Consider the following 57,671-nt stretch of genomic DNA (forward strand, 5'->3'; position numbering starts at 1 on the left):
TAAGCCAGGTTTTGGTGTCAGGGTCATCTTTGAAGTTCTTGGCTAATTCTTCGACTGCTGTACTTCGCACATACTCATTATCATCCTGGGTAGCACGTTCTTTGAGCCAGGTTTTGGTGTCAGGGTCATCTTTGAAGTTCTTGGCTAATTCTTCGACTGCTGCACTTCGCACATACTCATTATCATCCTGGGTAGCACGTTCTTTGAGCCAGGTTTTGGTGTCAGGGTCATCTTTAAAGTTCTTGGCTAATTCTTCGACTGCTGCACTTCGCACATCGCTGTCACTATCCTGGTTAGCGCCTTCTTTGAGCAAGGTTTTGGTGTCGGGGTCATCTTTGAAGTTCTTGGCTAATTCTCGAACTGCTGCACTTCGCACAACCCGGTCATCATCCTTAGTAGCTTGTTGTTTGAGCCAGCTTTTGGTGTCGAGAGATTCTTGCCAGGTCGTTACAATTGCTGTGACTGCTTGAGTGCGAATTTCCTTAACTAGCTTAGTTTCTTCTCCATATCGCTGGGGGTCATAATAGTACCAGAGGTCATATTTAGTTAAGTCTTTGAGCTTATTAAGTAATTTATTAGCCGTTGACACAATGACCGAGCGATTTCTCACCTCTACAAGACACTTAGCTGCTAAAAAGAGATTGGCAAACTTTTCCCCTTCGCCATCTTGCGCCATTAAATAGTCAAGAATCTCTCCAACAAATCTTGGCTCAATCATTCCCGCAATTAGCAGCAAGACTTCATGCCAACTTTCATCTTGCCAGTGTTTGCCAAAAACTTCATTCTTCAGTTCCTCAATAGTCAGCGTTTGCGTTTCCTTAAACTGCCAAACAAACTCCCAAGCACAGAAATATTCTAAAAATGTCCGATGCACAAAAGCATAATAATCTGCACCGAGGAAACATAACATAAAGTTGCGAGTCCGTAGTTGATTAATCATCACCTTCGCAGCTTCTCTGGGTTTATCAAACTCTATGGTTTTGAGATAATCAGTCAGAACTTTGACTAAATCATTTTCATTAATCAAATTACCTGCCAAACCTTTCTCACCAGTTTGCATAAGATAAGCAACCTGACGCAGCATCGCTTGCTTATCTTTATAATCAATCGTTTTGGGATCTAACCTCTTATCTTCTGTCAAAGCGCGTTCCACATCCCATTGATGCAGCAACACCCGCGATGCTTGATCGTAAAGTGTCGCTCTATCTCTTGGTAGCTCTTGATTCCGATTAAGAATTGCCATCATCGTCAACAGCAGAGGATTTCCCGCCAATTCTGCAATAGATTTGGAAGCTTCAATTCCTCTTTGTAGCCGTTCCCGTTTTCTCACCTTATCTACTGCATCGGTAAAAGTTAACTCATGCCAACGGTAGATAAAATCCTGAATTTGTTTTGAGTCTAAATCTTGTAATATAAAGTGGCGAAACTCAGCATTAAGCAATCGTTGCGGTTTATAGCCAATAATCCGAGAAGTGACAATTACCTGCACATCAGGATAGTCATTAGTAAAGCGATGAATATCAGTAATTACATCCTCTCGCTTACCAGGGTCAAATACCTCATCCAAACCATCAAACATCACTAAAGCATTACCAGCTTTTAATTTTTTATCTAGTTCAAGCTGATTGAGATGAGCAATTGCGCCACTACATTTATGGAAGAATTCTAGAAAATTATTGCACTCTTTATCTTCCCGTCGCCGCATATAAGTGCGTAATTCAATTAGCAACGGAATTGGTAATGATATAACATTATCCAGTGGTGACTCTGCCCAATTCAAAGCCAGAAATTGCAACAATGTAGACTTACCTGAACCAGGATCGCCCAAAATCACAATGTATTTATAATCTGGCTTTTTATTGACAACATCTATAACTGAACGGATCGGCTGTTCAAAATAAACTCGTTTGTGGCGTTCTAATTCTTCTAATTCCACTTCAGCTTATACTTGGTCACTTTCTCGCAGCCGTCTCAGATGTTCTTTAGGCAGTTCGTGAACTTGTGCTAAAACTTGATGAGTTTCCCGGACATTTTGAACAGTAAAAATCTGCCATAATTTAAGTTCGTTATAGGCATAGCCGCTAGTATCTAAGCTATCTAATTTGAGATTGCCATAGCGTTCGCGGATTCCTTCTTGATATTTCACTAAATTAAAATCTACAATAACACCAGCAATTTCTTTGGTATTAATTTCAATATCAGATAAATTTTGCAATTCTAGGATATGCTGTAATTCTTTTGATTCTAAAAGGATTTCTTGCACTTGTGTAAAATACTGTTCTGTAAGTGATTGCCAGTTAAACTTAGATGGCAAAGTTTTTAATTGCAGCCTGTTCCAACTATCTTCTAGAGTTTTAGCGTCTAGAGATTCACAATTAATATCAAAAGCTTTACCAAGAATTTCTGTAACCGACTTATCGCTGAGAAACTTCTTGATGTCTGTGGTGTACTCTTTAATCTCAATTTCAGCAAGTTTGCAACGAGCCTTTAACTGCTGCTGCATGAGTTGCAAAAATTCCTTTAACGCTTTACCAGCAGCAATTTCTATGTCTTCCTTCTTAAGTTTCTGGAAAATCTTGCCAGGGATGCCTTTTAATAAATCTTTAGCCCAATCTTTAGCAGCATCTTTGGCTAAGTCTTCCAGAATGGGTTTAAAAATAAACCCGGCGGCCTGAGTTACACCCCAAATAGCTAACCAGTCCAGCATAATACTCGCTTCTGTTGAAAGTTTGATTACGAGTATATCCACTAGCTAGGGTAATGTTTACAGATTTTGGGGTTATTGCAGAAATATCACAGGGATCTCAAGAACCTCTCTCTAAATCTCTCTCCTAAAAGGAGAGAGACTTTGAATTTTCCCCCTTCCCGCGTCGGGAAGGGGGTTAGGTTTCGTGTTGGTTTTTTCAAACACAAACTTGGCTTTGTGACTTAGAAGTAATGCTGTTAAAACTCTTTGTATAATGCTTTTAGGCGAAGATAGGGTGGTGATAATTCCGTTAAGTGTGAAGAATTTTTTGGTTTAAAAGAGCGATCGCCCTGCCTTTCTTGGTAACTTTCGGTTCACCCATTTTTTGATGAGTTAAGAAAAATAAGAGTACATAAAGATATTTTAAGTATTTTAAAAAACTAGTACCTCTGAGTTAACTTTGTGCAAACTCCCGCTAAAATCGGCTAGCCGAGAGTTCGGTGTAAGATAAATCACTACAAAGCTAGAGGGAAGTTTAAGATGGTTGCATTTGCTTTAAAACCAACACAGATACTTGGAGGCATATTAGCCACATCGCTACTGAGTCTAATGTCCTTAGAGGTTCTTACCGCCGCCGCGTTGGGCAACCCGCCCCCTGCGTCTGTTGAAACTAAGGTTAAAGTGCCTAGTACAATGACCTCTGCGCCTTTTAATACCAATCGTTACTTGAAAGTGCCGCCCAATTTCTCCGCCTCTGTTTATGCTCGCATTAACAAAGCTCGCTTTATGGCAGTTGCTCCCAATGGGGATCTTCTAGTATCACAGCCAAGTACGGGTAAAGTATTAATTGTCCGGGCAAATGGCAGCAAAGACCCAATTATTTCTGACTTCGTGACAGGTCTACGCAGACCACACGACATTGTGTTTCATAAGATTGACAACACCACATACGTTTATATCTCTGAGACTCATCAAATTAACCGCTTCATCTACAAATCTGGAGATATAGTCGCCAAAAATCGCCAAATCGTTATAACTGGCTTACCAGACAGCAGCACATCAGAACTCAAAGGCTCTTATGGTCACGAGCTAAAAAATATCGCACTTGATGCCAATAACAAACTCTACGTGTCGATCGCCTCTACGTGCAATGCTTGCAAGGAAGATACTGTTAGTAACCCAAAACGCGGTGCGATTTACCAATACAATGCGAATGGAACCAATCAACGGCTTTTTGCCCAAGGTTTACGTAATGCCGAAGGATTAGCATTCTTACCTGGCACAAATGACCTTTGGGTAGTGGTTAATAATCGAGATGAGATCCGCTATCCCTTCAACGATAGTAGTGGCAATTACGGTAAGATTATCCCCTCTTACGTAGACAACCACCCGCCAGAGGAGTTCACGAAAGTCCGAGATGGCGGTAACTACGGTTGGCCATTCTGCAACCCCAATCCTGACACGTCAGCTGGCCTCAACAATATGCCGTTTGACCGCGACTATGAGTTCAATCGTGATGGAAGTGTTAATTGCAATGCAATGGACAGGATTAACAAGGGTATTCAAGCCCATTCTGCTCCCTTGGGACTAACATTTTTACAAAATACTAAGTTCCCCAGCCTGTACTCAAGTGGGGCAGTGGCAGGGCTGCATGGTTCATGGAATCGGCAGAAGAAAACGGGCTACAAAATAGCTTACTTTCCCTGGAACAGTACGACAAAGACTCTAGGAGAAGAGATGGATTTAGTCAACGGTTGGCTAGTTCCAACAACACAAAAAGTCTGGGGGCGACCGGTAGATATGGCAGTCGATCTGCAAGGTAATTTGTTAATTTCGGATGACTACAGTGGTACTATCTACAAGCTTTCCTACACGCCGCCAGGAGAGGTTAAGGTCTACAGAGATCCTAACTTGACTGGAGTTTCCCAGTCTTTTCCTACAAGTCCAGGAGTATACAAAGCCATCGAAGGTGACTTAAATGTTGTAGGGAATGACGCTATTAGCTCATTAAGTGTACCACCCGGTAAAGTGGTACGTGTCTGCCAAAATGAAACTGGTGGTCGATGCCGTGAGTTTAGTGCTGGTGATTATAAATCTGTTGGAGCTGACTTCGATAACATAATATCGTTTATACAAGTCAAGTAGCACCACTGACCGAATTTTGGATTTTGGATTGAATTGGCCAAAATCCAAAATTTAAAAAGTCCCAGAGCAAGCGAATTTAAACGTGAAAACAATTTTATTATCCAAAATCAAAAATTGAATTAACTGTGCTGCTTTTGGCGTTATTATCCTCGAATCAACTAAAAACTGCGATGTTTAGACAAGTTGCGCGATCGCAATTTTTCCCACTGCACGCCCAGTTTCGCTATAAGCATGAGCCGCCGCTAGTTGTTGTAAGGGATATGTGCGATCAATCACCACACGAATTTTATCCGCTTCAATTAATTCTTTGAGAAAAAGCAAGTCTTTAACGTTAGGTTTCTCAAAGAGAAATTTCGCTTTTTGACCGGGAAGGAACGCTGTTAAGACGCTCTCTAACAAGACTTCAGGGCTGGGTAATGTGCTGATATAAATTCCGTTGGGTTTGAGGACTCTTTTGGTTTGTGAGAGCGATCGCTTACCCACTGCATCAAAGATAATGTCATACTGCACTGTATCTTGGGTGAAATCTTGCTGCGTATAATCAATCACGCGGTCTGCTCCCAAAGATTTCACCAAATCCAAATTTTTGGTACTGCTGACTCCCGTCACTACTGCCCCTAAAGCCTTAGCAATTTGCACTGCAAAAATCCCAACACCGCCCGCAGCACCATTAATTAAAACATTTTGTCCTCTTTGAATATTTCCTTGATCTCGCAGCGCTTGTAGACATGTGAGCGCTGCTAAAGGCACAGCAGCAGCTTCTTCATAAGATAAATTCGTTGGTTTAAGCACCGCCAAGTTTTCTGGGATGGCTGCAAACTCTGCGTAACCTCCTCCAGGGAAGCTAGTACTGCCATAAATAGCATCTCCTGGTTTAAAGCGAGTAACTTGGGAGCCAACCTCTACAACTTCTCCCGCCACATCAAACCCCAGAATCTTTGGAAATTTGCTGCCGGTAATCAAACTCAACATTCCTTGGCGAATTTTCCAATCAATGGGATTAACGCTACTAGCAAGAACTTTCACAAGTAACTGCGTTGGCTCAATTTTCGGCTGCTCCACATCTTCATATTGCAACACTTCAGCGCCGCCATATCGACGGATAACCACTGCTTTCATCGCATTCCTCCTGCTACCCTGTTTGACTGAATGAACTCAGACAGCTTATGACTACAGTGTAGCGATGTCTAGGGCTACGCCTACGCATGGGAGTTAGCATTACCTTGCCCAGGCGATTAGAAATCTGGGCTATTACAGGCAAAACCCACGGAGGTGGGTTTCAAACTCTTGATTTAAAGTTTTACAACGTGTCTTGTTTTGCGCGTATCCCGGCTGAACCCTCAATAAAGGTTAAAAACCTTTATCGCTGGGTCTTGAAGCAACTGAAATAATGTATACATGATTAAATGTAAACAAGTGATTAATTGAAACCAGGGCGAACGCACGGTATTTCTGAAACCCTTACTGGGTAAGGATATTGACGAAAAAATAGGCTAAATTTAAAAACGCCGAAACCCTTGCTATTAAAGGATTCTTATACTTTAGATGCGTTTGCCCTGTAATTGAAACCCTACACGAAATTCAGAAAAGGATTTTGAGAGTTTAACCAGAGAATAATGAAGCCAATAAATGTTTAAATCGTGCCTATAGTGGCATAGCAGGAAAGGAGCCTTTTCTTGAAGGCGAACAACAGACTCACTAGCCCAAAGCCGAGAACACCAATTGATGAGTCAGGTTCTGGGACTGGTTCTGGGACTTCTTGTGGCATCGTATCGCAGACGTTGGAGACATTGTTGGTATCCAGCGTGACGGCACCATTTTGCGCCAAGGCTCTACCGCACTTAATGTTTGCGCCAGTAGTCAGGGTGATGCTCGTGAGTGCTAGAATATTTCCCACGAACTGAGTGCCGGTGCCGAGAGTCGCAGAGCTGCCTACCTGGAAAAACACATTGGGAATGTCACCTGTGGTCGTGAGAACAGACGAGTTGCTTGCGGTCGTGAGGGTGCTTCCTATCTTGAAAACGAAGAGCGCATTGGGGTCACCTAAGTTGTTGAGCGTGAGTGTTCCCGTCAACTGAGCCGATGACATAAAAGAATAGACGCCAGGCGTGAGTATGAGTCCACCCAGATCCTGACTAGTCAAATCCATATTGCTACTCAAGCTTGCTAGAAATTTGTATGCAGTTGCGTTATCTACCTGAGCCTGAGCCGCGACTGCATCAGCGGTGAATATCGTTCCGGTCACGATCCCTGGAGGAAAGCCAGTGGCTGAAGAACCTGGGCTGACACCCAGATTTTCCGTGATGACAGACGATCCGGTGTTGGTCACCGTCGAGCCACCCAAGACCCCGAAGCTATTCGCCGTTCCCAGCATAGAAACAGAAGCGGCTTTTGCTTCCGCTTGAAAACTGGAGAATGCCACGATTCCCAAGACTATTGCGTACTTGTAGTTCATTCTAAATTTTCCTTTCTAAGTCTTATCACTAGTAACTAAATTGTCTTAATAAAATAAGTATGCTCGAACCTCAAAGAAAAAAGTTGTGCTTTATTTAACCTTTATGCAATCTTTAGCATTGTATAAATACGTAATGAAGGTTCAGCAGAAATACCTGCAAAATGGGACACATTCTAAAGTTTGGTAACGTATGTCAATCGAAACTCTTGATATATTGTTGTTTCAACACCAAACTTTACTTGACTCCTTCTCCAGCTTGCCCATAAATAATCATTTATGGGCAAGCTGGAGAAGGAGACTCGCTATTTGTGGATGGATAGGTTGGAATGGCGAATGCCTACGGCACACTACGCGATCGCCGCATTCACGGCTATCTAGTTCATATTGACCTGATTGATGGCAAAATCTGCATTAAACGGGATGGCACTGAAGAAGGCATTGCCGCCGATTTAGAACGGGCTGGAATTGCTAAAGAACATATCGTCTTTGGCTTTCGTCCACCTGAGTTAAGACCCTACACAGGCTATGCAATTGCTTAAGGTGCGTAAGCGCAGCCCGTCGTAGACATCGCTCTTTAAAAGACAACAGCGAACATTCTCTTTATTCTTCAGTGGTAAATACAACACCTTCATAGAGCAATTCAATTGGGCATTCAAATTGAATGCTCGATAGAGTGACGATATCTCCACCCATGTAGGGATAGTAAAGCCACATCCTACCCTCACCCCGACAGTAACGCTCAACGGAGATTTGTTCCGAGTCAATCAAGATATATTCTTGCAAACTGGGGATTGTGAGATAATAAGTAAATTTTTCACCCCGATCTTTCGCGCTTGTACCTGGCGAAAGAACTTCGACAATCAACTTGGGATGTTGAATAAAGTTGCGGGCATTGAGGTCTTGAGGGTCGCAACTGACAATAACATCAGGATAATAGTAGCGACTCTGGGGAGTAAGTTGCATTTTCACACCTGACACATTCACTCGACAACCTCTAGAACGCAAATGAGGGTGTAAGGCAGTGTACAAGTTAAGTGCAATGTCATTATGGGGAATTGTACCGCCTGTGATAGCAAATACTTCGCCATTGGCATATTCATAGTGAATGTCTTGCTGAGGTTCCCATTCGAGATATTCCTCAACGGTCATTTTTGGCGGCTGTTGGGGGATGGCGATCATAACTTCAGATTTTTTCACGCTTGGTTTGATTGTAGCCAAATAGTAAGCGCGGCTTCTGGAAAACCTCACTTCTATTTCTCTCTCCTTTTAGGCTACGGTGTACACACAAGTCTGAAATAGCTGATTAACCAAGGTTTTACCCCACCCTAGCCCTCCCCTTATAAAGGGGAGGGAACAAGATTTTACGGTTTCCCCCCTTGTAAAGGGGGGATTAAGGGGGGTAATTCGACTTGTGTATACACCCACCGTAGCCTAAAAGGAGAAAGACTTTGAACTTTCCCCATTCCCGACACGGGAATGGGGTTTTTCGTTAAGGTTTGTAGTAAGCAATTCAGAAAAATCATTGCGATCGCTCAATCATGTTAGATTATAGTTTGTTGTTTCTCTTAAACACAAAATCTCAGAGTTTCCTACCCATCTCCTCATTGTGGGAATGAAAAAAAACGAGTTAAAAGTTAAGTTTTTTGAAAATTATATGCAGCAACACATCTATTTCCATTAGCTTCTACAGCTTACCAGACAAGGCTTAAAGGCATAATTGAACATCCTTATCAAAGAAAAATTAAAAGAATATGAAGTGCATTTTTACCCTGAAAAAAATGATATGTTAGATACAGAATTAAATTTTGCACATTTATGGAGTAGAACAATATAGATTACTCCAGTTTTTCACCCTCAAACCCTTGGCATTTATTGCTTTTGACGGAATTTGAGGGCAATGTGAGTACACATTTAAATAACCCAAACCCAGTTACAAGTAGATTAAATTCCTTACTGGGATTGGGTTTTGACTGAGTACAAAGAAATCCTGAACCCCTATCTATAAACACTAGAACCCCAACCAAAAAATACTAGAACCCCTACCCGAAAAAAACTTTTTTAATTCTTGTAATGCTTGAAGAATTAGGGTTTTTAGTATTTGAGTACAAACGTAATAAATCCAATAAATTCTATCCTCGAGAGACGCAACATCTGGCGAGGAGACGGCTGCTATAAATCTTATATCGCCAATCACCTAACGCTCTGAAACAAAACAAAGCGAAAAGTGAGTGGAGGGATGACATAGCACTATGCCTGAAGTGAAGAGAAGTCGCGGCTGTAAGCACAAATTCTACCCAAGAACCGAACGTTGACACACCAGCCGAACATCAGATATCTATCGCCTGCCTTACTTGAAAACAAGTTGCCCGAACCCAAGGGTTTGCAGGAAGTGTGGAAGACGCGACTTCAATTCTGGGCATAGAGAGCAGCAACATCTCCCACAGTGGCAGCCAAGTCCACCGACCTTTTGCGAAACTCAATGACATCACCGTCTACACGACTCCTCAACTCCAACGCTACGGAATCGACAACCCAAGCAAAGTCCGGTGGTTGCGGCTGCGACAGCCCCAGCAGCGCCACCGTGGAAAGGGATCAAAAGCTCGAAGAACGCATTGCTAAACATCCCTGCTACAGCGAAGACGCCCATCACCACTATGCCCGGTTGCACGTTGCAGTTGCACCAGCTTGCAACATCCAATGCAACTATTGCAACCGCAAATATGATTGCGCTAACGAAAGCCGTCCTGGAGTAGTTAGCGAATTGCTAACACCAGAAGAAGCAGCACACAAAGCTTTGGTCATTGGTGGTAAGATTCCGCAAATGACAGTTGTGGGAATTGCTGGTCCTGGCGACCCTCTGGCAAACCCAGAAAAGACTTTCCGCACATTTGAGTTGATTGCAGAACAAGCACCAGACATCAAGCTGTGCTTATCAACCAATGGTTTAATGCTGCCTGACTACATCGATCGCATTAAACAATTAAATATAGATCACGTTACGATCACCATTAACATGGTAGATCCAGAGATCGGTGCTCAGATTTATCCTTGGGTTCACTACAGACGCAAGCGTTATAGAGGTCTTGAAGGCGCAAGAATTCTCCACGAAAGACAGATGGAAGGATTGCAAGCCCTAAAAGATGCTGACATCTTGTGCAAAGTTAACTCCGTAATGATTCCCGGAATTAATGACCATCACTTAGTCGAAGTGAATCGAGTCATTCGTGAGAAAGGTGCATTCTTGCACAACATCATGCCATTGATTTCTGCACCAGAACATGGCACACACTTTGGTTTAATCGGTCAACGTGGCCCCACACCCAAAGAACTCAAAGAAGTTCAAGACAATTGCTCCGGTAACATGAAAATGATGCGCCACTGTCGCCAGTGTCGCGCCGATGCAGTAGGATTGTTGGGAGAAGACCGCAGCCAGGAATTTTCCAAAGAGAAATTCTTGGAAATGACTCCAGAATATGACATGGAGCAACGCGCTACCGTTCACGAAGGAATTGAGAAGTTTAAAGAAGAACTTAAAGTAGCCAAAGATAAGGCGCTTGCCGGCAAGAAATTTGCCAACAGTCCTAAAGTCCTAGTTGCAGTAGCAACCAAAGGCGGCGGATTGGTTAACCAACATTTCGGTCATGCGAAAGAATTCCAAATTTACGAAGTGGGTGGGGACGAAGTTCGCTTTGTCAGTCATCGCAAAATTGACCAATACTGCCAAGGTGGATACGGCGAAGAAGCTTCTTTTGAGCATATTATGAAAGCGATCGCAGATTGCAAAGCAGTTTTAGTCTCCAAGATTGGTAACTGTCCTCAAGAAAAATTGCAAGAAGCTGGAATCAAGACTATTGAAGCTTACGACGTAATTGAAAAGGTTGCTTTAGAGTTCTACGAGCAATACGTTAAGGAATTAGGGAATTAGGGATTAGGGACTGGGGACTGGGGACTGGGGACTGGGGACTGGGAATTAAGGAAGAATTTTCCCAATCAATACCCAGTATCCAGTATCCAGTATCCAGTATCCAGTATCCAGTATCCATTACCCAGTACCCAGTACCCAGTACCCAATCCCCAGTAACCATTCCCCAAAAGGAGAATAAATCATGGCTTACAAAATTCTTACTAGCCAGTGTATTTCCTGCAATCTCTGTCTAACGGTATGTCCCACAAATGCAGTTAAAGTGGTTGACGGACAGCACTGGATTGACCCTGAACTTTGTACAAACTGTATTGGTAGCATTCATACCGTGCCTCAGTGTAAAGCTGGTTGTCCCACATGCGACGGTTGCGTTAAGCAGCCTAGCGATTATTGGGAAGGCTGGTTTACCAATTACAATCACGTAGTTGCTAAATTAACAAATAAACAAGATTACTGGGAACGTTGGTTTAAAAGCTATTCTCAGAAATACTCAGAGCAGTTGCAAAAGCGTCAATCCCAAATAATTCGTAATTCGTAATTGAAGACAACAATGCAAAATAACTGCATCTATCTTGATAATAATGCTACCACTAAGGTAGATTCAGAAGTTATAGAGGTAATGCTACCTTACCTCACAGATTATTACGGCAATCCCTCCAGTATGCATACCTTTGGTGGGCAAGTCGGTAAAGCAGTGAGAACAGCAAGAGAACAACTTGCAGCCATCCTGGGAGCCGATGAGTCAGAAATTGTCTACACAAGTTGTGGAACTGAGGGAGATAACGCGGCGATTCGAGCCGCACTGTTGGCACAACCAGAAAAGCGCCACATTGTCACCACCCAAGTTGAACATCCAGCAGTACTCAATGTCTGCAAACAATTAGAAACCCAAGGTTATAGTGTTACCTATCTATCAGTAAATCATCAAGGGCAGCTGGATCTAGATGAACTAGAAGCTTCCTTGACGGGTAACACCGCCTTGGTGACAATTATGTATGCTAATAACGAAACCGGGACGATTTTCCCAATTGAGCAAATTGGGTTGCGCGTCAAAGAATCTGGCGCTATCTTCCATGTAGATGCGGTGCAAGCAGTGGGAAAAATCCCGTTGAATATGAAAACTAGCACCGTGGATATGTTAACCCTGTCTGGTCACAAGCTACACGGGCCAAAAGGAATTGGTGCTTTATATATTCGGCGCGGAGTTCGGTTCCGTCCCTTCATTCTTGGGGGACACCAAGAACGCGGACGTAGAGCGGGAACAGAGAATGTCCCAGCAATTATCGCCTTGGGCAAAGCTGCGGAACTAGAACTGTTACACTTAGAAGAAGCGATCACAAGAGAAAGAAAGCTGCGCGATCGCCTCGAACAAACTTTACTCGCTACAATTCCCGATTGTGTCGTTAACGGTGACGTTACGCAGAGATTGCCCAACACTACAAATATCGGCTTCAAGTATATTGAAGGTGAAGCTATCTTGCTATCCTTGAATAAATACGGTATCTGTGCATCATCTGGTTCTGCTTGCACCTCTGGTTCACTGGAACCTTCCCACGTCCTGCGGGCAATGGGCTTACCCTATACAACTTTGCACGGTTCTATTCGCTTCAGTCTTTGTCGCTACACCACAGAAGCCGAAATCGATCGAGTGATAGAGGTAATGCCCAGTATTGTAGAACGTTTACGCGCCCTCTCACCCTTCAAAAATGATGACGCGGGTTGGCTGCAAGAACAGGAGCAAGCATTGGCGCATCGTTAATTAGGGAATAGGTTACAGATTACAGGGAATAATCTGTTCTCTATCACCTGTCACCTGTCGCCTAACCTCACTCAGCACTCACCACTCAGCACTCGGAACTTAATATGTGGGACTACACCGATAAAGTATTAGAACTGTTTTACGATCCCAAAAATCAGGGAGCAATCGAAGAAACGAGCGAACCTGGAGTTAAGGTTGCAACGGGAGAAATCGGTAGCATTGCTTGCGGTGATGCTCTAAGATTGCACCTGAAAGTGGAAGTAGAATCTGATAAAATTCTAGATGCTCGCTTTCAAACCTTTGGTTGTACTAGTGCGATCGCATCTTCTAGTGCATTAACCGAAATGATCAAAGGTTTAACCTTAGATGAAGCTCTGAAAGTGTCCAACAAAGACATTGCAGATTACCTTGGTGGTTTGCCAGAAGCAAAGATGCATTGCTCTGTTATGGGACAAGAAGCGCTAGAAGCTGCTATCTATAATTATCGTGGCATACCTCTAGCTACCCACGATGATGATGATGAAGGTGCGTTAGTTTGCAGTTGTTTTGGCATCAGCGAATCTAAGATTCGTCGCGTGATTCTAGAAAATCATCTCACGGATGCTGAACAAGTAACAAATTATGTAAAAGCTGGTGGCGGATGCGGTTCCTGTCTGGCGAACATTGATGATATTATTAGATCAGTTCAACAGGAATACGCCTCACCTGCTCTCAACAATTACGGCGTACAAGTTGCCACAGAAATTGTTACATCTAAGGAACGAGCGCTAACAAACGTCCAAAAGATTGCTCTAATTCAAAAGGTTCTTGATGAAGAAGTCAGACCCGTACTGATTGCAGACGGGGGAGATGTAGAACTCTATGATGTAGAAGGCGATCGCGTTAAAGTTGTACTGCAAGGTGCTTGCGGTTCCTGTTCTAGTAGTACAGCAACTCTGAAAATTGCGATCGAAGCCAGATTACAAGATCGTGTCAGCAAGAGCCTTGTAGTCGAAGCAGTTTAGGAATTGCTGTAGGACTTAACGTATTCTACAAATACGCCCTAATATGCATTCAGCCAGGAATAGAAAGTAGGATTTGAACCATATAATTGTCTCCACATCAATGCTTCAATCCTACCGAGAACCGATAGCTAGATTAGCTATCACGGCTAATAGCATATAGGCAAAAAATTAAGCGCCTACTTGCAAATTTCATCATCCAACTCGCTTCAAAGGAACAGGATATGAGCACATTGTACGATAACATTGGTGGACAACCAGCTATTGAACAAGTAGTAGATGAACTCCACAAACGCATTGCCGCAGACAGCCTCCTCAATCCCATTTTTGCTGGTACAGACATGGCAAAGCAACGTAATCATCTAGTTGCTTTCTTAGCTCAAATATTTGAAGGGCCAAAGCAATACGGCGGTCGTCCAATGGACAAAACCCACGCTGGAATGAACCTACAGCAACCACACTTCGATGCGATCGCCAAGCATCTCGGTGAAGCAATGGCTGTGCGTGGAGTGTCAGCAGAAAACACCAAAGCTGCACTAGATCGCGTCACAAATATGAAGGGCGCTATTTTGAACAAGTAATAGGACTTATGCATTGATTGTTGACAAATAACAACATCAAGCCCTATTGAATCTTGCAAGCTGAAACACATTAAGACGTATTTGTAAATTGCGTAATTTTCTTTGTTCTTTGTCAAAACAAATGACAAAGGACAAAGGACAAACAACAAAAAGAAAAAAATTTTAACGAGGAAGAACGATGTACTTACTGTCAATAATTTTGGCTGTGGAGCGATCGCCCCCAGCAGGCATTTATGCCAACGGTACCAACGATGCTCTACACGCGCTCACTACTGTCGCTCAACTGGCGTGAACGCAACTGACAAACGCACAGACCCACCAACCAACTAATTGCAGGGAAACACGAACAATGACTGACGAAAACATTAGACAGATAGCTTTCTACGGTAAGGGCGGTATCGGTAAATCTACCACTTCCCAAAACACCTTAGCAGCTATGGCAGAAATGGGTCAACGCATCCTCATCGTCGGTTGCGACCCTAAAGCTGACTCCACCCGTTTGATGCTGCACAGCAAAGCTCAAACAACCGTTCTTCACCTCGCCGCAGAACGTGGTGCAGTAGAAGATATCGAACTCGAAGAAGTAATGTTAACCGGTTTCCGTGACGTTCGTTGCGTAGAATCTGGTGGTCCAGAACCCGGTGTAGGTTGCGCCGGTCGTGGTATTATTACCGCCATCAACTTCTTAGAAGAAAACGGTGCTTACCAAAACCTAGACTTCGTATCTTACGACGTATTAGGTGACGTTGTGTGCGGTGGTTTCGCAATGCCTATCCGTGAAGGCAAGGCACAAGAAATCTACATCGTGACATCAGGTGAAATGATGGCGATGTATGCTGCTAACAACATCGCTCGTGGTGTTCTTAAGTATGCTCACACAGGTGGCGTGCGTTTGGGTGGTTTGATTTGTAACAGCCGTAACACTGACCGGGAAATCGAACTAATCGAAACCTTGGCAAAACGGTTGAACACCCAAATGATTCACTTCGTACCCCGTGACAACATCGTTCAACACGCAGAATTGCGCCGGATGACTGTTAACGAGTACGCACCAGAAAGCAACCAAGCTAACGAATACCGGATTTTGGCTCAGAAAATTATCGACAACAAGAATCTAGCTATTCCTACACCCATCGAAATGGAAGAACTAGAAGAATTGTTGATTGAATTCGGTATCCTCGAAAGCGACGAAAATACTGCAATGCTAGTTGGTAAGAGTGCTGCTGAAGCTCCTGTAGTATAATTCGCTGCTAAGAAATAACGCTTTAGCACAAGGAAAAAGGAAGAGTCCTATATCTTACCTTTTCCTCTCTCCCTTGCATCTCCCCCCTAATCTTAGAGGGGACTCCTAGTCCCCCTATGCCCCGATCCTTACGAGTCACAGAGGCTAAATATGACACCTCCAGAAAATCAAAACATCATCGAAGAAAGAAAAGAACTAATTAAAGAAGTTCTAGAAGCTTATCCCGATAAAGCTAAGAAAAAACGGGAAAAGCACTTAAGTGTATACGAAGAAGGTAAGTCCGATTGCGGTGTTAAGTCTAACGTTAAATCCCTTCCTGGGGTAATGACCGCTCGTGGTTGTGCTTACGCCGGTTCTAAAGGTGTGGTTTGGGGTCCTATTAAGGACATGATCCACATCAGCCACGGGCCTGTTGGTTGCGGTTACTGGTCTTGGTCTGGTCGTCGTAACTACTACATCGGCACCACAGGTATTGACTCCTTTGGTACCATGAACTTCACCTCCGACTTCCAAGAAAGAGATATCGTTTTTGGTGGAGACAAGAAACTTACCAAGCTCATCCAAGAACTTGATGTACTTTTCCCACTCAACCGTGGTGTTTCCATTCAATCTGAATGTCCCATCGGTCTAATTGGGGATGACATCGAAGCTGTTGCTCGGAAGACATCGAAAGAAATTGGCAAGCCAGTTGTACCTGTGCGTTGCGAAGGCTTCCGGGGTGTTTCCCAATCTTTGGGGCACCACATTGCTAACGACATGATTCGTGACTGGGTTTTCACCAAATCCGACCAAGCCAAGAAAGACGGTACACTCAAGTTTGAAGGTACCCCTTATGACGTAGCCGTTATCGGTGACTACAACATCGGTGGAGATGCTTGGGCTAGCCGCATCCTGTTAGAAGAAATCGGCTTGCGCGTAGTCGCTCAGTGGTCAGGTGATGGCACCATCAACGAAATGTTGATGACCCCCAATGTGAAGATGAACCTTATCCACTGTTATCGGTCGATGAACTACATCAGCCGTCACATGGAAGAAGCTTACGGTATACCCTGGTTGGAATACAACTTCTTCGGCCCCACCAAGATTGCTGAATCTTTACGGGAAATCGCTTCCAAGTTTGACGAGACAATCCAAGCAAACGCTGAGAAGGTAATCGCCAAGTATCAGCCAACAATGGATGCGGTAATCGGTAAGTATCGCCCCCGCTTGGAAGGTAAGACTGTCGCCATCATGGTTGGTGGTCTACGTCCTCGCCACGTTGTCCCAGCTTTCCTAGACTTGGGCATGAAGATGATTGGTACAGGTTATGAGTTCGCTCATAATGACGATTACAAACGTACCGCTGGCTACATCGAAAACGGCACCATCGTTTATGACGACGTTACCGCTTACGAATTCGAGGAATTTATCAAAGCGCTGAAGCCTGACCTAGTAGCTTCTGGTGTGAAAGAGAAGTACGTCTTCCAAAAGATGGGTCTTCCTTTCCGTCAAATGCACTCTTGGGATTACTCCGAACCTAGTGATGCCTACGGCGGGCTACGCGCCAACGCTCTTAAACATCATAATAATGCAAGGTTTTTTAGCGGCGGGAGAAAAAAGAGCCTATTTCTAGCCTAAATGCCAGTTGCAGGGTTATCTAAGAACAATCTGTTTTGATGCTTTAGACAGTATAACTCTTATGGAGTCTGGTTTTTAGATTTTGCTTGCATTTTGCTCAAAGAAAAACTGTAAAATGAAAGACTATTTTTAATGACGATATTTTAGATTAAATGGTGCGTAACGCCTAAATTGAGCAGCAGATAACAAACCTCATCCGCTGATTATTATAACGCTACTTGAATTGGCAACTTTAAATTATAAACTGTTAAATTGCCGATCTAGAAAATCTATAAATAGTGTTGCTTGCTGATAAAGTTTATAAACTTCTTCCGCTGTCTTTTCGATAGCGCAATCTGCAAAGTTTTGATGTACTAACTTATTGCGCTCATTGCCTAGCTCTAGAAATGACTTAATTGCAGAATCTAAATTAGTATCTTCTTTTACATCTTTTAATCTATTTTCTTTAAATCTTTTACCGAATAAAGAAAAAAACTTGTTAGCATTTCTTCCTTCCCAATCGAAATATGTGTGATATTGTCTTTCAATCGCCTTCTGTTTAACTATTGAAACAATGCATTCATCATTCTGAGTTTTATACTCAATAAATGTTTGAACCATTCTACAAATCTCATGTTCAAAGTAACTTGCTGCTGAGAGTAGTAAAATTTTGGTAAAAACAGTATTAAATTGAACCATAAAAGATGGCTCATTTTTATCCTCTAGGAATTTGAGAAGGTCTAGATTATCTTGATAAATTCGGTCAACAATACTTTGTCTTATCATAAATCACAATAAGTGAAGATTGATACTTAAATATGGGAATTTGCTAAAACCAATGACTTTTGCATCGTAACTCAAGATGTAGACTTTGCCGAAAGAAGCCGTTTGTACGGTTCTCCACCTAAAGTTGTATGGCTACGTTGCGGAAATGCACCCACAAAGCAAGTTGAATCTTTACTCCGTTCTGGGGTGGAGATAATTCAGGAGCTACTCAATAATCCAAGTCTGCATTGCCTAGAATTGTACTAAAGCTTTGCTTTTGGGGAATTGTCTGTGAAATGCACAAGAAGTAACCCGTCATGCAATGTCTACGAGGGGCTACGCCTATGCCCCAACTCAAAAGTAGATTCATCCACTTACGAGAACAAAGAGTTACACAAATTAACTACTGAATTGCTGAACAATTGTCTGTATAATTGCCAAAATTGCTCCTACGTTATCCAAGTAATATCTTTGCTTATCAATCAAAGTTACTTTTTGCGAAAGTTGAAGAAACTGCCATACTTCTCCTGTTGTCACGCATCCATACACAGGTATTTCTGCTTGTCCAGATGAACGATTGAATAAATCCGCCGCCACCATTTGCGCTATGCACTGCCCTAACCCAGCTTCAACATCATTTTTCTTCGCTTCCACAACAGTGATAATTGGGCTACGCAACGGTGGTAAAGGTGGAGCCATTGCTAAAATAAAATCGCATTCCCCAATCAAGCCCTGTGAAGGATCAACGTCAAGTCTTTGTCCAGAGAAAATAGCCAAGGTATCTTGGCTGAGATCGCGACAGGTTAGTAAAATCGGTACAATAATAAATTCGCTCCGAGCCTTTTCACTAATCAGAGCTAATTGGGTTCGCTTTCCTAAAGTTTCATTTAACCACGAAGGAATAGAAAGAGGTACAAGCTTGGGAAAAAGATCGGCTTCTTGGGTGGTAATTCCCAAAACAGCCGAAACTTTTTCTAGAGTAAAGTCGCTGTACGCCATAGTTTTGACTCAGGAATATTGCTTAATACACTTGAGGCACAAAAAATTGCTCATTGCGGGGGGCGCGAACATAATCCTCAGCCATAGGTCTAGACGGAAGCTCTAAGGGAGGAGGCGTCATATCTTCGTAAGGAACTTTGCTCAACAAATGATGAATGCAGTTGAGCCGCGCCCGCTTTTTATCATCTGCTTCAATGGTAAACCAGGGGGCTTCTGGAATATTTGTGTAAGCAAACATGGTATCTTTTGCTTTGGAGAATTCTACCCAGCGATCGCGTGATTCTAAATCCATTGGGCTGAGTTTCCAGCGTCTTGCTGGATCGTGACTGCGAGAAAGAAAGCGTTTCTCTTGTTCTTCATCGCTGACGGAGAACCAGTACTTGATTAAAACAATGCCCGATCGCACCAGCATTCGTTCAAATTCCGGGCAAGATTGCATGAATTCTTGATATTCTGCTTCGGTGCAAAAACCCATCACCCGTTCAACTCCGGCTCGGTTGTACCAACTGCGATCGAAGAGGACAATTTCGCCTGCTGTCGGAAGATGTTGCACGTACCGCTGAAAATACCACTGAGTTTTCTCACGATCGGAAGGAGTTCCCAGAGCAACTACACGACAGCCACGAGGATTGAGTGGATCGGCAATGCGTTTAATTACTCCTCCTTTGCCGGCAGCATCGCGCCCTTCAAATATGACGACAACCCGATAGCCAGTGTGCTTAATCCAGTATTGCATTTTGACTAGCTCAATCTGGAGTTGCTTTAGTTCAGTTTCAAAAGTCTTTTTAGGAATTTTCTTAGTAAAAGCTTCTGTGCTACCATCAAAAATCCGTTTTGATTTTTTAGATTTTTTCTTGTCTTTTGGCTTTACTAGGCTTTCTAGTAAGCCTGTAGCGGGTTGAGCTAGATCGTTATTTTGCTGGGTTTCAACTTCATCAATTGACATTGCAGTGACTCCATGCCATTGAATCGGCATAATTATCTATAAAGTATATATTTTAATCCAGGCTGAGTGTAAATATACACCTTGCAGATATTACCACACCAAAGATGTAAAAACCCAAATTTATCCACTGATAATGATCTCGCTCTGTATCGAAGATAAGTTGAGCCTCCACCTTATCATTTGAAACATCGTCACTGGCATAACGAGTGAGCAAGGTCTGAATATACTCTCGATACTTAGTTATTTTATCCATTGCACAATCACCTGCCCTTTCAGCTGCAACCAGTCTTTCTGCACCCAAATCAACCTGAATGACGTTACCAAATTTAAATTTGAGTGGATCATCTGTAATTACCCATTGCTCTTTTTGTTGAAAAAGCAAATGCCTCTGGCAACATAATTTGCGATCGCACTAAGCCAGATAAGGGTGCAGTTGAGCGGTTGCAAGTAACGTTGTTGCTGATTAATGAGATGATTTTTAACGGGCTACGGCCCGCTTATCTACGAAACGCTCCGCGTAGCTTGCTTCCCCGGAAAGGTACGCTAACACGCAAAGCACAAATAAGTAAAGAATTTACCTTTAGCTTTGTTCAGAAATCTCAATTCATCCCCCAAATATGCAACGTTCAAGGAAGCTTGAGCAATCATTCTTGGGCTTCAGTCTGGGAAAGCCAGACCAGTCATGGGGTCACGAATATACAACCCTAGCGTGAGACTACGGATCGCTTCATCCCAAACGGGTATTAATTGTTCTGCTTGATCTACCCAATAATCAAATGTAATCAAGCACTGAATATTCGACCCCAAAGCAATGCAAGTCCGCGAAAAAGCTTCCCGTGGTTCTTCCTGAGTGTCAATGAACTTCATCTCTGTCCAGACAATTTTGGCGGTTTGGCGCTTGACGGTAATAATTTCTCCCTTAGCAATGATGTTGCGGCTGTCGTTTTCCAGAACTTTCTTCAAGGTAGATTTTAGCGGAAACTTGCTCCAATCATTGGGTGGCAGAGGATTGAAAGATACTTCCAGACAGCAATCATCGTTGGGGGGTTTTTTATCGAGGAACTTGAAGGATTTTTCTTGTGGCTCAAAAACCCAATCCTGCGGAACATTGAAGCGAACAGCCCCACGATTCGCAACAAATATTTTATAGCCTGATGGAGATTCCCAATGATGGTCAGGCTTTAGTTCAAGGGTTTCTTTAATCCACTGGAGATTGCTTTTTTTACGCTTTGCCATAGTGTTTTTGCTAATCTGCTGAAGAGGGCGTAGGCGTTAGCCCGCCGTAGACATCGCCTAATTTGGGTCTAAACAATCATCAACTTTGTTAATGTTATCAAATTGCTAGTATTTAGTAGCGCTCTTTTATTACTCTTACCAAATAAAAATTATAAATATTGATTTTTATTCATCGGCTTTATGAATCTATGGGTAAGTTAGGTAGCTACAGTCAACCCAGCAAGCTAAGGTTCTCCTTCAGCTTAGGGCTGGCGTTGAAGGTTTGAGCAACCCCCAAGAAGCGGAGGATTTCACTCAGGATATTTTTTGAACCAGCAAGCGATCGCTAAGAACCTATTTGCAATTTTAACGGTAAAACTCAACCTTATGATTAAATTTTCAGCTTTCAGCATTAAAATCTTAGCCGCAGTATTCATGGTTATGGATCATGTGTGCTATTTGCTAATGCCAGACTTTTTAATATTGCACTTTATTGGGCGATTGAGCTTTCCCCTGTTTGCATGGCTTCTGGCTAAAGGCGAAAAACATACCCAAAATGTGTACCGCTATGGAGGCAGGCTATTAATTACAGCAATTCTATCTCAGCCAATCTATACTGTTGTTTTCCAAAAGTTCTCATTTAATATTCTCTTCACGCTTTTTCTTGGACTTGTGATGTTGCGCTTAGTAAGGCTTTGTACACAATTATGGCAGCAACTAATAATTATTGGATTGTGTGCAGCAATTTCTGAGGTCTTGGGCTTTGAGTATGGCGGATATGGGATTGGAGTAATTTTATTGATGTCTTTAATAGACAAACTCAATCCCAGAGTATGGTTGCTCTACTGGTGCATTTTGCACTTGATTTTAGTAATTTTATCTATAAATTATATATTTCAAATTTGGGCAGTTTTTGCAGGATTCATTGTTTTTCAATTCAATGGTAGACAAGGTTCACGGGCTAGATGGTTTTATGTGTTCTATCCGGTTCATTTAATAATTTTAGGTGTAATCAATTATTTCATACAGTCCAGGTAGGATTTACGATTTGATAAGCGATATTTACGAGGGGTTAAGGCTACACTGAATTTGTTAATATTCTCATTTTTTTTATTCCTTTGGACAAGCATCAGACACACCATAAACATAGGTAGCTTTGTATTCTTTTGCCTCATTTTTACGAGCATATCCAAGTTTAATTTGTTCGTTAGTTCTGACAAATACTCCTTCTACCCATTTTTTTGACTGGGTGTTTGCCCTGCGAACAGATAAGTGATTTATGGGAATAGCGTTATCTAATTCAATTGAAACAATTCTGCTTCCATTCCATCGGGGAACTTCGGGTGGAACAATTACTAATAAACGAACCGAAGTTTGCATTAGACAGACTTCACTTTATTTAGCTCAACCTACGGCTAAATATAAATCTGCTGCAATCCATACAGTAATTAAAAAAACTAATTTAAGCAATTAGCAAATTCTATTTTTCTTGCCGAAAAGTTCAAAAACTAGATATATTTATCTATATAGATAGATGCTATTCAGTTAGATATCTTCCTTTAGAAGGATATCTTTTTTAAAAAACTACTTTTATTAGACCATCAATTGAAAATAAATAGTAGATATACATTTCATTCAATGATATTCATCAGATAAATCTTATAAATCTTAGTCTTTTGTTAATGTTTACCAGCTATGATACCAGAGTAGTGAATAATAATTCGGATTTAAATATCTAGGGATAATTGTGTCATCTAGGAAAAATGCCCTAGATTTATCCCTCAAGCTGCAAAATGTAGCCGAAAGCAACTACTGAATAGGTAAATCTTTAAGGTAACAAGCATGAGTTATACTATCGAATCTGCACGGAATATTTTTTCTAGCACTCAAGTGGCAGATGCTGTTCCAGCCACTACAGCAATGTTTGCTAAACTCAACATTGACGATCAATTGGCATTTCTCTGGTATGCCTACGCTGAACTAGGTCGTACAATTACTCCAGCTGCTCCCGGAAAAGCAAATCTCCAATTAATGGAAGGTATATTCAACGATATTAAGCAGATGTCTCATGAACAACAAACGCAGTTAATGAGAGATTTAGCGAGTAATGCAGATACTCCTATCAGCCGTTCTTATGCATACTTTGGTGTCAACGCCAAATTGGGATTCTGGTGGCAGTTAGGAGAGTGGATGAAACAGGGTATCGTCGCTCCTATGCCAGCAGGCTATCAAATGTCAACCCAAGTTAAAGCAGTGCTAGAAGCTGTTCAGAGAATCGATCAGAGTCAGCAAATTACTGTACTACGCAATACTGTAGTAAATATGGGGTTTGATCCGTCTCTGGCTGATAACAAACAGGCAGAAGTCATAAACTTTAAGTTCCCGCGTGCATCCCTAAGTCCCAAATTTACTATTGAGGGAGTTACAGAACCAACAGTGCTGAAATACATTGAAGCTATGAATGCAGATAACTTTGAAGCTGCTGTAGCTTTATTTGCTAACAATGGTGCGCTGCAACCACCTTTCCAAAAACCAATTGTTGGGCAAGAAGCAATCACTGCCTACCTACGAGATGAGGGTCAAGGGTTAGTGATGAAGCCAACCAAAGGGGTTTCGGAAACTATAGAAGATGGTTATACACAGCATAAAGTTACTGGTACAGTCGAAACTCCTTGGTTTGGAGGTAATGTTGGGATGAACATTGCTTGGCGATTTTTACTCGATCCTCAAGGTCAAATTTACTTTGTGGCTATTGACTTACTTGCTTCTCCCAAAGAACTGCTTAATCTAACTCGCAAGTAAAATTACTTTGTCTTATATACAAAGTAATTGCGTTTTTTGAAGATGATGTTTTAAAAGGGTTTTTTGCTCTCACGGTTAGCAAAGCATTGCATCTTAGTACATAGCTAAAAGCTTAATTTTGCGTTGTACTTAACCCAGTGCAAAACTGCAAAATTATAACTTACGGGCCTTTTAAAACATCTTCTAACTGCCATGATAATCATCAAATAAAATCTCAATCAATGCTCGGTTCACGTAAAACCGAGCTTTAATTAAATGTAGGCAAACTAGTGCAACGCATCTTACAGAGGGATGCGTTGCACTACAAGCAATCATGCTGCCTCAATGTCAGCTTCCAACGTGCCAAAGAGAGATTTCACAAAAGTTAGTGCCTCATTGTCATCCATTAGTAGTTTTCGATATGGCAAAAGCAGTGTAGAGTATGGCATGGCGGGAGGAGTTCCTAAAACCCAGCGTAGTAAGGGACTGCGAGGCCAGTCGCCAACTCCTAACGCGGAGCAACCGTCATTTGTTGCCAGTCTGGAAGGCAAGAATGGAAAGAAAACGGTAGCGACAAATTAGGATGTGCGCTAGTAATTAAAATTTTGTCAAACCCAAATAATTGCGTAGGCGCAGCCCGTCGTAGACATCGTTGCCATTCTCGATTATTGCAAATCGCAAAATCTAAAGTTTCAGAAATGGCAAGAATTAATATTTGATGCTACTTCACAGCTAGGCTTCCCGACTGGCAAAATCAAGTGGAATGCATTGATGGATTATGACGAATTGATTTATAACAGCAAGCTTCCCATTGAAGTGCTTGTAGACGATCGCACAGACAGCCCAAATCCGTTTTTATGTGGTTGTCAATTCCTGCTTAAAAATTCAAAAGGTTAAAAGCAACAGTATCGCACTCTTGTTCAATGAGTGCGATCGCAGTATGTGCGTTATTACTCAAAATTTTGTCAAGTAGAAAGAAAAGCGATCGCTACAAAATTAAGATTGACTTTGTTGAGCGATGATTACGCAATAGTTATAGCAAAGCTTAACGCAGCAATATATCTGGTGCATTACAGCTAATCTCGACTTTCTCAAACTCTCAAATACTTGCATATTACAAATTCCGTAAGAATTTAGCACCCAGGTGGTCGCACCTCGACTGCGCTTGGTGGTCGCCGAGCGTAGCCGAGGTGAGTCAGAAGCCAGAAGATATAAAGAGTTTATTAAAACTAGGATATTTATTTATTAAGTCTTTATTTGATTCTTTAATTATTCTGACTTCTGAATTCTTACCAAATTACCTCTGAAATTGTGGTGCATTGCACTTGAGAAAAAGACACCAAAATCTACATCATTTAGTTTTACAAGTGATTTTGAAACAGTTCTAAAACATGTTGCCAAGCATCAGGAGCAGCTTCTGGGTTGTAACTTGGGTGCTGCTCTAAAAATGGGTACTTATCTTTGAAAAATCCGGCAAAGAATCCATGTCCTGCATCGTATCGGAATATACGATGATTTATTTGATGTTTCTTTAATTCTGCCTCAATTTGCTCGTTTTCTTCCTGGGAAACTAATGTATCTCTTGTACCAAAAAATGCATAGATAGTACCTTGAATTTCTGAGGTACGATTAATAGTTGGAGTCTCTTCACCATAACTAGAGGTGGTAATTCCACCACCATAGAATGAAACTGTTGCTTTGATATCGGGTAAAGTTGCAGCCATATAAGCAACATGACCGCCAAAACAGAAACCAATGACACCAATTGCATTATTTTTGACATTGGGTAAAGTTTTTAGGTAGGTAATGGTAGCTTGAATATCGCTGAATATCTCTTGATACTTCACTTGTTGATAATATTCCAAGCCAAGCCGATATGCTTCTGGACTAAACCCAACATCTTCAGCGCTAAAATCAGCCTCAAAACCGGGAGCAATACGTTGATACATCGCGGGGGCTATTGCTACATAACCTTGTTTAGCGATTAGTTCGGTGATATCTCGAATATTACTGTTGATTCCAAAAATTTCTGGAAAGACTATAATCGCGCCAAAAGTCCCGTTTTGTGCTGGTTGAGCTAAGTAAGCATCGATTTCTAAGTCATCGTTGGGTACTTTGACATAGGAGGTGTTAATTTCGATGTTTGTTGTTTCTAGCATCTTTGTTTCGGCTGATTTTATACCAACTCATTTATTTTGACTGGTTTTCGATACAGACGGGCACAAACATCAGAAGTATTGCTCTCCTCATCTCAACCATGACTTTACAGCTATGAGCAGATCAAAGAAATTTCTAACTTTTGAATAGATACCATCTCAAACTTCTGGAAGATTACAAGGGTTTTTGATTTGTGCGACCTTACATAAAGTAAGCATAAAGACTCAAAATTAATAACCAGAAGAAAAAACAATGCCAGATCAAAGTTTTAGAACAAATATTCCAGAAGTTGACCCAACAGAGATTGAAGATACTCGAACTGCGATCGCTGACGAACATAACTCATTTCTTGAAAAAGTCATGGTTCGAAGCGGATTTGCAGATTTGTATGACGCAAGAGACTTTACCGAAGTTGTGTATCGCGTTATGCGTGACTTAATGACCACGGACACAATTGATCGCGTCGAGTCAGAACTGCATACAGAAGCTATACCTACAGATGAAAAAGCACTCCAGTTTGAAGTGGCTGAACTTTGGAAAGACACTAATCCTGTTGTAAGATTTTTAAGTCGAATCCGTCAACCTTTGAAAGGCCCGGCTCCCATTGGAATTGATTCCAAGCTATTTCTAACGCGAGTTGCGAATGAAGGAGGGGTTCCAGGATCAGTCGAGGCAGAACAGGCAGTTAAAGCAGTGTTTTCTGCTACCAAAGACGAACTTTCCGAAGAGCGGATTCAGGAAATTGCTGGCGCGCTCCCTGATTATGTACGTCAGCTTTGGGAGCAAGCTTAAATTAGAAGTATAAAAAAGTTAAGCCTGTTTGTGAGTAACGATCACAAACAGGCTTTTTCAATAGATTTAGCCTATAGCAAACTCTGTATACTGCCTTACATGAGGTGCATGATATGCTATCACAATATCTTGCTTAGGCACTCCCTCGCTCACGAGTTTATCTGCGATGTCTACGACGGGCTACGCCTGCACATCCTCCGTTCGCACAATGGAAACCGAGAAAATGTGCCTCAAGTCCTTGCTTATCGAGCTGCTTACCTCAATGGATTACTATCTGTTTGAGCCGCCTTCAAAAACTGAGATGCTCCCCACTACGGGAGGGATGCGATCGCTCTACAACGTGATTATTAAATGACAGTTAATCGTTTAATCCAAAATACTGAGATAGCTTTTCTATTGTCAAACGACTTTCTATACTTTTCATTTCACATACTATATTCGGGTTTGCAAAAAGGTCTTTTTCCCAGTATGCCTGACTTTTAGGTACTGTTTTTATCCATTCAATACGGACAAGGTACTCGGATTTGTCCAAGTCATCAGCATATTCGTCCATTTTTGGGGCAACTAGTGGTACATCTAGGATTGGTACTTGTTGCCCATTGAACAATACCGTGAAGTCTTTTACACGTACAGCAGTATCTGTTACTAGACCAACGCCAACATAACCAATTTTTTTGGGTATGTAGACGAATATACGTGACCCAGACAAAAGGCGCTCTAGATGTCTGCTATGCTTTTTCTCACTCCCAGCAGAGATAAAACCATATTTTCGGCAGTCATCCCAATTGCGATGTCTGCCTTCACCAATATTTACATAAAAATCACGACCATTCCAAACCTCATCAGATTCTTTGGCGTTTGATTTACTAGCTTTTTTTTTCAGATTTTTAGGCTCAGGGAGAATTTTTGATTTAATAATTGGAGCATCTGAATTTAAATAACTATTTTGTTCTTCAAGCCGAGGTGTTATTGTAGTATTTTTCTTAATATAGTCTTTTAATTCCGGTATATTAATCTCACCACTACTTGACCATGAGTGTTCAAACCATTCTCTAATTTCATTAATATGATTATTTTCGTCTAGCAAAATTGACATTTCTAATCTTTGAGTGATACCCATTGCAGTCAAGTTTGCAGAACCTACTAAGCACAAATTATCGCCAAGAATAACTTTGGCATGTAAATTTCTATAATGATGAATATTATATTTATTGTCAATGATAAAATTAAAGATGTCTTCTCTTACTTTACCTTGAAAAGCACCAAGCCAAGCTTCTACATCAGAAATAATACGCTAGTTTACTTGCTTGCGTAATAATACTTTAATATAGCTAACATCAATATAGGGACAAGCTATCAGTAATTCTTTACTATTACTCACTTGATGAATAGCTTCATCAAAAGGTGAAAATCCACCATTTATACTTTCTTTAGTATGATATATCAGCTTAATACTCATAAAATATTAGATTAAAATATACTATATATCATAATTGTATAAATACTTTTTTGATTTATCAGATGCCCAGAAAGACCCCCTAGAGTTCCAGGTGACTTAACAATCAGTGTTCCAATGTCAGTAGCCGACATAAATACCTGAATGGGTTTATGTGGATAATTTTTCACCCATTAATCATAGCAAATTCTCTAACTTTGCTATGATTTATCAGTAAATTTAACTTTGCTTATAAACCATTTCCATTTTCAACTTCTCAATCTCCAATCTCAACTTGTCATTCTCCATCCTCAACTTAGCATTCTCCTCCCTAATCAACTCAACTTCATTTCTCTTACTCAAAGCCTGATTAATTGCCAACTTCCGCATATCTAGTGAAAACCAACGCTGATAAGTTTGGGTGTGAACTTGTACGCTATGCCCCAAATTATCCGCCGCCGCTTTAATTGGTATTCCCAAAATATGCGCTCGAATTGCCCATGCGTGGCGCAAATCATAGGGTTTAAAGTCTAATCCTATCTTGCGAAACCACCAACTAACTCGCTGTGTTAACGCCGTTATTTCAGCATGATTTGTGTTATCTTTTTTAGCGATCGCACTCCTCAACATCTCTAAATACTTCGGATTTCTCAAATCAAAATCCTCAATCCATTGTCTATGTAATGGCAATGCTTCTCTCTCACCAGTTTTACAATCTTTATGAACTTTCCATGTCAAATCTGTATTTTCTTTACTCAACCACCAATCAATATCAGGATTAATAAAAAGTTCCCGTGGACGTAAACCAAAAACTGTTAACATTCCATAAGTCCAGCGCCAAAGTTGCCAACTATCTTGAAGATTTTGATTAACTTGATTACCTCTATTATTTTGGTAGTCTTCAAACTTGATAATTCCCTTAGATATTTCTACATCGGTAGGTATATTTCGAGAATTATTCTCAGGCATTTTAGAGTATTTAGATAAATCAATTTCGATATTGAATGTCACACAAAATGCTGCGATCGCTCTAGCTGCATTATACTTAGCCCATTCTTTATCAATTTCTTCAATTGAACTTATCAGATTTTCAGCAGTAGCTAAATCTTTAGGATTGGTAAATCTCTTTGTGCGGGAAAAGTAATAAAAAAAAGTATGTTCGCTTTTAGTTGTGCGTTTATGAGTTTTAAAATACTCATTCTCAAATTGTTCGAGTAATTCTCCTATAGTTTTAAAATCTTTTTTAATTGCCTCATTTCCTAGATATTTATCATTCCATTCAAAAGTTTTCCGAGCGATTAACTTGCCTAACTCATAAGCTTCTTCCTCAGCTGTCTTGAGTCCATCCAAGTTAGAGGGAATATTCAAACTGATATTGTATTGCTTTCTCCCAGTAGCATTACTATCTTTGTCTCCCGGTTTAATTGGTAAGGTCGCTCGTAATTGCAGACTTCCATTCGATTCTCTAATTGTCACCTTTGCCTTTGCAGACTTCAAACGCAGATTAACTTTCTCTAATTCCAGTAGTACTTTCGTTCTCATGTGTTCTTTTTGCTGCTGTGCTTGCAGAGATGAGCAAAAAAACAGGCGATTTTTTAATCGCCTTGGTTAAGGACAACATTTAGATGATGGGTGAGTCCTGAACCTAGTTATGCTGTGTTTTTAGCCTATATTTAGCCTAAAAATAAATGTGTTATTAGCGAACAATGCTTATCGCTGACACTGTTTACTGCAAACATTAGGCTGTTGAAAAGAATTAAACCACATAAAGGATTACTCCGGCCCTTATCACGGTTATGACGGCTTCGCCATCTTCGCACGCGACATGGACTTGGCACTCAACAGCCCAACCTGGGGATTAATTGGCGCTCCTTGGAATGAAAAGGCTAACGCTAAGAAGGCTGAAGCTAAGGCTAAGGCTGCCGTTTAGGGAAATGGGAGAGTGAGATAAGTAAGGATAACCTGGGGCTAAAACCCCAGGGGGGAGTTGGGAATCCAAAATTCAAAATTGAAAGATTAAAAATTTATTTTGATTTTTGCATTTTGAATTTTGAATCATATTCCCACTCCCTTGTACAGACGCGTAGACGCTCGAAGAGCGGCTTCTCGCAGAGTATAATCGCGTCTTTACCTACTCGCACCTCAATCAGTAAAAGAATTCAGTAAGCTTGGAGTCCAGAAGAAATGCCTCAGAATCCAGAAAAAATTCAAGATCACGTCGAGTTATTCCACCAGCCTGAGTACCAAGAGCTATTTGAAAACAAAAAGCAGTTTGAAAACGGTCACGCACCCGAAGAAGTAACACGGGTTGCAGAGTGGACAAAGGGTTGGGATTATCGTGAAAAGAACTTCGCTCGTGAAGCTTTAACCGTTAACCCTGCTAAAGGCTGCCAACCACTAGGAGCAATCTTTGCTGCTGTTGGTTTTGAAGGTACTCTACCTTTTGTTCAAGGTTCTCAAGGTTGCGTTGCTTACTTCCGCACCCACTTAACCCGTCACTACAAAGAACCATTCTCTGGTGTATCTTCTTCAATGACTGAAGATGCAGCCGTGTTTGGTGGTCTGCAAAACATGATTGACGGCTTGGCGAACTCTTACACTCTCTACAAGCCTAAAATGATCGCTGTCTGCACCACTTGTATGGCAGAAGTAATTGGTGATGACTTGCAGTCTTTCATCAACAACGCCAAGGAAGCTGGTTCAGTTCCTCAAGATTTCCCAGTTCCCTACGCTCACACCCCTAGCTTTGTCGGTTCCCACATCACTGGTTACGACAACATGATGAAGGGAATTCTTTCTAACTTGACCGCAGGTCATAAGAAAGAAACCAGCAATGGTAAGATCAACTTCATCCCAGGTTTTGATACATACGTAGGCAACAACCGCGAAATCAAGCGGATTGCTTCCCTGTTCGGTTTTGACTACACAATTCTAGCCGACAACAGCGACTACTTGGATTCACCCAACACAGGTGAGTTCGATATGTACCCAGGTGGTACAAAGCTAGAAGATGCAGAAGATTCAATCAATGCGAAAGCTACGATCGCTCTGCAAGCACACTCCACCCTCAAAACCCGCGAGTACATCGAAAAAGAATGGCATCAACCAACCTCAGTTTCCCGTCCTTGGGGCATTAAGGGTACTGATGAGTTCTTGATGAAACTCAGCGAATTGAGTGGTATCCCCATTCCTCAAGAATTGGAAATCGAACGCGGTCGTGCAGTTGATGCCATGACTGACTCCCACTCATGGATTCACGGCAAGCGCTTCGCTATCTACGGCGAACCAGATTTAGTATACAGCGTAGTTGGCTTTATGCTAGAAATGGGTGCTGAACCTGTGCATATCTTGGTTCACAACAGCAACGAAGTATTTGAAGCAGAAATCAAAGAATTGCTTGCTTCTAGCCCCTTCGGTCAACATGCAACTGTTTGGCCTGGTAAGGACTTGTGGCACATGCGTTCATTGTTGTTCACCGAACCAGTAGACTTCCTGGTTGGTAACACCTACGGTAAGTACCTGTGGCGCGACACCAAGATTCCCCTCGTGAGAATCGGCTACCCCATCATGGATCGCCACCACTTACACCGCTACGCCACCATTGGTTATCAAGGTGTGATCAACTTGCTCAACTGGGTTGTCAATACCCTGTTTGAAGAAATCGATCGCAACACCAACATTCCTTCTAAAACAGATATTTCCTACGACTTGATTCGTTAGAAATTGCGTAGAAACACAACGTGTTAATTAAAGGGTAAAGAAGGGGAGTAGGGAATAGGGAGTAGGGAGTAGGGAATCCAATCCCAATTCCCGATGCCCAATCCCCAATCCCCAACTCCCCTTTTTCTTGATAGCATTTACCCAAGGTATATATAGATGGAAACCATCAATCACACTCACGAACACACTCACACTCATCCTCATCCTAATTACCATCCACCTAACCAGAAAAAACCAGGATGGTTCCACAATCTTCTTAATCCCTTGCGCCGTGTGGTGGATGGAATTCAGGTTAAAAATAATCGCATCGCTCATCTAATTTGCCAAACAATTCCTTGTTGTTGTCCCTTTGAGCGACAAATTAAATTATTTGGGAAGTCTATTGATATCCCACCACTATGTAAACTCAATCCTTTATATGACGAATTTGTAGGATTGCGTTTCCGCGCTCTATCTTACCTCGCTGATGTATGTGGAGAGGATGTCACAAAATACATTTGTTAGTCATTAGTCATTGGTCATTGGTCATTAGTCATTAGTTGTTAGTTATCCAAATGACAAATGACAAAGGACAATTAACAATTAAGTACGAGAAGAGAGATGAAAAGCACCCAAGGCAAAATCAACGAGCTGCTGACTGAGACAGGATGCGAGCATAATCAGCACAAACAAACGGAAAAGAAAAATAAATCATGCGCTCAACAGGCACAACCTGGCGCGGCTCAAGGGGGCTGTGCCTTTGATGGTGCAATGATTGCTTTAGTGCCGATCGCAGATGCAGCGCATCTAGTCCACGGGCCGATCGCTTGTGCTGGTAATTCCTGGGGCAGTCGTGGTAGTCTGTCGTCTGGCCCTCAACTCTACAAAATGGGCTTTACTACTGACTTGGGTGAAAATGATGTCATCTTCGGTGGCGAAAAGAAACTCTACAAAGCGATTCTGGAACTTCACGAGCGCTACCAACCAGCAGCAGTATTCGTCTACGCCACTTGCGTTACAGCCCTAATTGGCGATGATATGGATGCTGTCTGCAAAGCGGCGGCTGAGAAAATTGGTATTCCTGTTGTTCCCGTCATTGCCCCAGGATTCATTGGCAGTAAAAATCTGGGCAACCGTTTTGGTGGTGAAGCTTTATTAGAATATGTTGTCGGAACAGCAGAACCGGAACATACAACGCCCTATGATATTAACTTAATCGGCGAATACAATATCGCCGGGGAAATGTGGGGAGTAACACCACTGCTAGAAAAATTAGGCATCCGTATTTTGTCTAAAATTACGGGCGATGCTCGCTACGATGAAATTCGCTATGCCCACCGCGCCAAGCTCAACGTCATGATCTGCTCACGAGCGCTGCTCAACATGGCGAGAAAGATGGAGGAGCGTTACAACATCCCTTACATTGAAGAGTCTTTCTACGGCATCGATGATATGAATCGCTGTCTGCGAAACATCGCTGCTAAATTAGGCGATGCTGATTTACAGGAGCGGACAGAAAAGCTAATTGCAGAAGAAACGGCTGCTTTAGATTTGGCATTGGCTCCTTATCGCGCTCGACTCAAAGGTAAGCGGGTTGTTTTATATACTGGTGGTGTCAAGAGTTGGTCGATTATTTCCGCTGCTAGAGACTTAGGCATTGAAGTTGTGGCTACCAGTACCCGGAAAAGTACTGAGGAAGATAAAGCCAAAATCAAGAAGTTGATTGGCAACGATGGCATCATGCTGGAGAAAGGCAACGCTCAAGAATTGCTACAAGTGGTTAAAGACACTCGCGCAGATATGCTGATTGCTGGTGGACGTAACCAATACACAGCTTTGAAAGCTCGGATTCCTTTCCTTGATATCAACCAAGAACGCCATCATCCTTATGCAGGTTATGTGGGAATGATTGAGATGGCGCGGGAATTGTACGAAGCTCTGTATAGCCCGATTTGGGAACAAATACGCAAACCCGCTCCTTGGGAAGAAGAGGAGGAAGTTTAATGGCGATCGTTACCGCTTCTAACAAAGCACTGACAGTTAATCCCCTCAAGCAAAGTCAAGCTTTGGGCGCAACCTTAGCCTTTTTGGGATTGAAAGGGACGATGCCCCTATTCCACGGTTCTCAAGGTTGTACTGCTTTCGCTAAAGTTGTGCTAGTGCGGCATTTCCGGGAAGCGATTCCTCTTGCTACCACAGCGATGACGGAAGTCACTACTATCTTGGGTGGTGAAGAGAATGTGGAGCAAGCAATTCTGACTCTGGTGGAAAAGGCTAACCCAGAAATTATTGGTTTATGTAGTACTGGGTTAACGGAAACTAGAGGCGATGATATTGAGGGTTTTCTTAAGGAAATCCGCGATCGCCATCCCGAATTGAATGATTTAGCGATCGTTTTTGCACCTACCCCAGATTTTAAAGGTGCGTTGCAAGATGGCTTTGCTGTTGCTGTCGAAAGCATAGTTAAGGAAGTTCCTCGCGCAGGTGGACTCAGAACTGAACAAGTCACAGTTTTGGCGGGTTCTGCTTTCACACCTGGGGATGTACAAGAAATCAAAGAGATAATCGCATCCTTTGGACTAGTGCCGATCTTTGTACCTGACCTTGGCGCTTCTCTAGATGGTCATTTAGAGGATAATTATAGTGCGGTTACAGTCAGTGGGACTACCTTAAAACAGCTACGAGAAGTAGGTAGTTCTGCTTTTACCCTGGCATTGGGTGAAAGTATGCGGGGTGCTGCAAAGATTCTGGAAGAACGCTTTGGCACACCTTATGAAGTGTTTGGCGAACTGACGGGATTGGAACCAGTAGATGAGTTTATCCAAGCATTGGCGATTTTGAGCGGTAACAGCGTACCTGAAAAATATCGCCGCCAACGTCGTCAATTGCAAGATGCGATGCTGGACACCCACTTTTACTTCGGTGCAAAACGAGTTTCCTTAGCACTGGAACCAGATTTGTTGTGGTCAACCGTGCATTTTCTGCAATCGATGGGAGCGCAAATTCATGCTGTGGTGACAACCACGCGATCGCACCTCTTAGAAAAACTCCCGGTTAAAAGCATTACCATCGGTGATTTGGAAGACTTTGAGAGTCTAGCGGGCGGTTCTGATTTGCTGATTGGTAACTCCAATGTGGGTGCGATCGCAAAACGTCTCTCGATTCCTCTTTATCGTCTAGGATTGCCTATTTATGACCGTTTAGGTAATGGTCAATTTACCAAAGTTGGCTATCGAGGCACGATGGAACTTTTGTTTGGCATAGGCAACCTGTTTTTAGAGGCAGAAGAAGCGAGAGTTAAGCAGTTCCAAGAGTTTGGAACTGTGAGCGCAGAGTTTTGAATTCACACTTGAAATTCAAAACAGTTCAGTTAAGAGTTGATCCTCCCTAACCCTCCTTTTTAAGGCGTGTATACACAAGTCGAATTACCCCCCTTAATCCCCCCTTATAAAGGAGGGAAACAATAAATCTAGTTCCCTCCCCTTTATAAGGGGAGGGTTAGGGTGGGGTAAAACCTTGGTTAATCAGCTATTTCATACTTGTGTATACACCGGAGCTTTTTAAGGGGGATCTTCCAAAGCTAAATATTACTAACTGAACCGTATTGCTTCAAAATTCAAAACTTTAGAGAGGAGAATTACAATGAAAATAGCCTTCACGACGAGTGACCGAGTTCATATTAATGCTCACTTCGGATGGGCAAAAATGATTGATGTTTACGAAATTACCGATGAGGGATATCACTTCGTAGAAACCCTCGCCTTTGAAGGTGAACTCAAGGAAGATGGTAACGAAGACAAAATCACCCCAAAACTTGAAGCAATAGGCGACTGTACGATTATTTACGTAACAGCAATTGGTGGTAGTGCCGCCGCTCGTTTAATCAAGAAAGGTGTCACCCCAGTGAAGGCGCGATCGGAAGAAGAAGAAATTAGCGAAGTGCTAAATAAGCTAGTCAAAACCCTCAAAGGTAATCCTCCACCTTGGTTGCGTAAAGCTTTACAGCCAAAAACCACAAACTTTGCTGATGAAATTGAAGACGAAGCAACAGTATGACCGCAAATAATAGTGTTAACGGAACCGCTACAACTGAAGTCTTGAACTCACCTTTTCTTAAGGTATTAATCAAACAAATCCGTGGTCAAGACAGCTATGGAGTTTATCGTACTTGGTCGGATGAGTTGATCCTCAAACCCTTTATTGTCACCAAGCAAAAGAAACGGGAAATATCCGTTGAAGGCGAAGTTGATGCGGTAACTCAAGCCAGGATTATGGCATTTTTTCGGGCTGTAGCGGCTGGGATTGAACAAGAAACAGGTTTGATATCCCAGGTTGTAGTTGATTTGAGCCATGAAGGATTTGGCTGGGCGCTAGTTTTTTCTGGTCGTCTTCTGCTAACTGTGAAAACGCTGCGCGATGCTCATCGCTTTGGCTTTGACTCGCTAGATAAATTAGCAGAAGAGGGAGAAAACTATGTCAAAAAAGGTCTTGATTTGGCGAAGCGCTTTCCTGAAGTTGGCAAAATTTAATTAGTCATTAGTCATTGGTCATTGGTCATTAGTAAAAGACAAATGACTAATGAAAAAGGACATAGACGCCCTTTGGCGGCTTCCCGTAGGGTAGGACAAAGGACAAATGACAATTGAGGAATTACAAGGACAAATCAGACGGCTTAACAGCAAAGCAGGTCAAATGAAAATGGATCTGCATGATTTAGCTGAAGGTCTGCCAACAGATTACAACCAACTTATGGATGTTGCCGCCGCAACTTATGAAATCTATCGCAAGTTAGATGAACTTAAGCAACATCTAAAACAATTGGAAAATGCTAAATGACCTAAAAGGAAAAAGATACAAGCCCCTAAAAGCATGGGGATTGTTAATTTTCACTTTTGATTTTTGACTTTTGAATTCGGAGCGAAGCGACGTGACTGGAACTATTGATGAATTCAAGAAGCTCGTAGATGCAGAAGAATTTTTCCAATTCTTTAATATGTCCTACGACTTAGAAGTTGTGAATGTACATCGTCTACATATTCTGAAAAAGTTTTCTCAATACATGCAGGAAATTGATAATAATTCTCCTGACTTGAGTGAAGAAGAGAGACTAAATCAATATTCTTCGGCTTTACAAAAAGCTTATCAGGTATTTATCGAATCGACAGCTTATGAACAAAAGCTGTTCAAAGTGTTTAACGACAAGCCGAAAAATGTAGTCACACTGACAGAAATCACTTCTGATTAGGAGGTATAAATTGGTTAACCTAACGCCTACCGAATTAGAACGCTATCGTCGCCAAATGATGCTTCCAAATTTTGGCGAAACAGCACAGAAACGCCTGAAGTCAGCGACAGTTTTGGTTACAGGTGTGGGGGGATTAGGCGGTACGGCGGCGCTTTACCTAGCAGTAGCGGGCGTTGGGCGGCTAATCCTAGTCCGGGGTGGTGACTTGCGGCAAGATGATATGAATCGTCAGGTTCTCATGACTGATGATTGGGTAGGTAAGCCAAGGGTATTCAAAGCTAAAGAAACTCTGGATGCGATTAATCCTGATGTCCAAGTGGAAGCTGTTCATGATTACATCACCCCGGAAAATGTAGATTCGTTAGTGCAGTCGGCTGATATGGCTCTTGATTGCGCCCACAATTTTACAGAGCGCAATTTGTTAAATGAAGCCTGTGTGCGATCGCGTAAGCCAATGGTGGAAGCTGCAATGAATGGGATGGAGGCTTACCTGACGACGATTATTCCTGGTGTGACTCCTTGTTTATCTTGTCTGTTTCCAGAAAAGCCTGATTGGGATCAGCGCGGCTTTTCAGTTCTAGGCGCTGTTTCTGGGACACTAGCTTGTCTAACGGCTTTGGAAGCTATCAAGCTGATCACCGGGTTTAGTCAGCCTTTATTGTCGCAATTGCTGACAATGGACTTGAATCGGATGGAATTTGCTAAACGCCGTTCTCACCGCGATCGCTCTTGTCCAGTATGCGGTAATAGTGCGCCTTGGAGACACGCGCAATCCAATTCGATGGAACCCACCGCTACAGGTATTGCACAAAATAGTTAATTTTCGTCATTAGTCATTGGTTATTAGTGAATAACAAAGGACAACTGACAAATGACAACCTACACCTGAAATCAGAACAACTAATCGCTACAAATCAGGAGACTTAATGGCCGTTATTTTATCAGAAAAAGCAGAATTTCATCTGCGGGCATTCCTCAAAGGTTCCGCACCCGATGCTGAAGGCGCAACTAAAGGTGTCCGCATCTCGGTAAAAGATGGTGGTTGCAGTGGCTATGAATATGCGATCGATATCACCAGCAAGCCCCAACCAGATGATTTGGTAAGTCAGCAAGGTAAAGTGCTAGTTTACGTTGATGCTAAAAGTGCGCCGTTATTAGACGGAGTTATCGTTGACTTCGTTGAGGGAGTGATGGAAAGCGGTTTTAAATTCATCAACCCCAATGCAACTGATACCTGCGGTTGTGGAAAGTCCTTTAAAACAGACGACGGTACGCCTACTGGTGTACCTTGCAGCTAACATCATTCCGTTAGCACTAAGTCAATTGTAGAGGCTTGCCATAGACGCATTCCGCAGAGTTTCAATGCCCTTGAGGTAGCTTCTAGTTCGCCTTGCATCCCTTACCTCTATAGAGAAGCTGACTAAACTTAGCATTAGCATCTCCGTAAGAAGAAAGGAAGCAAAAAGTAGGATAGGTTGCTCAAAAAATTCGGAAATTAGACCAACTGTATAACGTTTGAGGAGAATCTGAAAATGGCTTCCTACCAAGTTAGATTAATCAACAAAAAAGAAGACCTCGACACCACAATTGAAGTTGACGAAGAAACCACCATCTTAGAAGCAGCAGAAGAAAATGGGATTGAGTTGCCCTTTTCATGTCATGCAGGCTCTTGCTCTAGCTGTGTTGGTAAAGTTGTCGAAGGTGAAGTTAATCAAGACGATCAAAACTTTTTAGATGACGATCAGGTTTCTAAAGGATACGCTTTACTTTGTGTAACTTACCCTCGTTCTAATTGCACAATTAAGACACATCAAGAAGCATATCTAGTCTAAATTATTACTTTGGTTGCTAAAGGCAGCAACCAAATAAAATACGAAGGATGAAGGATGAAAATATACTTCCTTCTTCCTTTGACAATTCCTAATTGTAATTAAAATGTTTACCCGCTTTAGTGTTACTGGCTGTTCCTTAGAATTATTGAGAACAGGAGAGCGAGGAATCGTAATTGTCTGTAAAAATCAGGATGAAACAATCTTAAGTAAACTTATATCAATGGGAATATTAACAGGGACTCATATCACTTTAAAACAAGATTTTCCTTCTTTTATTCTGACTATTGATAACATAGATTTTATACCAGATTCAGAAAGTGTTAGAGCGATTTATGTTCGCATTATTGAGAACTACATTAATTAACATTTATGTATAGCCTTACTTAATTATTGCTAAAAAATAAAATACCAGATTTCTTAAATAAGCCGGGTATCTATAATTTTTAATAATTAAAAATCTAATATGATTGCTGTAATTACGCTTGACTACGCTATTGCACTATTCTAGTCACTAAATATAAATAAATACAATTTGATATGAAAAATAGAGCGGCTTACAAAGGAAGCCAACTCTATTTTTTAATCAACAGCAACTATCACATCTGATGCTTTAATCACAGCATAAGCCTGCTTACCTTCTGCAAGCGATAGCTTTTCTGCTGATGATTTTGTAATGATTGACACTAGCTCTACTCCTGGCGCTAGTTCTAAAGTTATCTCAGTATTAACTGAACCATGTACAACTTTTTTGACAGTACCCTTAAGAGAATTACGAGCGCTAATTTCCATGTTGTTTCTTCGATAACTTTAACTATTTATACTTTAGTAAAGTAGCAAATTTTGATCTTAAAACTAGCTTTCTTTAAGATATCTTAATAATTTTGAAATAATTCTAATTTACTTAACAGTGGTACCTCTGTTTAAGGAATATTATAAAAATGGGCTGGGCACTTATTTGCGGCAAAAAGCAAGATAAAAATTTAAAACCCTTACTATTGATGGATATTATCATCAATTTAACAGAGCCATTTAGTTATGTATAAGCACTGAGGTTATAACATATTGCCGTACTTATAATAACTAGACTAAAAAGAGGTTCATATTGTGCAGGATCGAGTTAATACAACAAGGCCAAATCTATTTTTTGAACACTTAAGTCCAGGTGTAGGCGTAGGATTTCCTGTTCCTAAAGACTGGTTGCCAATAACAAGCTTTCCTTTACTAATCATAGTAGGTATGACTGGCGTGGGAAAAAGCACAATCACAAAATTTTTGGCTGAAGAAGGCTTAGATTTCACACTTTTACCTAATCGTCGTATTTTAACTGAACGCGTAATAATTTCGCCAATGTTAAAAATACAAGAGAAACTTGTGCAACCTCATTGCCGGATTAAACGCTTAACTTATACTCGCCTTTATCGAGAATACTTTCCTGGTGGAATGGGTCACATTTTAGCTTCGCTACACATCAATCCGCAAGAAGTCAACTCTATGTTAGTTTTTGATAGTTTGCGTGGGGAAAATGAGGTTCGCTATGCAGCTAAAGCTTTAAAAAATGCTAAATTTGTAATGTTGACTGCACCAAATACAGTTCGTTTAGAAAGGCTTTTGAAACGTCATGACTCTTTTGATTGGATTGCTAGTCAAGAGTTAAATGATCATAGGCAAATTGTCCCAGAAGCACTGACAAACTTTGCTAGTTTGGGCGTACCAGAGGCTTCTGATTATTTTACTCCTAAAGAAGAGCAAGAAATCTTAGAACTTGTAAAAAAACAAGTTGTTACGCGTGTAGAATTGCGGGACAAACTAAAAATATTTGTTGAAGAGAGTCAGAACTATGATTCGGTTCCTACGAAACAGGTTTTAGAAGCGATGGATACAAGCGATCGCTCTCTTATAATTGATACTATAACCAGTCCCCAAGAATCAGCTAAAGCAATTATTTTTCGATTATGCAAATCTGTTAATATAAAAACCAGTAAGTAAATATTATTAATAAGAATTAGCATAAGGATTGGCCAATGTCGCTATCTGAATTTGCAATTGTAGAAAGTACTCTCCGTGAAGGCGAACAATTCGTCAAAGCCAATTTTTCTTCAGATGATAAAGTCGAAATCGCTGAAGCGCTTGCCGCATTTGGAGTGGAATATATAGAGTTAACGTCACCAATTGCTTCACCTCAGTCTAGACGAGACTGTGAACGATTAGCTAGGTTAGGCTTGCCATCCAAAATATTAACTCACATTCGCTGTCACTTAGAAGATGCTAAAGTTGCTTTAGCAACAGGCGTAGCCGGGATTAATTTAACTATTGGTAGTTCTTCTTTGATGCGTCAGTTCAGTCATGGTAAAAATATTAATCAAATTATTGATTTAGCATCTGAAGTTTTAACTTTTATTCATCAGCAAGCTCCCGATATTGACTTACGGTTTTCTGCTGAAGATTCGTCACGTACTCCTAGAGAAGATTTAATCACAATTTACTCGACGGTAGAAAAATTAGGATTCGTAAAACGTATAGGAATTGCCGATACGGTAGGAATTAGTACCCCAATGCAAGTATTTGAATTAGTGAAGACTGTGCGCCAGTTCACGAATTTAGATATTGAGTTTCACGGCCATAATGATACAGAATGTGCAAATGCTAACAGTTATACAGCACTAGAAGCTGGAGCAACTCATATCGACACTTGTGTGCTTGGTATCGGTGAACGCAATGGTATTACCTCACTAGCTGGATTTATCGCTAGGTTATATGCTACAAATCCAGAGCTGATTAAATCTAAATATCGCTTGGATAAACTTGGTTACTTGCATGAATTAGTTGCCCAAAAGGTTGGGATTTCTATTCCTTTTAACCACTGTATTTTTGGTGAGAGTGCTTTTAGTCATAAAGCTGGCATTCATACTAAGGCTATGCTCAATAACTCTCAGACTTATGAAGCTATTAATCCCCGAAGTTTTGGTGTAACGCGCTCAATTTTAATCAATCATAAATTGGCTGGAAAACAGGCGGTTAGTCATCGAGCTAATGAATTAGGACTTTCCTTTAATTTATTCCAGCTTAAAGATATTACCAATAGGTTAAAAACTTTAGCTGATAAACAAAGTCTTACCATCGAAGATGTAGACAATATTTTATATTTTTATCATTGCAAGTAAATTTTAAAATATACACCCTTACTGCTCAGATGCCCGACTTATTGAAGAAGTTAAGAATCTAAATCTACTTACTTTGTAGCTATTTAATTTATGACATATATTCTATTAATTTATATTATAAAAGTAAACTGTAATAATTACTGCTTTTTATTTACTTTTCAATCTTTTTTAAGAAAACTATCTGACGATCTTTATAAAGGATTCATAAATTAAACTTATAAAGTTGATAACATATATGTAAATTAAAAGAATTTAGATAACATTTTTTCAAGAATGGTGAGCATTGCTCACCATTCTGTTTACCAAGCAAATTTATACTAGTAAACTAGCACCAACAAAGCTAACTAAGGGATACTTATGAATCAAACCAATAGTCAGAATCTGAGTGAAGCTACAATCCAATGGCTAATAGCAAAAGGCTATAATCCTGGCGATTTAAATCAGACAGGTGAAAATGGCGATACAGCTTTGATGAAAGCTACAAGAGAGGGAATAAATCCAGTTGTTAAAGAACTCATTGATGCAGGTGCGGATATCAATGCTCGAAATAGCGATCGCAACAATGCTTTGTGGTTTGCTTGTTTTGGTAATCACTACGATTTAATTAATTTACTGCTTGCTAGCAACATTAACATAGATAACCAAAATGATAATGGTGCAACTGTTTTAATGTATGCAGCATCAGCCGGAAAGACAGAAGTAGTTAAGTTACTTTTACAACATCATCCTAATTTATATTTAAAAAACTTAGACGATTATAAAGCGTTAGATTTTGCTAGCAACGTAGAAGTCTTAAGGATACTTAAAAATGCCACAAAGCCAGATATCGGGCAAAGCTTATCATGACGCTACCAAGCATTCTTACTTATCGGTACAACTCGATCCAAATTATGTAGATGCTTCAACACAGCCATCTTCATTTAAAGTTTATCCCAAGTTTTATCGGAGAGTGAAATTAAATCTCAATAATCCTGTTCACTCTTTTATCTCGTTAACCAGTGCGATAACACTAGAAAAAGTATATAAAGATGGCCCTTATAAACTGCGAGTAAATCCATCAGCAGGCGCTCTGTATCCCACGGAGGTTTACGTACAGGTTCGCGGGATCGAGGGAATGGTAAATGGTATATACCATGTAGAAGTTGAGAATAATTGTCTAACTCTCATCTATGAATTAATTGATGATGGGTTGGAGAATTATATTATACCAGGTAAATGTATCAACGGATTCATCTTTTTAATTAGTTGTGTTTATTATAGGTCTAGCTGGAAATATCAAAATAGAAGCATAAGATATTGCTTCTTAGATAGCGGACACCATTTAGGGGCAATCGCAGCTTCAGCTTTTCTCCACAACCGAGATATACAACTAATTTTTGACTTTGATAAACTTGCTCTCAATTCAGATTTGGGTTTTGAGAATAAAGAGTTTATTACTGCTTGTGCGGTGTCAGGAGAAATACAAGACAAGAAAATCAGAACCTTAAGGCTGAAAGTTCCTTTTGTCTCTGGTACTGATTATTTTGAATCTAATCAATTTATTGAAGATGCCTATCAAGCAACAACTCTACAAAAGAGTCGCCAGCAGAAATTAGAGTATCCTCAATTTGATTTTGAGCAGGATAAATTTTATCAAGTTGTTTGGAATAGACGTTCTATTAGACGTTTCCGGAAAGAGTCTATTTCTCAAGAAGATTATTTATATATAGTGCAACAACTTGAGCATTCAATACCGACAGAAAACTATGAGGACATAGAAATTTACTTAGTGGTGCATCGAGTAGAAGGAATGACACCTGGGTTATATAAAGGTACGTATCTGGTTAAAACAGGTAATTTTAGTGAAAAGACAGGTTACTTATGTATTAATCAGGCTATTGCTAGAGATGGCGCTGTAACTTTATTTTTTGTGTCAGATTATTTAAACTATCAAACTGCTATGCAAATAGCTGGTTTTCTTGGACAGAGGCTTTATTTAACTAGTAATTATTTGGGAATTCAATGTAGTGGTATTGGTGCTTACTATGATGATGAAACCCAAAAATTATTAGAAACAAATAAAGATGTACTTTATGGAATGGTGATTGGAATATAAGCAGGAAGCTAAAGAAAGATGTATTACTTCAATGGTGATGACTCACATCCAATACAACCGACATCTGCGGATATTATACTGCGGCAACAGCTAGAGGATTCTATTAGCAGATACTTTTATGAATCGTGCGATCGCACGATTCAAAATCTTCTATCTAATTGTCGGTGGTATGTCACAACCCCTGCCAATGCTCTAACATTGGTTATTGAGTGTCCCGATCAAGTTACTAATTGGCGTATTTTGCAAAAAATCGTGCCAATGGGGACATTACTATATGGGATTGTCAGCAGTGCTAAAATCCGTGTTTGTCCGCCAGAGAGTCAAGGCGTACCTTTTGAAATGAGGGTAGATGAACTGTCTGTTTATCGGGATTGGGCATAAGAGAAGAGTTAGGAGTTTAAAATTTCTACTCATTATTTTGGCTGATGAGTGCAGCTACCTCTTTAAAAACTAAATCAGCAGAATGTTTAATAGCAGGACTTAATTCTAGTCCAAAAGCAAGATTTGCCGCTTCAATTAAATAAACTGTCACCTCTTGGGGAAAGTCATTTTGAAAGATTTTCCGTCCGGCGGCTAAAGCATTATCCCAACGAAAATCGTGCAAGTTATAACTAGGTTCTGGCAAAGCTTCCAGTTCTTTTCCTGGAACTTTAAATACAGCACCCGGTTCAGAACCAGTTGAACTTGCATCAATAATTATTAATTCTTTACTACCTCTAGCTTGAAACATTACTTCCATCCCTGCGGTGCCACAGTCATATACTTGTACTTTAGGATGAGGATTTTCAGCTAGATATTTCTGTAAGCGTTGGGCAATGATTACGCCTACTGCGTCGTCACTGCGATTTAGATTGCCGCAACCGATAATAGTAAGCATGGGATGAGATTTAATTGTTTAAGCTTTTACAAAGATACTTTTCTAAACCTGTGTCCATCTGGTTGTACAACTACAAATGCGCCTACTAATTCGATTTCTGAGTAAGTTTCTATAACTCGTACCAGTTCGTTATGAACTTTATTCACAGTTGTAGGTAGGATTCGGAGATAGATTACTCCAGATCCCATTGCTCTAACAAAAACAAGATTTCCGTAGTCTCTACCTCGCGTGATGAGAATACGGTATTGTTCCTGTGCTGTTCTAAGTATTTCTTCATCACTTGCTTGCGAAAGACCAATCTGAGCAACAAGAACTACATCATGTCCGGTATCAACTAGAAACCTTGCTGTCACAGCATACACATCTTGATCTAGTAATAATCTCATGCTCAAATAGATACTAAGCGAATGTCTTCAGCGGCCACTAAAGCGATCGCGTATCCTAAGCAGGCACGAATATCTTCAATTTGTAGGTCTGGATAGTAGTCTCGGATAATTTCTTCAAATGAAAGTCCGTCATTGAGTAGTTCAAGAATGCTTTGTACAGTGATGCGTGTTCCTGCGATGCAAGGTTTACCGAAATGAATGTGAGAGTTAACTACGATTCTGTCCATTTAACTATAAACTAATAATATGTTTCCTAAATTATAAAATAAGAGGTTGCACTGTATGTATAAATGCAGTGAAGCATAGTTTAAAGCTTAAGGTCATAGTAAAGGTATAAGACTAAGAACAACTCATCATCAAGCTTCTGCTAAAACTGATTATTTCGAGTTTTTGCCATAATCTGCAAAATATGAGGCTCTGACTGATAGGACAGACAAAGCCTCTGAAAAATAATTTATCAGTCGGAAACTATAAATCTACGCCATGTTTCTTGGCAATTTCAGTAAGTTTCTCACACTGATCTTGTGACGCTTTAGTTAATATCTCTTCAGCCTGTTCTTTAGTACTTCCTTCTTTAGGAATTAAATACTTGACATAAAGAGATACAAAATCAGCAGCGATCGCTAAACCGGATAAAGCGTGTTTGTCAGCTTCCTTGCCAGCGATCGCAGCTACCAAACCAGCTTTAATTGGGTCTGGTTTAACTTTCATGAACTGCTCGACAAGTTTAGGAACATAGTCTTCTGGTGGCAAATTATCTAACTTACTTCTATCGGGAGTAAAGTTACATTCTGCGGCTTGAGCCTGCTCTAAAACACACCATTCTATGTATTCTTGCAATGCTGCATCGGGAACGCGAGGGAGATAATTATGTAGCGCTAAATCAGACACAAGCTTACCGTGTAAATTGCTGTTTTATGCAAATGCATTAAGGCAAGCCTAACGCATCGTTTCTAGAAGTTTTGGTGTGTTACGCTACGACTGTTGAATAAATAGTTAGATTATTAGATATCTCAAGCAAAAATCATCCTAAAGTAGAGCAATGATGCCCATCATAGTGAAATAATTGTCGATTAACGGGAAAACCACAATTATAAGGATATATTTTAAAGAATATTTACAGATGTATTCAAGTTGTATCTATCATGGGAATCTTAAGAATATTATCACCCACTTTGATTAATTAGTTTAAAGAAGGCAGAGTTAGTTATGGGAAAAGATTATGTTTTATTTCTGCATGGCGTAAATGTACGGGAATCGAAAGAAAACGAAAGGAACCAGAATTACACCTATGCCGATAAGTTGTTTAACTTGATTGTTGAGCTAGTCCGGCAGAAAGATCGTAATCGTGAATGCATCAAAGTGCCTCTTTACTGGGGTGATGTCAACCAAAGCGCCTTAAATGAACTACTAACAAACCTGAAAGGCTCGTCTAAGTGGAACCAACTCTGGTTTCAAGATTTTCGCCAGAAGCAAATATTGCAATTTGTCGGGGATGGAGGACTGTACATCAGTCGCCTAATTGGATCAATGGCGGCTGACCAACTCAAAAAGCAAACATTTAAAGGCTTAGAAAAGTATAAACAGGACGATCGCCTACATTTGGTGACTCATAGTTGGGGGACAATTGTACTATTTGACATTCTGTTTGCCAGCCGTTGGGATAATCAGGAAATTCCTGGCTATCAGAGTGTAAAAGATATTCGAGATAAGCTTTATGGCGTTGGGGACAAGCCTAAAGAAGGTATCCGACTAGCTAGCATCCAGACTATGGGTTCTCCCATCGCCTTGTTTAGCCTAATTAGTATCAATGGTAGAAATGCTAATGATGAAAGTACTCATGACATCAGCCCTGGTTTAAGTAATTTGTTGAAGAACCTTACCCAAGGAGATCGAGAGTTGTCTTGGCTCAATTTTATACATCCTGGCGATCCAATTGCTTGGCCGCTAGAAAATGTCATCATCAAGTTAATTCCCAATTCTGGTTCTTACGTTAAGGTAGAAGACGTTCTTACTAGTGACTCTGGTTTCTTAAATTTATTTGCTCAAACTCCCCCCATCCGACAAACGTTTTTGGCTTTGGCAAATGGCGGCAGCGCTCACGGAAGTTATTGGCAAAATAAAGATGTAGCACAGCGAATAGCAACAAATATTCTAAGGGTTTAATACTATGTGTATTTCCCTAGCTTAATATTTCGTTTTTTACCTTTTTGTTTCTGCGCTTTCGGCATCTTTCGGACTACCAGTTAAAAAAATATCCTATCTTAGGGGCGCAAGAGATTGCGCCCTTAAAAAGTAGAGAATCCACAGATCCAGCAAGCTGTACGCTTTTAGCGTCTTGCAGAGAAGCCCATTGCGAATTGGTATAATGTTTCTGTTCTGAAAAATGCTGGAGTTAGAGTGAGGTCTAAACCAATGACTTTAATACTTGAAACTCAGAGGCTGTTGTTAAAACCAATTTTGAAGAGTGGATTGAACACACTACATACTATTCTCATTGACTCATACGTTAGAAAGTATTTGTGCGATGACAAAATTTTTCCATTGCAACAGGTTGAAGAAATGGTGATACAAAGCCAGAATAATTTTGAAGAAAAAAAACTTGGTTTATGGTTTATTGAAACTAAAAATCAGCAAGAAATCATTGGATTTGTTGGTTTGTGGGATTTCTTTGATGAAGAACAGCCCCAATTAGTTTATGCTTTGCTGCCTGAAGCAACCAAAAAAGGCTATGCTACCGAAGCGGCAACCAAGATGTTGGAGTATTGTTTTAATGAACTTAACTATCAGTATCTTTTAGCAAGCTGCGATCGCCCAAACCTTGAATCACAAAAATTAACAGAAAGAATAGGTATGACAAAGGTGGACGAAAAAATCGTGAATGGCAACCCCCTTGTATTTTTCAGAATTGAGAAATTGTAGGTAAAGATATTGTGACTGTTGAAGGCGATCGCCTAGTTCTCATAGACTCTTTCCCTATCCTCAGAATCTAGATTGTCTAAGTCAATCCGTTGTTTGGGGATAAACGCAATGATCAGCAGCGAATGCTGAAATAGCAAATGCGAACGCCGAAATAGCAAATGCGAACGCCGAAGTAGCAAATGCGAACGCCGAAATAGCAAATGCGTTCGCTGAAATAGCAAATGCGTTCGCCGAAGTAGCAAATGCGTTCGCTGAAATAGCAAATGCGTTCGCTGAAATAGCAAATGCGTTCGCTGAAATAGCAAATGCGTTCGCTGAAATAGCAAATGCGTTCGCTGAAATAGCAAATGCGAACGAAGCCTTTATCCCTGCTGCATTACACGCTTTGAACGTAAATGCAGCAGAGATAAAAACTCTGCCAGCTCAACCAGCCCTTCTGCTTCTCGTCGTTCTCCAAGGGTAAGCGCTTCGCCTACATCTTAGCGATCTAGCAAAAATTGTAGACGCTCTTGGACAGCTTCAAGAAGTTGAAAGTGAGTCAGTTCAACAGGTATCTGAATAATTTCAACCATACAAAGTATGTCTAGTAAAATTGCAACCACTTGTAGAGCGAGTGTAACTCAATGTGGTTTATGCTAGACAATCTGATAATTGAGAATTAAGCAGTGCGAAAACGCGCTAACTCCTCACCAGTCTTAGCATCATGGGCGTGGACTGTACACACCAAACATGAATCAAACGATCGCGCCACATGACCAACTTCCACAGGGTCGCTAGAATCGTAAATGGGTGTGCCAATTAAAGCTTCTTCAATGGGGCCGCGGATACCTTCACCGTCACGAGGGCCGATATTCCAAGTACCAGGGGCAATCACTTGGTAATTCTTAATTTTACCGCCCTCCACTTCTACCCAGTGAGATAAAGAACCGCGTGCTGCTTCCGTTGCACCCCAGCCCTTGCCATCTTTTTCTGTGGGTTTGATATACCAGGGGTCATTTAATTTGAATTCGCGTAAACAGTGTTCAGCTTGCCGATATAACTTGACAAGTTCGTGAACTCGTGCTAGCTGACGCACATGAATACTAGCACCACCCATCTCCTTGAATACATCTAGAATAAAGCCGTCGTAGTGTTGCCAAGATTCGCCATGTTTACCACCGGCTACTAATTGACGCGCTAAGGGGCCAGTTTCCAAGCGTCCGAAGTCTTTGTGAAGGACTGCACTCGACCAAGAGTAGGCGTTATCGAAGTCTTTTGTATTAATTGCAGTAGGTTTAGTGGTGCGATCGCTAGGGTGAATATCATCTGTGCCCTCATCGTACCAGGAGTGAGTTGTATTCTCGCGGGTAAATGACTGATCCATTAAGGTGTGAGTGTCTGCGAAGCTGTCGTACACTCCACTTTTCATGATCATTGCCGCATTGCGTCCTTCAATAGTCGGTTTTTGGTATTTATCTTCATGGGCTAAATATCCCCAAGTGACATATTTACCAACACCAGCACCATATCTATCTAGACCGATATCTAAACCCATGCGCCAATAAAAACCTAAGTCGGAATCTCGATGATTGCGGTCTTCATCCAACCAATCTCTAAAGTCATCATAAGTTTGGATTTGTTCGTAGCGTTCTAAAGAACAACCTAACCACACTGGTTCTAACCAATTGGTGCGGAAGTATTCCAGAATTGCCCAAGCGCGGGTAATGTCTGTAAGGGTTGGGGCGCACATCACGCCACCAGGCACCATATAACTGCTGTGGTAACTGGTGATATGCTAAAAATGTTCCTGAGTAACTTATTGCATAAAGTAATTTTGCTCGGCAATAACATTTTATCTTCACCATTTCAGCTTATAAATAAGGGAATATTTAGGGAATGAGCGGGCAAAATCAAAACCAAGATGATCGCGTAGGCGCAGCCAGCCGCAGGCATCGGCAAAACTTAATATCGGAGACATATCCCCCATCTACAGATGAGGATGCAAATGCAGACTCAAGGGACTTTTTCGCCGATATTTTTGCAGATTTTGAGCCGCAGAACACCACAGATGGCAGCTACAGAGGAACAATGGCGAAAATAAAAGCAACGGAATTACACTATCAAGAAGTTTTTGAGCAGAAGTTAGTCGAAGCCAATACTAATTTAAAGAGGGATAGAATTAGAGTTAGCATTAAACAAACTGGGAATTCTCTCCAGTTACGGGCTACCCTACCGTTAAAACCAGGCGATGCCTACGGCGGACATTCGCAAAGCGTCTCGCAGAGAAGCGAACGCAGCTTGGGTAAGGAAAAAAAACAGTATGACTTGTCTCTAGGGATACCAGCAAATTTAGAGGGACTGAAAACTGCGATCGAGGAAAGTTACGAGTTGGGTAAATTAATCGCTCGCCATACTTTCGAGTGGAATGAGAAGTATTTAGGAATTAAATCTAGAGAAAAGCAAGAGATAAAAACTATTGGGGAATTATTAGATACATTTGATGAAAAATATTATCAAACCCGTCAGAAAACTATAACCAGTCAAAATACTTTTGCTAACTATATATCCGTTATTAAAAGAAACTTTCCTTTAACAACTTTGTCAACAAAAAATCATTTTGAGGAAATTATTAATTCATTTCAGGGAAATAAAAAAAATGAATTAATTGCGGTAACTTCTGTTTTTATTAAAACCTTTCAGTTGGGATTTATACTTGATGTGAGACGGGATCATGTCACTCCTGCCCATCGAGAAATACCTGAAAATGATAAAATAGTATCTTCTTTTGACCTATTTGAAAAATTCGCCCTCAATCGCAAAAATACAAATATCACTGATGAAATAGACACCTGGGAAATGTGGCGTTGGGTATATGGAATGTTGGCAACCTTTGGGTTAAGACCAAGGGAATTATTTGTCGAACCAGATATTAACTGGTGGATGTGTCCCCAAAATATAGACCATACTTGGAAAGTCAATAAGAATACAAAAACTGGATATCGAGAAGTTATTCCTTTTGTTCGTGAATGGATAGAATTATTTGATTTAAAAAACCCCAAACCATTAAATATTTTAGAAAACAAGGTGACAAAAATTGCATCTGTGCAAAATATTAATTGGATGCGGAGAGATATATCCAGATGGTTTAGAAAAGTGGGAATTGAGTTTCAACCCTACGATTTGCGTCATGCTTGTGCGATTCGAGCGCATCTTCAGGGAATACCCATCAAAGCCGCAGCAGACAATTTAGGTCATACTGTTGATGAACATACAAAAACCTATCAAAGATGGTTTGGCATTGAAAACCGGAAAAAAGCCTTTGGTGAGGTAATTAGTCAAAAGTCGTTAATTGAGTTGCAAAAAAATGAAATATTGGCGCTCAGGATGGAGAATGAAAGGTTGAAGTTGGAAGTTGAAAAGTTGAAATTCTCGGAGAATGTCTAACAATCCAGAGGACTGCGGACAGCTTTACCACCACGGTTAAGAACGTGGGTATAAATCATGGTGGTTTTGACATCATCTTTAACCCGTAAATTTAAGGCTTCATTTAATCGAAAACCAGTGCCATAAAGTAATTTGATTAAAAGTTGATGTACTCCATATAATTTTTGAATGATTGCAAAAACTTCATCTTTCGTAATAATGTTTGGCAGGAAAATTCCGTATAATAATTCCGTATAATACTCTAAAAATCATAAATACTCCGACTCAACTTAACCACTCTGGACTGAAAGTCCAGGTGTAAGTTCCATAGCCTTTTGAGTTCGCTTCAAAATCTACGGAGAAAACTGCCATGAATCTCATGAATCTATCGCTCAAGAAACTCGCTTATTTTGCTACACCTGCTTTAGCTGGATTAGTCTTAACTTTAGGCGGGGCAATTTTAACTGGTAGTTTGCCTGCTTCCGCAAATCTTGCTGGGAACTGGACTAGTATAGAATCAATTCGCGATAACGTCGTTATTTTTTACTCTACAAACGGAGCGGCAACTGTTGCTAGCATCCTCGGCGGTTCTGGTAATGTGCAGACACTCAGAACCTATACCTTTGCTGGGGGTTGGACTCACTTAACGAAGATCCGTAATGGTGTCATCTTGTTCTATAACGCCTCAACAGGAGCGGCAACTGTTGTTAGCTTCGACAATTCTGGTAATATACAGACACAACAAGGTTATACCTTTGCTGGGGGTTGGACTCGCGTAACGAAGATCCGTGATGGTGTTATCTTGTTCTATAACGCCTCAACAGGAGCGGCAACTGTTGTTAACTTCGACAATTCTGGTAATATACAGACACAACAAGCTTTGTAAAGAGTGCGATCGCCGATCTTGTAGGGTGCGTAAATGCAATGTAACGCACCTTATTACTTAATATTATTGACACTGGCTTGAACGCAGTTCCAATTTTTTAGTGCGATTATGAGAGGGCAAGCAATGATGAATTTTCATCTTCATAAAATAATTTAATCGTGCTGAACTCCCGACGCAGTAAATTTTCAACTTGTAAGGTAGAACAGTTTCCAAATCTAAGCCAGATGACTTTTGGGGGATTTCCAAACAGTAAACTTAGATCGTGCATATCAGCATCTTTCGAGACGATCATCAAATCATTATCTTTTGCATAATTCCAAACTATCGGGTCTATTGTTGCTTTCATGCCTACATCTCGAACATGAAGTGAGTCTGGAAAAAGATCGCTCAAACGAGTGGATAATTTAGGGGATAAGTTTTCATCAAACAGTAATTTCATGCTGATAATGGAGAAATCATAAGCCGACGTTCACGGTCAGCCGCATAAGCAATACAAGCTTTTAAATCTTCTCGCGTTAGATCGGGAAAATCATCAAGAATTTCTGCTTCGGTCATCTCGGAAGCTAGGTATTCAAGCACCTCATAAACTGTAATTCGCAAGCCACGCACACAAGGCTTACCACCGCGTTTATTCGCTTCAATTGTGATATAGTTTCTGTAATTCATTATGTGGCTAGTGCATTTTTGCCAATTCGTCTGATCGTACCATGTATTTCTGCTAAAAACTCAATAATTTCACCGTTAAACATCTTTGAGAAAAGCGATCGCTCAATATCCAAAAAAATCAATACTTCTATACATAACCTGACCTGTGATTATTTAAACTCCGATATTACTATTTACGCATTTATATTGAGAAAAATCCTGCTTTATACTTCAATATAAAGAAAATAATTATACTTAACTACTTGCCTTGGACTTCCTTAACTGCGATCGCTAATCTAGGGTTAGGGAAAAATTAGGTAATACCTGAGAAAAGCAAATAACTTTTAACAGAGAAAAATAAATGGATTTACTGCTAGCTATCTTTGCTTATGGTGTAGCTGACCGTGGATTTATCGCCTAATTTAAGGAAAAACCAGGGAATCATTACACATATCCTGGCAAATCCTTACTATATAAGCAATTCCCCAATTGCTTTCCATATAACTGCTGTGGGGCCATTGTCCGCCCAACAGTGCATAAATTTCTACGGGTTTAGCGGAAATTGTTATGCCTAGTTCGTAAGATTTGCCAGTGAAGGCGGCAAAACGTTTAACAGCTTCCTCATAAAAGCGACTATTGCGGTATTTTCTATTTGTTAAATCAATAGCAAACAGTCCATAAAAATAGCGGGGGATGCTTTGAATTGTCTCGACAATTTGACCAAGATTTCTCGCCAAAATTGCATTGCGAGGAACTTCTGTTTCCCAAGCTGTATCTAATGCCCAAGATGCACAAGTCAGGTGAGAACCGCCGCAAATACCGCAAATGCGAGGTGTGACTATTAATCCGGCTTGGGGGTCTTTACCGCGTAGGATAACTTCAAATCCGCGAAATAATTCGGCGTGTGTCCAAGCGTTGACTACCCGCCCATTCTCAATGTCAACTCGGACATCTAAATCGCCTTCAACTCTACCAACGGGCGAAATATCTAATGATTGAATTGTCATTTGTCATTTGTCCTTTGTCATTTGTTATTTGTCTTTGGTCATTTGTTGTTCAATAAGAGGTTGTTTGAAAATGGTGGCTGAGGTATCCAAAAACTTAGATCCTCCTAAATCCTCCTTAAAAAGGAGGACTTTGAGAAGGTTATTCCCCCCTTTTTAAGGGGGGCTAGGGGGGATCTCGATACAAGCGTAGACTTTTCAAACATCCTCTAATGACCAATGACTAAACCGTAAAAAAGTCTTCTTCTGCCCAAGGTGGCGCTGCATCTTTTGCAACCATAGTGAGTAAGGCGTAGTCTTTTTTGTTGACTCCTGGCGGTAATTCTTTCGGAACTCCCATTACTGTTTGGGTTTTGAATACAGTTCCGGGTTTGAGGTCAAAGAAGGGGAATTCTGGTTCTGTGCAACCTAAACAAGGCATTCCGACGCGAGTTTTGGAAGAGACGCGATTCCATAAGATGCGGTTGCAGGAAGAATGAGTCATGGGGCCGCGACAACCCAAGTCATAAAATAGACAGCCTTTACGCTGACCAAATTCGGCGGTTGAGGCTTTGTAGGCAAAGTGGACGTTACGGGTACAACCTGTTTGGGTGTAGCTGTTAAAGAAGGTTTGGGGACGATTTAGTTCATCGAAAGCAATGTCTGCTATGCGTCCAGTAGCGATCGCAACTAATATCTGCGTAATCCAGTCGGGATGGGCGGGACATCCAGGTATATTAATTACAGGTAATCCGGCTTGTGAGAGAAAATCTTTCCCTAAAAAACCGCCTTCTTGACGCTTGAGAAATTGCAAACCTTCCGATTCGCTGGGGTTAGGTGACATGGCGGGAATTCCTCCCCAGGTGGCACAGTCTCCCACGGCGACGATAAATTTAGCAACTTTAGCAAGGTCTGCTAACCAATCTTTCATGGCGCGATCGGCAAACCGATTCCATTCGCCTGTACCGTTGGGGGCATTAACAACGCTGCCTTCAAATACCAAGATATCTAAAGGAATTGTGCCAGAAATACAATCCCGTAGCAGTGTTTGCAAGTTGTTGCCTAGTTCCACTCCCAAGGAAGGATGCCAAAGTAAATTGATGCCAAAGTCGGCAATTAAATCACAGACTGTCGGTTCCTCGGCGTTGAGAAATGACATGGTGTTGCCTGAACAAGCACCACCTTGTAGCCATAGTACATTAGTCATCGGCTAGGTGTTTTTGTATTGTTTACCATGCATGATGTAGGTGATAATGGTTGTAAAGTCTCACCTGTTTATCAATATTTATTTTTTAATCTTAAGATATTTTTTGGTTTAATTCACTTTCATTAAAAAAGAATTAATCATTAACAATAGCTAAAAGTTTAACCAAATTATTTTAAATTACTATGTTTGTTATACTCGTAACAGACTTAACAAATAAAAATAGTAAAAAGAAAATTGTTTTTTACTTACTTACGTTAAATAACCTCGCGGACTGAATTCATTACTGTTAAAACTCTGTAACAATTACTGCTAGCTGTTAATTCGTGCAAAAAAATGAGTATTTTAAGCAGTCAGATTTTAATGCAATAACCGAGTCAAATTCAGTTTGTCAAGATAGTTAAAGATTTCGATTTTTATAGTTGATGAACATATTTTACACTTCGATGATCCCGTGGCGACTATTTGGAATACACTAAATATTATGTATGTCAACAATTCAATAAAGAATATTGGGATTGTGTTAGGTGATGATACAAAAAGCATTTTAAAAATATTAGGTGTTTAAAGCTGACATTAATATTAGCAATTTCCCCCTAGAATTTTAGAAATAGGGTGTTTTATATTTTAGGGATTGGGGACTAGGGATTGGGTACTGGGAAAACTCTTCCCTAATCCCCAGTTCCTAACCCCCAGTCACTAATCCCTAGTCTCAGACAAAAAGGGGAATTCCGCCTAAAGGACTCGAAGCCTGCGTAAATCAGTATGGCCCGGATTAGACGCCTAAGCGTGTCTTGATCATTCATGGGTGTTGACATCAATTCCCAATTGGCTAGAGTACGGCAGAGTTATGATCCCCAGCATTACAGATTCGGCGGTGAAGGCTGCGATCGCAGCTGTTGCATCGGAGTCAGCCACAGCAGAGGAAAAAATCCAAATGCTGATTGAAATAGCACAGGGTTTTCAAAAAAAGCCCAAAGCTGCCCAAGACTTGCGAAATGCAGTTGGGTTATATTACCGGGCCTATGAGATGTGTGGTGAAGAGTATCCCCTACTGAAAGCCAGGGCGCAAGTAGGTATGGCAGGGACTTTACAGGCAATACCGGATGCTGACTACCAACTGCTGCTGCAAGCGAAAGTCGGTTATGAAGAGGCGTTACCGATTTTACAGCAATTAGCTTCTCCAGAGGAAGTAGCTGAGACGCAGATGAATTTTGGGCTGGTGTTGCAGTCGCTAGTACCGTTCAATTTGGCGCGGATAACCGACAGCATCCAGGCTTATCATGAGGCGTTGCGGGTGTTTACCTGGGAAGATTACCCCCAAGAATACGCGATTTTGTATAACAATATTGCGATCGCTTACCTTTCTATGCCCCTAGCATCGGAACGGGAATACTTGCGTCAAGGGTTAGCTGTGCAATCATTTGAGGTAGCACTAAAGCATATTAATTTGATTGACCATCCTAGAGAATATGCGATGTTGCAAAACAATTTAGGTAACGCTTTGCAATATTTAGTGAGTTCCCATCCTGTGGAGAATAATTTAAGAGCGATCGCAGCTTATGACGAAGCGCTAAAAGTGCGTAATGCCAACGATACACCTCTAGAGTACGCTAACACAATTTCAAACAAAGCCAACGCTCTATTGAACTTACCAGATGACCAGGAAAAACCAGAAGCTGGTAATCTTCAAAATCTTTTGCAAGCGCGTATCTACTATCAAGATGCTTTAGAAATATTTACGAAATACCAACAAATGGGACAAGCAGAGATAGTAGCCCAAGCACTACAAGATGTAGAAGCAGAAATAGGGGAATAGGGAATAAATGATAGGGGATAGGTTAGTTATTTTGTCT

General features: G+C 40.9%; 58 protein-coding genes and 5 pseudogenes. 38 read left to right on the top strand and 25 right to left on the bottom strand.

Translation table 11 applies throughout. The features are described 5' to 3' along the window. Positions 1-2,707, bottom strand: a pseudogene (locus tag LC608_RS13005) (HEAT repeat domain-containing protein); the annotation flags it as partial. A 519-nt stretch (positions 2,708-3,226) separates the two neighbouring features. Here LC608_RS13005 and LC608_RS13010 point away from each other — a divergent pair. Then, the gene (locus LC608_RS13010; protein WP_229553947.1) at positions 3,227-4,831 is read left to right on the top strand and encodes a sorbosone dehydrogenase family protein; all 1,605 of its coding nucleotides are present in this window, start codon (positions 3,227-3,229) and stop codon (positions 4,829-4,831) included. 174 nt (positions 4,832-5,005) lie between these two features. Here LC608_RS13010 and LC608_RS13015 read toward each other — a convergent pair whose 3' ends face one another. Beyond that, a complete protein-coding gene (locus LC608_RS13015) occupies positions 5,006-5,950 on the bottom strand; it encodes an NAD(P)-dependent alcohol dehydrogenase (RefSeq protein WP_229553948.1) in 945 nt (314 codons plus the stop codon). Positions 5,951-6,464: 514 nt separating this feature from the next. Next, positions 6,465-7,286: an ice-binding family protein gene (locus tag LC608_RS13020; protein WP_229553949.1), complete on the bottom strand. Its 822-nt coding sequence runs from the start codon at positions 7,284-7,286 to the stop codon at positions 6,465-6,467. A 326-nt stretch (positions 7,287-7,612) separates the two neighbouring features. Here LC608_RS13020 and LC608_RS13025 point away from each other — a divergent pair, with 326 nt between their 5' ends. Continuing rightward, complete coding sequence (locus LC608_RS13025; protein WP_229553950.1) at positions 7,613-7,825, top strand: element excision factor XisI family protein; 213 nt, start codon at positions 7,613-7,615, stop codon at positions 7,823-7,825. Between the two features lie 61 nt (positions 7,826-7,886). On the opposite strand, the gene LC608_RS13030 is transcribed toward LC608_RS13025, so the two are convergent. Beyond that, the gene (locus tag LC608_RS13030; RefSeq protein WP_229554097.1) at positions 7,887-8,465 is read right to left on the bottom strand and encodes a Uma2 family endonuclease; all 579 of its coding nucleotides are present in this window, start codon (positions 8,463-8,465) and stop codon (positions 7,887-7,889) included. Positions 8,466-9,765: 1,300 nt separating this feature from the next. Here LC608_RS13030 and nifB point away from each other — a divergent pair. The 7 genes from nifB (at position 9,766) to nifD (ending at position 17,409) form a co-directional block, all read left to right on the top strand. Beyond that, the gene (nifB, locus tag LC608_RS13035) at positions 9,766-11,211 is read left to right on the top strand and encodes a nitrogenase cofactor biosynthesis protein NifB (protein WP_229553951.1); all 1,446 of its coding nucleotides are present in this window, start codon (positions 9,766-9,768) and stop codon (positions 11,209-11,211) included. A 181-nt stretch (positions 11,212-11,392) separates the two neighbouring features. Next, positions 11,393-11,746, top strand: a complete 354-nt coding sequence (locus LC608_RS13040; RefSeq protein ID WP_229553952.1) for a 4Fe-4S binding protein — start codon at positions 11,393-11,395, stop codon at positions 11,744-11,746. A 12-nt stretch (positions 11,747-11,758) separates the two neighbouring features. Then, positions 11,759-12,967, top strand: coding sequence for a cysteine desulfurase NifS (nifS, locus tag LC608_RS13045; protein ID WP_229553953.1), 1,209 nt, complete (start codon positions 11,759-11,761; stop codon positions 12,965-12,967). A gap of 104 nt (positions 12,968-13,071) precedes the next feature. Further along, positions 13,072-13,971, top strand: coding sequence for a Fe-S cluster assembly protein NifU (nifU, locus tag LC608_RS13050; RefSeq protein WP_229553954.1), 900 nt, complete (start codon positions 13,072-13,074; stop codon positions 13,969-13,971). A gap of 221 nt (positions 13,972-14,192) precedes the next feature. After that, a complete protein-coding gene (locus LC608_RS13055) occupies positions 14,193-14,549 on the top strand; it encodes a group 1 truncated hemoglobin (RefSeq protein ID WP_229470888.1) in 357 nt (118 codons plus the stop codon). 349 nt (positions 14,550-14,898) lie between these two features. Further along, positions 14,899-15,792, top strand: coding sequence for a nitrogenase iron protein (nifH, locus tag LC608_RS13060; RefSeq protein ID WP_229553955.1), 894 nt, complete (start codon positions 14,899-14,901; stop codon positions 15,790-15,792). 150 nt (positions 15,793-15,942) lie between these two features. Next, positions 15,943-17,409 carry a nitrogenase molybdenum-iron protein alpha chain gene (gene nifD, locus LC608_RS13065; protein WP_229553956.1) on the top strand — a complete coding sequence of 489 codons (1,467 nt, stop codon included), beginning with the start codon at positions 15,943-15,945 and terminating at the stop codon, positions 17,407-17,409. Between the two features lie 237 nt (positions 17,410-17,646). Here the strand turns inward: nifD and LC608_RS13070 are convergent, their stop codons facing one another. Then, complete coding sequence (locus LC608_RS13070; protein WP_229553957.1) at positions 17,647-18,174, bottom strand: HEPN domain-containing protein; 528 nt, start codon at positions 18,172-18,174, stop codon at positions 17,647-17,649. Positions 18,175-18,204: 30 nt separating this feature from the next. Between LC608_RS13070 and LC608_RS13075 the strand changes: the two genes are divergently transcribed. Further along, entirely contained in the window at positions 18,205-18,420 is a 216-nt protein-coding gene (locus tag LC608_RS13075) for a DUF5615 family PIN-like protein (RefSeq protein ID WP_308189872.1), read from the top strand. A 132-nt stretch (positions 18,421-18,552) separates the two neighbouring features. On the opposite strand, the gene LC608_RS13080 is transcribed toward LC608_RS13075, so the two are convergent. The 4 genes from LC608_RS13080 to LC608_RS13095 form a co-directional block, all read right to left on the bottom strand. Continuing rightward, positions 18,553-19,152 (bottom strand): hypothetical protein, encoded by a 600-nt coding sequence (locus LC608_RS13080; RefSeq protein WP_229553958.1) that lies wholly within the window; start codon positions 19,150-19,152, stop codon positions 18,553-18,555. A gap of 22 nt (positions 19,153-19,174) precedes the next feature. Next, positions 19,175-20,128, bottom strand: coding sequence for a polyphosphate kinase 2 (ppk2, locus tag LC608_RS13085; RefSeq protein WP_229553959.1), 954 nt, complete (start codon positions 20,126-20,128; stop codon positions 19,175-19,177). 22 nt (positions 20,129-20,150) lie between these two features. Beyond that, positions 20,151-20,480, bottom strand: coding sequence for an element excision factor XisI family protein (locus LC608_RS13090; protein ID WP_229553960.1), 330 nt, complete (start codon positions 20,478-20,480; stop codon positions 20,151-20,153). A 275-nt stretch (positions 20,481-20,755) separates the two neighbouring features. Further along, positions 20,756-21,334 (bottom strand): hypothetical protein, encoded by a 579-nt coding sequence (locus LC608_RS13095; protein WP_229553961.1) that lies wholly within the window; start codon positions 21,332-21,334, stop codon positions 20,756-20,758. Between the two features lie 366 nt (positions 21,335-21,700). Between LC608_RS13095 and LC608_RS13100 the strand changes: the two genes are divergently transcribed. Then, a complete protein-coding gene (locus LC608_RS13100) occupies positions 21,701-22,351 on the top strand; it encodes a TraX family protein (RefSeq protein WP_229553962.1) in 651 nt (216 codons plus the stop codon). 72 nt (positions 22,352-22,423) lie between these two features. Here LC608_RS13100 and LC608_RS13105 read toward each other — a convergent pair whose 3' ends face one another. Then, the gene (locus LC608_RS13105; protein WP_229553963.1) at positions 22,424-22,693 is read right to left on the bottom strand and encodes a hypothetical protein; all 270 of its coding nucleotides are present in this window, start codon (positions 22,691-22,693) and stop codon (positions 22,424-22,426) included. Between the two features lie 462 nt (positions 22,694-23,155). Between LC608_RS13105 and LC608_RS13110 the strand changes: the two genes are divergently transcribed. After that, positions 23,156-24,115, top strand: a complete 960-nt coding sequence (locus LC608_RS13110) for an orange carotenoid-binding protein (RefSeq protein ID WP_229553964.1) — start codon at positions 23,156-23,158, stop codon at positions 24,113-24,115. Between the two features lie 291 nt (positions 24,116-24,406). After that, positions 24,407-24,676, top strand: coding sequence for a hypothetical protein (locus LC608_RS13115; protein WP_229554106.1), 270 nt, complete (start codon positions 24,407-24,409; stop codon positions 24,674-24,676). 779 nt (positions 24,677-25,455) lie between these two features. On the opposite strand, the gene LC608_RS13120 is transcribed toward LC608_RS13115, so the two are convergent. Continuing rightward, positions 25,456-26,253, bottom strand: coding sequence for a dienelactone hydrolase family protein (locus tag LC608_RS13120; RefSeq protein WP_229553965.1), 798 nt, complete (start codon positions 26,251-26,253; stop codon positions 25,456-25,458). A gap of 250 nt (positions 26,254-26,503) precedes the next feature. Between LC608_RS13120 and LC608_RS13125 the strand changes: the two genes are divergently transcribed. Then, positions 26,504-27,043, top strand: coding sequence for a DUF2267 domain-containing protein (locus LC608_RS13125; protein WP_229553966.1), 540 nt, complete (start codon positions 26,504-26,506; stop codon positions 27,041-27,043). Positions 27,044-27,109: 66 nt separating this feature from the next. Here the strand turns inward: LC608_RS13125 and LC608_RS37530 are convergent, their stop codons facing one another. Further along, positions 27,110-27,196, bottom strand: a complete 87-nt coding sequence (locus LC608_RS37530) for an element excision factor XisI family protein (RefSeq protein ID WP_374108399.1) — start codon at positions 27,194-27,196, stop codon at positions 27,110-27,112. 13 nt (positions 27,197-27,209) lie between these two features. Here LC608_RS37530 and LC608_RS13135 point away from each other — a divergent pair, with 13 nt between their 5' ends. Next, on the top strand, positions 27,210-27,398 hold the full coding sequence (locus tag LC608_RS13135; RefSeq protein ID WP_229553967.1) for a hypothetical protein: 189 nt from the start codon (positions 27,210-27,212) through the stop codon (positions 27,396-27,398). A gap of 3 nt (positions 27,399-27,401) precedes the next feature. Here LC608_RS13135 and LC608_RS13140 read toward each other — a convergent pair whose 3' ends face one another. Both LC608_RS13140 and LC608_RS13145 read right to left on the bottom strand, forming a co-directional pair. Then, a complete protein-coding gene (locus tag LC608_RS13140; protein ID WP_308189873.1) occupies positions 27,402-28,334 on the bottom strand; it encodes a phospholipase D-like domain-containing protein in 933 nt (310 codons plus the stop codon). A gap of 384 nt (positions 28,335-28,718) precedes the next feature. Beyond that, positions 28,719-30,062 (bottom strand): annotated as a pseudogene (locus LC608_RS13145) (site-specific integrase); the annotation flags it as partial. A 178-nt stretch (positions 30,063-30,240) separates the two neighbouring features. Between LC608_RS13145 and LC608_RS37535 the strand changes: the two are divergent. The 13 genes and pseudogenes from LC608_RS37535 to LC608_RS13205 form a co-directional block, all read left to right on the top strand. Beyond that, positions 30,241-30,408 (top strand): annotated as a pseudogene (locus LC608_RS37535) (nitrogenase molybdenum-iron protein alpha chain); the annotation flags it as partial. Between the two features lie 254 nt (positions 30,409-30,662). Then, complete coding sequence (gene nifK, locus LC608_RS13150) at positions 30,663-32,198, top strand: nitrogenase molybdenum-iron protein subunit beta (protein WP_229553969.1); 1,536 nt, start codon at positions 30,663-30,665, stop codon at positions 32,196-32,198. Between the two features lie 156 nt (positions 32,199-32,354). Further along, complete coding sequence (locus LC608_RS13155; protein WP_094327421.1) at positions 32,355-32,702, top strand: Mo-dependent nitrogenase C-terminal domain-containing protein; 348 nt, start codon at positions 32,355-32,357, stop codon at positions 32,700-32,702. A 96-nt stretch (positions 32,703-32,798) separates the two neighbouring features. Beyond that, positions 32,799-34,181 carry a nitrogenase iron-molybdenum cofactor biosynthesis protein NifE gene (nifE, locus tag LC608_RS13160; RefSeq protein WP_229553970.1) on the top strand — a complete coding sequence of 461 codons (1,383 nt, stop codon included), beginning with the start codon at positions 32,799-32,801 and terminating at the stop codon, positions 34,179-34,181. After that, positions 34,181-35,518 (top strand): nitrogenase iron-molybdenum cofactor biosynthesis protein NifN, encoded by a 1,338-nt coding sequence (gene nifN, locus LC608_RS13165; protein WP_229553971.1) that lies wholly within the window; start codon positions 34,181-34,183, stop codon positions 35,516-35,518. Before nifE ends, nifN begins: the two co-directional genes overlap by 1 nt. 301 nt (positions 35,519-35,819) lie before the next feature. Beyond that, positions 35,820-36,233 (top strand): nitrogen fixation protein NifX, encoded by a 414-nt coding sequence (gene nifX / locus LC608_RS13170; protein ID WP_229553972.1) that lies wholly within the window; start codon positions 35,820-35,822, stop codon positions 36,231-36,233. Continuing rightward, positions 36,230-36,706: a NifX-associated nitrogen fixation protein gene (locus LC608_RS13175; protein ID WP_229553973.1), complete on the top strand. Its 477-nt coding sequence runs from the start codon at positions 36,230-36,232 to the stop codon at positions 36,704-36,706. The genes nifX and LC608_RS13175 overlap by 4 nt, the downstream gene beginning before the upstream one ends. A gap of 106 nt (positions 36,707-36,812) precedes the next feature. After that, a complete protein-coding gene (locus LC608_RS13180) occupies positions 36,813-37,013 on the top strand; it encodes a CCE_0567 family metalloprotein (protein ID WP_229484039.1) in 201 nt (66 codons plus the stop codon). A 91-nt stretch (positions 37,014-37,104) separates the two neighbouring features. Next, positions 37,105-37,422 (top strand): nitrogenase-stabilizing/protective protein NifW, encoded by a 318-nt coding sequence (gene nifW / locus LC608_RS13185; protein WP_229553974.1) that lies wholly within the window; start codon positions 37,105-37,107, stop codon positions 37,420-37,422. Between the two features lie 10 nt (positions 37,423-37,432). Beyond that, entirely contained in the window at positions 37,433-38,242 is an 810-nt protein-coding gene (locus tag LC608_RS13190; RefSeq protein WP_229553975.1) for a HesA/MoeB/ThiF family protein, read from the top strand. 106 nt (positions 38,243-38,348) lie between these two features. Beyond that, positions 38,349-38,720: an iron-sulfur cluster assembly accessory protein gene (locus LC608_RS13195; RefSeq protein ID WP_229553976.1), complete on the top strand. Its 372-nt coding sequence runs from the start codon at positions 38,349-38,351 to the stop codon at positions 38,718-38,720. Positions 38,721-38,954: 234 nt separating this feature from the next. Beyond that, positions 38,955-39,254, top strand: a complete 300-nt coding sequence (locus LC608_RS13200; protein ID WP_229553977.1) for a 2Fe-2S iron-sulfur cluster-binding protein — start codon at positions 38,955-38,957, stop codon at positions 39,252-39,254. Positions 39,255-39,357: 103 nt separating this feature from the next. Next, a complete protein-coding gene (locus LC608_RS13205; RefSeq protein ID WP_229553978.1) occupies positions 39,358-39,618 on the top strand; it encodes a FeoA family protein in 261 nt (86 codons plus the stop codon). 215 nt (positions 39,619-39,833) lie between these two features. On the opposite strand, the gene LC608_RS13210 is transcribed toward LC608_RS13205, so the two are convergent. Continuing rightward, positions 39,834-40,043, bottom strand: a complete 210-nt coding sequence (locus LC608_RS13210; RefSeq protein WP_229553979.1) for a molybdopterin-binding protein — start codon at positions 40,041-40,043, stop codon at positions 39,834-39,836. Positions 40,044-40,358: 315 nt separating this feature from the next. On the opposite strand from LC608_RS13210, the gene LC608_RS13215 reads away from it, so the two are divergent. From LC608_RS13215 to LC608_RS13235, 5 genes are all read left to right on the top strand, one after another. Continuing rightward, positions 40,359-41,240 carry an AAA family ATPase gene (locus LC608_RS13215; RefSeq protein WP_229553980.1) on the top strand — a complete coding sequence of 294 codons (882 nt, stop codon included), beginning with the start codon at positions 40,359-40,361 and terminating at the stop codon, positions 41,238-41,240. Positions 41,241-41,275: 35 nt separating this feature from the next. After that, positions 41,276-42,415 (top strand): homocitrate synthase, encoded by a 1,140-nt coding sequence (gene lysS / locus LC608_RS13220; protein WP_229553981.1) that lies wholly within the window; start codon positions 41,276-41,278, stop codon positions 42,413-42,415. 357 nt (positions 42,416-42,772) lie between these two features. After that, positions 42,773-43,261 carry an ankyrin repeat domain-containing protein gene (locus tag LC608_RS13225; protein WP_229553982.1) on the top strand — a complete coding sequence of 163 codons (489 nt, stop codon included), beginning with the start codon at positions 42,773-42,775 and terminating at the stop codon, positions 43,259-43,261. Further along, positions 43,224-44,510: a SagB/ThcOx family dehydrogenase gene (locus LC608_RS13230; protein WP_229553983.1), complete on the top strand. Its 1,287-nt coding sequence runs from the start codon at positions 43,224-43,226 to the stop codon at positions 44,508-44,510. The genes LC608_RS13225 and LC608_RS13230 overlap by 38 nt, the downstream gene beginning before the upstream one ends. 18 nt (positions 44,511-44,528) lie before the next feature. Further along, positions 44,529-44,891 (top strand): hypothetical protein, encoded by a 363-nt coding sequence (locus tag LC608_RS13235; protein ID WP_229553984.1) that lies wholly within the window; start codon positions 44,529-44,531, stop codon positions 44,889-44,891. A gap of 25 nt (positions 44,892-44,916) precedes the next feature. Here LC608_RS13235 and LC608_RS13240 read toward each other — a convergent pair whose 3' ends face one another. The 4 genes from LC608_RS13240 to LC608_RS13255 all read right to left on the bottom strand — a co-directional run bounded on the left by LC608_RS13240 (position 44,917) and on the right by LC608_RS13255 (position 46,664). After that, positions 44,917-45,387: a hydrogenase maturation protease gene (locus LC608_RS13240; RefSeq protein WP_229553985.1), complete on the bottom strand. Its 471-nt coding sequence runs from the start codon at positions 45,385-45,387 to the stop codon at positions 44,917-44,919. A gap of 26 nt (positions 45,388-45,413) precedes the next feature. Then, the gene (locus LC608_RS13245) at positions 45,414-45,773 is read right to left on the bottom strand and encodes a DUF5615 family PIN-like protein (protein ID WP_229553986.1); all 360 of its coding nucleotides are present in this window, start codon (positions 45,771-45,773) and stop codon (positions 45,414-45,416) included. 2 nt (positions 45,774-45,775) lie between these two features. Next, complete coding sequence (locus tag LC608_RS13250; protein ID WP_196524998.1) at positions 45,776-46,000, bottom strand: DUF433 domain-containing protein; 225 nt, start codon at positions 45,998-46,000, stop codon at positions 45,776-45,778. A gap of 241 nt (positions 46,001-46,241) precedes the next feature. Beyond that, positions 46,242-46,664 (bottom strand): hypothetical protein, encoded by a 423-nt coding sequence (locus LC608_RS13255; protein WP_229553987.1) that lies wholly within the window; start codon positions 46,662-46,664, stop codon positions 46,242-46,244. A 318-nt stretch (positions 46,665-46,982) separates the two neighbouring features. On the opposite strand from LC608_RS13255, the gene LC608_RS13260 reads away from it, so the two are divergent. Both LC608_RS13260 and LC608_RS13265 read left to right on the top strand, forming a co-directional pair. Next, positions 46,983-47,939, top strand: a complete 957-nt coding sequence (locus LC608_RS13260; RefSeq protein WP_229553988.1) for a hypothetical protein — start codon at positions 46,983-46,985, stop codon at positions 47,937-47,939. Positions 47,940-48,188: 249 nt separating this feature from the next. Continuing rightward, on the top strand, positions 48,189-48,695 hold the full coding sequence (locus tag LC608_RS13265) for a GNAT family N-acetyltransferase (RefSeq protein ID WP_229553989.1): 507 nt from the start codon (positions 48,189-48,191) through the stop codon (positions 48,693-48,695). Between the two features lie 658 nt (positions 48,696-49,353). Here the strand turns inward: LC608_RS13265 and LC608_RS13270 are convergent. After that, positions 49,354-50,454: pseudogene (locus tag LC608_RS13270) on the bottom strand (nickel-dependent hydrogenase large subunit); the annotation flags it as partial. Between the two features lie 116 nt (positions 50,455-50,570). On the opposite strand from LC608_RS13270, the gene LC608_RS13275 reads away from it, so the two are divergent. Next, entirely contained in the window at positions 50,571-52,118 is a 1,548-nt protein-coding gene (locus LC608_RS13275) for a site-specific integrase (protein WP_374108396.1), read from the top strand. Here the strand turns inward: LC608_RS13275 and LC608_RS37540 are convergent. Then, the gene (locus tag LC608_RS37540) at positions 52,115-52,333 is read right to left on the bottom strand and encodes a tyrosine-type recombinase/integrase (RefSeq protein WP_374108400.1); all 219 of its coding nucleotides are present in this window, start codon (positions 52,331-52,333) and stop codon (positions 52,115-52,117) included. The two genes, LC608_RS13275 and LC608_RS37540, sit on opposite strands and share 4 nt — an antisense overlap. 134 nt (positions 52,334-52,467) lie before the next feature. Between LC608_RS37540 and LC608_RS13280 the strand changes: the two genes are divergently transcribed. Continuing rightward, positions 52,468-52,983 (top strand): hypothetical protein, encoded by a 516-nt coding sequence (locus LC608_RS13280; protein ID WP_229553990.1) that lies wholly within the window; start codon positions 52,468-52,470, stop codon positions 52,981-52,983. 106 nt (positions 52,984-53,089) lie between these two features. Here LC608_RS13280 and LC608_RS13285 read toward each other — a convergent pair whose 3' ends face one another. The 4 genes and pseudogenes from LC608_RS13285 to LC608_RS13300 form a co-directional block, all read right to left on the bottom strand. Beyond that, positions 53,090-53,422, bottom strand: coding sequence for a DUF5615 family PIN-like protein (locus LC608_RS13285; RefSeq protein WP_229553991.1), 333 nt, complete (start codon positions 53,420-53,422; stop codon positions 53,090-53,092). Further along, complete coding sequence (locus LC608_RS13290; RefSeq protein WP_114083639.1) at positions 53,419-53,649, bottom strand: DUF433 domain-containing protein; 231 nt, start codon at positions 53,647-53,649, stop codon at positions 53,419-53,421. The genes LC608_RS13285 and LC608_RS13290 overlap by 4 nt, the downstream gene beginning before the upstream one ends. 476 nt (positions 53,650-54,125) lie before the next feature. Beyond that, positions 54,126-54,635, bottom strand: a pseudogene (locus LC608_RS13295) (nickel-dependent hydrogenase large subunit); the annotation flags it as partial. Positions 54,636-54,855: 220 nt separating this feature from the next. Next, the gene (locus tag LC608_RS13300) at positions 54,856-55,818 is read right to left on the bottom strand and encodes a hydrogenase small subunit (RefSeq protein WP_229553992.1); all 963 of its coding nucleotides are present in this window, start codon (positions 55,816-55,818) and stop codon (positions 54,856-54,858) included. Between the two features lie 847 nt (positions 55,819-56,665). On the opposite strand from LC608_RS13300, the gene LC608_RS13305 reads away from it, so the two are divergent. Next, positions 56,666-57,634, top strand: a complete 969-nt coding sequence (locus tag LC608_RS13305) for a hypothetical protein (protein ID WP_229554101.1) — start codon at positions 56,666-56,668, stop codon at positions 57,632-57,634. The last annotated feature ends 37 nt before the right edge of the window (positions 57,635-57,671 follow it).

This window comes from Nostoc sp. XA010, assembly GCF_020829625.1.
Lineage (GTDB): Bacteria > Cyanobacteriota > Cyanobacteriia > Cyanobacteriales > Nostocaceae > Nostoc.

Bases quoted from the DNA above. Each gene is read 5' to 3' on its own strand.
- LC608_RS13200 (WP_229553977.1), top strand. From the start codon at position 38,955: ATGGCTTCCTACCAAGTTAGATTAATCAACAAAAAAGAAGACCTCGAC.
- LC608_RS13055 (WP_229470888.1), top strand. From the start codon at position 14,193: ATGAGCACATTGTACGATAACATTGGTGGACAACCAGCTATTGAACAA.
- LC608_RS13285 (WP_229553991.1), bottom strand. From the start codon at position 53,422: ATGAAATTACTGTTTGATGAAAACTTATCCCCTAAATTATCCACTCGT.
- LC608_RS13125 (WP_229553966.1), top strand. From the start codon at position 26,504: ATGCCAGATCAAAGTTTTAGAACAAATATTCCAGAAGTTGACCCAACA.
- LC608_RS13245 (WP_229553986.1), bottom strand. From the start codon at position 45,773: ATGAGATTATTACTAGATCAAGATGTGTATGCTGTGACAGCAAGGTTT.
- nifS (WP_229553953.1), top strand. From the start codon at position 11,759: ATGCAAAATAACTGCATCTATCTTGATAATAATGCTACCACTAAGGTA.
- LC608_RS13225 (WP_229553982.1), top strand. From the start codon at position 42,773: ATGAATCAAACCAATAGTCAGAATCTGAGTGAAGCTACAATCCAATGG.
- LC608_RS13025 (WP_229553950.1), top strand. From the start codon at position 7,613: ATGGCGAATGCCTACGGCACACTACGCGATCGCCGCATTCACGGCTAT.
- LC608_RS13280 (WP_229553990.1), top strand. From the start codon at position 52,468: ATGAATCTCATGAATCTATCGCTCAAGAAACTCGCTTATTTTGCTACA.
- LC608_RS13040 (WP_229553952.1), top strand. From the start codon at position 11,393: ATGGCTTACAAAATTCTTACTAGCCAGTGTATTTCCTGCAATCTCTGT.
- nifK (WP_229553969.1), top strand. From the start codon at position 30,663: ATGCCTCAGAATCCAGAAAAAATTCAAGATCACGTCGAGTTATTCCAC.
- LC608_RS13115 (WP_229554106.1), top strand. From the start codon at position 24,407: ATGCGTTGCACTACAAGCAATCATGCTGCCTCAATGTCAGCTTCCAAC.
- LC608_RS13205 (WP_229553978.1), top strand. From the start codon at position 39,358: ATGTTTACCCGCTTTAGTGTTACTGGCTGTTCCTTAGAATTATTGAGA.
- LC608_RS13095 (WP_229553961.1), bottom strand. From the start codon at position 21,334: ATGGCAAAGCGTAAAAAAAGCAATCTCCAGTGGATTAAAGAAACCCTT.
- LC608_RS13240 (WP_229553985.1), bottom strand. From the start codon at position 45,387: ATGCTTACTATTATCGGTTGCGGCAATCTAAATCGCAGTGACGACGCA.
- LC608_RS13260 (WP_229553988.1), top strand. From the start codon at position 46,983: ATGGGAAAAGATTATGTTTTATTTCTGCATGGCGTAAATGTACGGGAA.
- LC608_RS13230 (WP_229553983.1), top strand. From the start codon at position 43,224: ATGCCACAAAGCCAGATATCGGGCAAAGCTTATCATGACGCTACCAAG.
- nifN (WP_229553971.1), top strand. From the start codon at position 34,181: ATGGCGATCGTTACCGCTTCTAACAAAGCACTGACAGTTAATCCCCTC.
- LC608_RS13020 (WP_229553949.1), bottom strand. From the start codon at position 7,286: ATGAACTACAAGTACGCAATAGTCTTGGGAATCGTGGCATTCTCCAGT.
- LC608_RS13070 (WP_229553957.1), bottom strand. From the start codon at position 18,174: ATGATAAGACAAAGTATTGTTGACCGAATTTATCAAGATAATCTAGAC.
- LC608_RS13300 (WP_229553992.1), bottom strand. From the start codon at position 55,818: ATGACTAATGTACTATGGCTACAAGGTGGTGCTTGTTCAGGCAACACC.
- nifU (WP_229553954.1), top strand. From the start codon at position 13,072: ATGTGGGACTACACCGATAAAGTATTAGAACTGTTTTACGATCCCAAA.
- LC608_RS13135 (WP_229553967.1), top strand. From the start codon at position 27,210: ATGTCTACGACGGGCTACGCCTGCACATCCTCCGTTCGCACAATGGAA.
- LC608_RS13180 (WP_229484039.1), top strand. From the start codon at position 36,813: ATGACAATTGAGGAATTACAAGGACAAATCAGACGGCTTAACAGCAAA.
- LC608_RS13195 (WP_229553976.1), top strand. From the start codon at position 38,349: ATGGCCGTTATTTTATCAGAAAAAGCAGAATTTCATCTGCGGGCATTC.
- nifH (WP_229553955.1), top strand. From the start codon at position 14,899: ATGACTGACGAAAACATTAGACAGATAGCTTTCTACGGTAAGGGCGGT.
- LC608_RS13305 (WP_229554101.1), top strand. From the start codon at position 56,666: ATGATCCCCAGCATTACAGATTCGGCGGTGAAGGCTGCGATCGCAGCT.
- ppk2 (WP_229553959.1), bottom strand. From the start codon at position 20,128: ATGCCGATTCAATGGCATGGAGTCACTGCAATGTCAATTGATGAAGTT.
- LC608_RS13175 (WP_229553973.1), top strand. From the start codon at position 36,230: ATGACCGCAAATAATAGTGTTAACGGAACCGCTACAACTGAAGTCTTG.
- LC608_RS13110 (WP_229553964.1), top strand. From the start codon at position 23,156: ATGAGTTATACTATCGAATCTGCACGGAATATTTTTTCTAGCACTCAA.
- LC608_RS13210 (WP_229553979.1), bottom strand. From the start codon at position 40,043: ATGGAAATTAGCGCTCGTAATTCTCTTAAGGGTACTGTCAAAAAAGTT.
- nifE (WP_229553970.1), top strand. From the start codon at position 32,799: ATGAAAAGCACCCAAGGCAAAATCAACGAGCTGCTGACTGAGACAGGA.
- LC608_RS13100 (WP_229553962.1), top strand. From the start codon at position 21,701: ATGATTAAATTTTCAGCTTTCAGCATTAAAATCTTAGCCGCAGTATTC.
- LC608_RS13010 (WP_229553947.1), top strand. From the start codon at position 3,227: ATGGTTGCATTTGCTTTAAAACCAACACAGATACTTGGAGGCATATTA.
- nifX (WP_229553972.1), top strand. From the start codon at position 35,820: ATGAAAATAGCCTTCACGACGAGTGACCGAGTTCATATTAATGCTCAC.
- LC608_RS13015 (WP_229553948.1), bottom strand. From the start codon at position 5,950: ATGAAAGCAGTGGTTATCCGTCGATATGGCGGCGCTGAAGTGTTGCAA.
- LC608_RS13155 (WP_094327421.1), top strand. From the start codon at position 32,355: ATGGAAACCATCAATCACACTCACGAACACACTCACACTCATCCTCAT.
- LC608_RS13120 (WP_229553965.1), bottom strand. From the start codon at position 26,253: ATGCTAGAAACAACAAACATCGAAATTAACACCTCCTATGTCAAAGTA.
- LC608_RS13080 (WP_229553958.1), bottom strand. From the start codon at position 19,152: ATGGCGTACAGCGACTTTACTCTAGAAAAAGTTTCGGCTGTTTTGGGA.
- LC608_RS13105 (WP_229553963.1), bottom strand. From the start codon at position 22,693: ATGCAAACTTCGGTTCGTTTATTAGTAATTGTTCCACCCGAAGTTCCC.
- lysS (WP_229553981.1), top strand. From the start codon at position 41,276: ATGTCGCTATCTGAATTTGCAATTGTAGAAAGTACTCTCCGTGAAGGC.
- LC608_RS13235 (WP_229553984.1), top strand. From the start codon at position 44,529: ATGTATTACTTCAATGGTGATGACTCACATCCAATACAACCGACATCT.
- nifB (WP_229553951.1), top strand. From the start codon at position 9,766: ATGACATCACCGTCTACACGACTCCTCAACTCCAACGCTACGGAATCG.
- LC608_RS13265 (WP_229553989.1), top strand. From the start codon at position 48,189: ATGACTTTAATACTTGAAACTCAGAGGCTGTTGTTAAAACCAATTTTG.
- LC608_RS13250 (WP_196524998.1), bottom strand. From the start codon at position 46,000: ATGGACAGAATCGTAGTTAACTCTCACATTCATTTCGGTAAACCTTGC.
- LC608_RS13030 (WP_229554097.1), bottom strand. From the start codon at position 8,465: ATGATCGCCATCCCCCAACAGCCGCCAAAAATGACCGTTGAGGAATAT.
- LC608_RS13290 (WP_114083639.1), bottom strand. From the start codon at position 53,649: ATGAATTACAGAAACTATATCACAATTGAAGCGAATAAACGCGGTGGT.
- LC608_RS13275 (WP_374108396.1), top strand. From the start codon at position 50,571: ATGAGCGGGCAAAATCAAAACCAAGATGATCGCGTAGGCGCAGCCAGC.
- nifD (WP_229553956.1), top strand. From the start codon at position 15,943: ATGACACCTCCAGAAAATCAAAACATCATCGAAGAAAGAAAAGAACTA.